Origin of the sequence: Halococcus sediminicola (assembly GCF_000755245.1) — an archaeon.
Lineage (GTDB): Archaea > Halobacteriota > Halobacteria > Halobacteriales > Halococcaceae > Halococcus > Halococcus sediminicola.
The window spans coordinates 278378-335190 of the sequence record NZ_BBMP01000007.1; the positions used below are offsets into that span (position 1 = coordinate 278378).

General features: G+C 66.1%; 52 protein-coding genes and 1 pseudogene (2 of these 53 running past the window's edge). 24 read left to right on the top strand and 29 right to left on the bottom strand.

Annotated features, from left to right (window positions below; genetic code table 11):
- A protein-coding gene (locus ACP97_RS05625; protein WP_049996853.1) for an FAD-binding and (Fe-S)-binding domain-containing protein crosses the window boundary here: on the top strand, positions 1–2658 show its 3' portion. It extends 339 nt beyond the left edge of the window; the window shows 2658 of its 2997 coding nt (coding positions 340–2997); its start codon lies beyond the left edge, outside the window; its stop codon occupies positions 2656–2658.
- Between the two features lies 1 nt (position 2659).
- Here ACP97_RS05625 and ACP97_RS05630 read toward each other — a convergent pair whose 3' ends face one another.
- From ACP97_RS05630 to ACP97_RS05645, 4 genes are all read right to left on the bottom strand, one after another.
- Positions 2660–2890, bottom strand: a complete 231-nt coding sequence (locus ACP97_RS05630; RefSeq protein ID WP_049996854.1) for a hypothetical protein — start codon at positions 2888–2890, stop codon at positions 2660–2662.
- Positions 2891–2979: 89 nt separating this feature from the next.
- A complete protein-coding gene (gene meaB, locus ACP97_RS05635; protein WP_049996855.1) occupies positions 2980–4029 on the bottom strand; it encodes a methylmalonyl Co-A mutase-associated GTPase MeaB in 1050 nt (349 codons plus the stop codon).
- Positions 4026–4445, bottom strand: coding sequence for a cobalamin B12-binding domain-containing protein (locus ACP97_RS05640; protein ID WP_049996856.1), 420 nt, complete (start codon positions 4443–4445; stop codon positions 4026–4028). The genes meaB and ACP97_RS05640 overlap by 4 nt, the downstream gene beginning before the upstream one ends.
- A gap of 61 nt (positions 4446–4506) precedes the next feature.
- Positions 4507–4962: a hypothetical protein gene (locus tag ACP97_RS05645; protein WP_049996857.1), complete on the bottom strand. Its 456-nt coding sequence runs from the start codon at positions 4960–4962 to the stop codon at positions 4507–4509.
- Positions 4963–5055: 93 nt separating this feature from the next.
- Here ACP97_RS05645 and ACP97_RS05650 point away from each other — a divergent pair, with 93 nt between their 5' ends.
- Positions 5056–5664, top strand: coding sequence for a DUF420 domain-containing protein (locus tag ACP97_RS05650; RefSeq protein WP_049996858.1), 609 nt, complete (start codon positions 5056–5058; stop codon positions 5662–5664).
- A 12-nt stretch (positions 5665–5676) separates the two neighbouring features.
- Here ACP97_RS05650 and ACP97_RS05655 read toward each other — a convergent pair whose 3' ends face one another.
- The 5 genes from ACP97_RS05655 to ACP97_RS05675 all read right to left on the bottom strand — a co-directional run bounded on the left by ACP97_RS05655 (position 5677) and on the right by ACP97_RS05675 (position 10499).
- Positions 5677–7002, bottom strand: a complete 1326-nt coding sequence (locus ACP97_RS05655) for an FAD-dependent monooxygenase (protein ID WP_049996859.1) — start codon at positions 7000–7002, stop codon at positions 5677–5679.
- Positions 7003–7039: 37 nt separating this feature from the next.
- The gene (locus tag ACP97_RS05660) at positions 7040–7786 is read right to left on the bottom strand and encodes an ABC transporter permease (RefSeq protein ID WP_049996860.1); all 747 of its coding nucleotides are present in this window, start codon (positions 7784–7786) and stop codon (positions 7040–7042) included.
- The gene (locus tag ACP97_RS05665) at positions 7783–8730 is read right to left on the bottom strand and encodes an ABC transporter ATP-binding protein (protein WP_049996861.1); all 948 of its coding nucleotides are present in this window, start codon (positions 8728–8730) and stop codon (positions 7783–7785) included. Before ACP97_RS05665 ends, ACP97_RS05660 begins: the two co-directional genes overlap by 4 nt.
- 69 nt (positions 8731–8799) lie before the next feature.
- Positions 8800–9030 (bottom strand): SelT/SelW/SelH family protein, encoded by a 231-nt coding sequence (locus ACP97_RS05670; RefSeq protein ID WP_049996862.1) that lies wholly within the window; start codon positions 9028–9030, stop codon positions 8800–8802.
- Between the two features lie 62 nt (positions 9031–9092).
- Complete coding sequence (locus ACP97_RS05675; protein WP_049996863.1) at positions 9093–10499, bottom strand: heme o synthase; 1407 nt, start codon at positions 10497–10499, stop codon at positions 9093–9095.
- Between the two features lie 112 nt (positions 10500–10611).
- Between ACP97_RS05675 and coxB the strand changes: the two genes are divergently transcribed.
- Positions 10612–11457, top strand: coding sequence for a cytochrome c oxidase subunit II (gene coxB / locus ACP97_RS05680; RefSeq protein ID WP_049996864.1), 846 nt, complete (start codon positions 10612–10614; stop codon positions 11455–11457).
- Here coxB and radB read toward each other — a convergent pair.
- On the bottom strand, positions 11454–12149 hold the full coding sequence (gene radB / locus ACP97_RS05685) for a DNA repair and recombination protein RadB (RefSeq protein WP_049996865.1): 696 nt from the start codon (positions 12147–12149) through the stop codon (positions 11454–11456). The two genes, coxB and radB, sit on opposite strands and share 4 nt — an antisense overlap.
- A gap of 78 nt (positions 12150–12227) precedes the next feature.
- Here radB and ACP97_RS05690 point away from each other — a divergent pair, with 78 nt between their 5' ends.
- Positions 12228–12962: a hypothetical protein gene (locus ACP97_RS05690; RefSeq protein WP_049996866.1), complete on the top strand. Its 735-nt coding sequence runs from the start codon at positions 12228–12230 to the stop codon at positions 12960–12962.
- A gap of 43 nt (positions 12963–13005) precedes the next feature.
- Here ACP97_RS05690 and ACP97_RS05695 read toward each other — a convergent pair whose 3' ends face one another.
- Both ACP97_RS05695 and larC read right to left on the bottom strand, forming a co-directional pair.
- Positions 13006–13218, bottom strand: coding sequence for a hypothetical protein (locus ACP97_RS05695; protein ID WP_154019958.1), 213 nt, complete (start codon positions 13216–13218; stop codon positions 13006–13008).
- Between the two features lie 46 nt (positions 13219–13264).
- Positions 13265–14551: a nickel pincer cofactor biosynthesis protein LarC gene (gene larC / locus ACP97_RS05700; RefSeq protein ID WP_049996868.1), complete on the bottom strand. Its 1287-nt coding sequence runs from the start codon at positions 14549–14551 to the stop codon at positions 13265–13267.
- A 112-nt stretch (positions 14552–14663) separates the two neighbouring features.
- Here larC and ACP97_RS05705 point away from each other — a divergent pair, with 112 nt between their 5' ends.
- A complete protein-coding gene (locus ACP97_RS05705; RefSeq protein ID WP_049996869.1) occupies positions 14664–16889 on the top strand; it encodes a CDC48 family AAA ATPase in 2226 nt (741 codons plus the stop codon).
- 61 nt (positions 16890–16950) lie between these two features.
- On the opposite strand, the gene phoU is transcribed toward ACP97_RS05705, so the two are convergent.
- Complete coding sequence (gene phoU / locus ACP97_RS05710) at positions 16951–17619, bottom strand: phosphate signaling complex protein PhoU (protein WP_049996870.1); 669 nt, start codon at positions 17617–17619, stop codon at positions 16951–16953.
- Between the two features lie 226 nt (positions 17620–17845).
- Here phoU and ACP97_RS05715 point away from each other — a divergent pair, with 226 nt between their 5' ends.
- From ACP97_RS05715 to ggt, 5 genes and pseudogenes are all read left to right on the top strand, one after another.
- Positions 17846–18841 carry a phosphate uptake regulator PhoU gene (locus ACP97_RS05715; RefSeq protein WP_049996871.1) on the top strand — a complete coding sequence of 332 codons (996 nt, stop codon included), beginning with the start codon at positions 17846–17848 and terminating at the stop codon, positions 18839–18841.
- 154 nt (positions 18842–18995) lie between these two features.
- A complete protein-coding gene (locus ACP97_RS05720) occupies positions 18996–19592 on the top strand; it encodes an AsnC family transcriptional regulator (protein ID WP_049996980.1) in 597 nt (198 codons plus the stop codon).
- A 67-nt stretch (positions 19593–19659) separates the two neighbouring features.
- Positions 19660–19905, top strand: a pseudogene (locus ACP97_RS05725) (HAD-IC family P-type ATPase); the annotation flags it as partial.
- Between the two features lie 228 nt (positions 19906–20133).
- On the top strand, positions 20134–21990 hold the full coding sequence (locus tag ACP97_RS05730) for an ABC transporter substrate-binding protein (RefSeq protein WP_049996873.1): 1857 nt from the start codon (positions 20134–20136) through the stop codon (positions 21988–21990).
- A 34-nt stretch (positions 21991–22024) separates the two neighbouring features.
- Entirely contained in the window at positions 22025–23704 is a 1680-nt protein-coding gene (ggt, locus tag ACP97_RS05735) for a gamma-glutamyltransferase (protein WP_049996874.1), read from the top strand.
- 20 nt (positions 23705–23724) lie between these two features.
- Here ggt and ACP97_RS05740 read toward each other — a convergent pair whose 3' ends face one another.
- The 3 genes from ACP97_RS05740 to ACP97_RS05750 all read right to left on the bottom strand — a co-directional run bounded on the left by ACP97_RS05740 (position 23725) and on the right by ACP97_RS05750 (position 26730).
- Positions 23725–24993 carry an OFA family MFS transporter gene (locus tag ACP97_RS05740; protein WP_049996875.1) on the bottom strand — a complete coding sequence of 423 codons (1269 nt, stop codon included), beginning with the start codon at positions 24991–24993 and terminating at the stop codon, positions 23725–23727.
- A 129-nt stretch (positions 24994–25122) separates the two neighbouring features.
- Positions 25123–25479 carry a nuclear transport factor 2 family protein gene (locus ACP97_RS05745; protein ID WP_049996876.1) on the bottom strand — a complete coding sequence of 119 codons (357 nt, stop codon included), beginning with the start codon at positions 25477–25479 and terminating at the stop codon, positions 25123–25125.
- 60 nt (positions 25480–25539) lie between these two features.
- Positions 25540–26730, bottom strand: a complete 1191-nt coding sequence (locus tag ACP97_RS05750) for an MFS transporter (RefSeq protein WP_049996877.1) — start codon at positions 26728–26730, stop codon at positions 25540–25542.
- A gap of 231 nt (positions 26731–26961) precedes the next feature.
- Here ACP97_RS05750 and ACP97_RS05755 point away from each other — a divergent pair, with 231 nt between their 5' ends.
- Positions 26962–28554 (top strand): GMC family oxidoreductase, encoded by a 1593-nt coding sequence (locus tag ACP97_RS05755; protein ID WP_049996878.1) that lies wholly within the window; start codon positions 26962–26964, stop codon positions 28552–28554.
- 74 nt (positions 28555–28628) lie between these two features.
- On the opposite strand, the gene ACP97_RS05760 is transcribed toward ACP97_RS05755, so the two are convergent.
- Complete coding sequence (locus tag ACP97_RS05760) at positions 28629–29606, bottom strand: aldo/keto reductase (protein ID WP_049996879.1); 978 nt, start codon at positions 29604–29606, stop codon at positions 28629–28631.
- Between the two features lie 105 nt (positions 29607–29711).
- On the opposite strand from ACP97_RS05760, the gene ACP97_RS05765 reads away from it, so the two are divergent.
- Positions 29712–30170 carry an SRPBCC family protein gene (locus ACP97_RS05765; protein WP_049996880.1) on the top strand — a complete coding sequence of 153 codons (459 nt, stop codon included), beginning with the start codon at positions 29712–29714 and terminating at the stop codon, positions 30168–30170.
- Here the strand turns inward: ACP97_RS05765 and ACP97_RS05770 are convergent.
- Positions 30145–30378 carry a hypothetical protein gene (locus ACP97_RS05770; protein ID WP_049996881.1) on the bottom strand — a complete coding sequence of 78 codons (234 nt, stop codon included), beginning with the start codon at positions 30376–30378 and terminating at the stop codon, positions 30145–30147. The genes ACP97_RS05765 and ACP97_RS05770 overlap by 26 nt on opposite strands.
- 89 nt (positions 30379–30467) lie before the next feature.
- On the opposite strand from ACP97_RS05770, the gene ACP97_RS05775 reads away from it, so the two are divergent.
- The 3 genes from ACP97_RS05775 (at position 30468) to gltB (ending at position 37147) form a co-directional block, all read left to right on the top strand.
- On the top strand, positions 30468–30953 hold the full coding sequence (locus tag ACP97_RS05775) for an SRPBCC family protein (RefSeq protein WP_049996882.1): 486 nt from the start codon (positions 30468–30470) through the stop codon (positions 30951–30953).
- Between the two features lie 49 nt (positions 30954–31002).
- Complete coding sequence (proS, locus tag ACP97_RS05780) at positions 31003–32460, top strand: proline--tRNA ligase (protein ID WP_049996883.1); 1458 nt, start codon at positions 31003–31005, stop codon at positions 32458–32460.
- Positions 32461–32593: 133 nt separating this feature from the next.
- The gene (gene gltB / locus ACP97_RS05785; RefSeq protein WP_079977555.1) at positions 32594–37147 is read left to right on the top strand and encodes a glutamate synthase large subunit; all 4554 of its coding nucleotides are present in this window, start codon (positions 32594–32596) and stop codon (positions 37145–37147) included.
- 111 nt (positions 37148–37258) lie between these two features.
- Here gltB and ACP97_RS05790 read toward each other — a convergent pair whose 3' ends face one another.
- Genes ACP97_RS05790 through ACP97_RS05800 form a run of 3 tightly spaced genes read right to left on the bottom strand, consistent with a single transcriptional unit; the run spans position 37259 to position 40679 of the window.
- Positions 37259–38734: a class I adenylate-forming enzyme family protein gene (locus ACP97_RS05790; RefSeq protein WP_049996884.1), complete on the bottom strand. Its 1476-nt coding sequence runs from the start codon at positions 38732–38734 to the stop codon at positions 37259–37261.
- Entirely contained in the window at positions 38731–39741 is a 1011-nt protein-coding gene (locus ACP97_RS05795; RefSeq protein ID WP_049996885.1) for a mandelate racemase/muconate lactonizing enzyme family protein, read from the bottom strand. The genes ACP97_RS05790 and ACP97_RS05795 overlap by 4 nt, the downstream gene beginning before the upstream one ends.
- Positions 39738–40679, bottom strand: coding sequence for a 1,4-dihydroxy-2-naphthoate polyprenyltransferase (locus ACP97_RS05800; protein ID WP_079977556.1), 942 nt, complete (start codon positions 40677–40679; stop codon positions 39738–39740). The genes ACP97_RS05795 and ACP97_RS05800 overlap by 4 nt, the downstream gene beginning before the upstream one ends.
- A 397-nt stretch (positions 40680–41076) precedes the next feature.
- Between ACP97_RS05800 and ACP97_RS05805 the strand changes: the two genes are divergently transcribed.
- Positions 41077–42171: a glycosyltransferase family protein gene (locus ACP97_RS05805; protein WP_049996887.1), complete on the top strand. Its 1095-nt coding sequence runs from the start codon at positions 41077–41079 to the stop codon at positions 42169–42171.
- Between the two features lie 25 nt (positions 42172–42196).
- A complete protein-coding gene (locus ACP97_RS05810) occupies positions 42197–42682 on the top strand; it encodes a DUF7109 family protein (RefSeq protein WP_049996982.1) in 486 nt (161 codons plus the stop codon).
- Between the two features lies 1 nt (position 42683).
- On the opposite strand, the gene ACP97_RS05815 is transcribed toward ACP97_RS05810, so the two are convergent.
- Positions 42684–43703, bottom strand: coding sequence for a lysylphosphatidylglycerol synthase transmembrane domain-containing protein (locus tag ACP97_RS05815; protein WP_049996888.1), 1020 nt, complete (start codon positions 43701–43703; stop codon positions 42684–42686).
- Positions 43704–43851: 148 nt separating this feature from the next.
- Between ACP97_RS05815 and ACP97_RS05820 the strand changes: the two genes are divergently transcribed.
- Positions 43852–44466: an NUDIX hydrolase gene (locus ACP97_RS05820; RefSeq protein WP_049996889.1), complete on the top strand. Its 615-nt coding sequence runs from the start codon at positions 43852–43854 to the stop codon at positions 44464–44466.
- Here the strand turns inward: ACP97_RS05820 and ACP97_RS05825 are convergent.
- A complete protein-coding gene (locus ACP97_RS05825) occupies positions 44463–44969 on the bottom strand; it encodes an Hsp20/alpha crystallin family protein (protein ID WP_049996890.1) in 507 nt (168 codons plus the stop codon). The genes ACP97_RS05820 and ACP97_RS05825 overlap by 4 nt on opposite strands.
- Complete coding sequence (locus ACP97_RS20340; RefSeq protein ID WP_202593564.1) at positions 44966–45124, bottom strand: DUF7559 family protein; 159 nt, start codon at positions 45122–45124, stop codon at positions 44966–44968. Before ACP97_RS20340 ends, ACP97_RS05825 begins: the two co-directional genes overlap by 4 nt.
- 81 nt (positions 45125–45205) lie before the next feature.
- Between ACP97_RS20340 and ACP97_RS05830 the strand changes: the two genes are divergently transcribed.
- The 3 genes from ACP97_RS05830 to ACP97_RS05840 all read left to right on the top strand — a co-directional run bounded on the left by ACP97_RS05830 (position 45206) and on the right by ACP97_RS05840 (position 49692).
- Positions 45206–46906: a radical SAM protein gene (locus tag ACP97_RS05830; protein WP_049996891.1), complete on the top strand. Its 1701-nt coding sequence runs from the start codon at positions 45206–45208 to the stop codon at positions 46904–46906.
- Between the two features lie 63 nt (positions 46907–46969).
- Positions 46970–48772, top strand: coding sequence for a flippase-like domain-containing protein (locus ACP97_RS05835; protein ID WP_049996892.1), 1803 nt, complete (start codon positions 46970–46972; stop codon positions 48770–48772).
- A gap of 242 nt (positions 48773–49014) precedes the next feature.
- Positions 49015–49692, top strand: coding sequence for a LysE family translocator (locus tag ACP97_RS05840; RefSeq protein WP_049996893.1), 678 nt, complete (start codon positions 49015–49017; stop codon positions 49690–49692).
- Here the strand turns inward: ACP97_RS05840 and ACP97_RS05845 are convergent.
- Positions 49681–50370, bottom strand: coding sequence for an HD domain-containing protein (locus tag ACP97_RS05845; RefSeq protein WP_049996983.1), 690 nt, complete (start codon positions 50368–50370; stop codon positions 49681–49683). The genes ACP97_RS05840 and ACP97_RS05845 overlap by 12 nt on opposite strands.
- Before the next feature lie 149 nt (positions 50371–50519).
- On the opposite strand from ACP97_RS05845, the gene ACP97_RS05850 reads away from it, so the two are divergent.
- On the top strand, positions 50520–51275 hold the full coding sequence (locus tag ACP97_RS05850; RefSeq protein WP_049996894.1) for a GNAT family N-acetyltransferase: 756 nt from the start codon (positions 50520–50522) through the stop codon (positions 51273–51275).
- Positions 51276–51285: 10 nt separating this feature from the next.
- On the opposite strand, the gene ACP97_RS05855 is transcribed toward ACP97_RS05850, so the two are convergent.
- Positions 51286–51810 (bottom strand): type II toxin-antitoxin system RatA family toxin, encoded by a 525-nt coding sequence (locus ACP97_RS05855; RefSeq protein ID WP_049996895.1) that lies wholly within the window; start codon positions 51808–51810, stop codon positions 51286–51288.
- 115 nt (positions 51811–51925) lie between these two features.
- Between ACP97_RS05855 and ACP97_RS05860 the strand changes: the two genes are divergently transcribed.
- Together ACP97_RS05860 and coaBC are read left to right on the top strand one after the other, a co-directional pair.
- On the top strand, positions 51926–53251 hold the full coding sequence (locus ACP97_RS05860) for a right-handed parallel beta-helix repeat-containing protein (protein WP_049996896.1): 1326 nt from the start codon (positions 51926–51928) through the stop codon (positions 53249–53251).
- A gap of 19 nt (positions 53252–53270) precedes the next feature.
- Complete coding sequence (coaBC, locus tag ACP97_RS05865; protein WP_049996897.1) at positions 53271–54425, top strand: bifunctional phosphopantothenoylcysteine decarboxylase/phosphopantothenate--cysteine ligase CoaBC; 1155 nt, start codon at positions 53271–53273, stop codon at positions 54423–54425.
- Here coaBC and ACP97_RS05870 read toward each other — a convergent pair.
- The 3 genes in view from ACP97_RS05870 to ACP97_RS05880 are tightly spaced (each overlapping or abutting the next) and all read right to left on the bottom strand, a layout consistent with a single transcriptional unit that may run on beyond the window.
- Positions 54359–56173 carry a flippase activity-associated protein Agl23 gene (locus tag ACP97_RS05870; protein WP_049996898.1) on the bottom strand — a complete coding sequence of 605 codons (1815 nt, stop codon included), beginning with the start codon at positions 56171–56173 and terminating at the stop codon, positions 54359–54361. The genes coaBC and ACP97_RS05870 overlap by 67 nt on opposite strands.
- Positions 56173–56538, bottom strand: a complete 366-nt coding sequence (gene mnhG, locus ACP97_RS05875; RefSeq protein WP_049996899.1) for a monovalent cation/H(+) antiporter subunit G — start codon at positions 56536–56538, stop codon at positions 56173–56175. Before mnhG ends, ACP97_RS05870 begins: the two co-directional genes overlap by 1 nt.
- Positions 56535–56813 carry the 3' portion of a monovalent cation/H+ antiporter complex subunit F gene (locus tag ACP97_RS05880; protein WP_049996900.1) on the bottom strand. It continues 18 nt past the right edge of the window, so only the last 279 of its 297 coding nucleotides appear in the window; the start codon falls outside the window, past its right edge; its stop codon occupies positions 56535–56537. Before ACP97_RS05880 ends, mnhG begins: the two co-directional genes overlap by 4 nt.

Here is a 56813-nt window from a genome sequence, read left to right on the forward strand (position 1 = left end):
GATACGACCCGCCACATGGACTCGATCCTCGACGTCGATGCCGACGGGAAGACTGTGACCGTCCAGCCCGGCGTCGTCCAGGACCACCTCGACGACCATCTCGACCAGTGGGGGCTGAAGTTCGCGCCCGACCCAGCCTCCTCGAATCGGGCGACGATCGGCGGCGGTATCGGGAACAATAGTACAGGAGCGCACTCGGTGCGCTACGGCATCACCGACGCCTACACCGAGGAGTTGCGGGTCGTGCTCGCCGACGGCTCGCTGATCCACACTCACCCCGTAGTCTTGGATAGTCCCGAGTGGGATGGCCTAGTCGACAAGGACGACCGCGAGGCCGAACTCTATCGCACGGTGCGGGGACTGGTCGAGGAGAACGAAGAAGAGATCGACGAGCGCTACCCCACCCTGAAACGATCGGTGTCGGGCTACAACCTCCACAAGGTCGTCTACGAGAACGAGGCCGGTGAGGAGGTCATCAACCTCTCGAAACTGTTCGTCGGCGCGGAGGGGACCCTGGGGACGATCGTCGAGGCGACGGTCGAACTCGTCACGAAACCCGACGAGACGGCGCTCGCGCTCTACTGTTTCGAGGGATTGGGCGACGCGATGGAAGCCGTCCCCGAGGCGCTCGAGTTCGACGTGAGTGCCGTCGAGCTGATGGACGACGAGGTATTCAGACTAGCGAGCGAATCGACCGAGTTCGCCCAGTACGCAGAACCCATTCCCGAAGGAACCGCGGCGGCGCTGATGCTCGAATACGACTCCGAACTCCGAGACGACTTCGAGGACGCGATCGGCGAGACGAACGCCCACTTCGTCGAGGAAGGGAGCGCCTTCGACGTGCTGGAGGCTTACACCGAAGAGGACCAGCTGAAACTCTGGAAACTCCGGAAGGCTGCGATTCCGCTCCTGATGAGTCTGGAAGGTGATCCGAAACCGTACCCGTTCATCGAGGACGCGACAGTGCCACCCGAAGAACTCGCCGAATATGTGGGTGAGTTCGAGGAGGTTCTCGAAAACCACGACACATCGGCGGCCTACTTCGCTCACGCAGGTTCGGGCACGCTGCACATCCGTCCGATCCTGAACCTCAAGGACGGCGAGGGGATCGAGAAAATGCACTCGATCTCCGAGGACGTCACGTCGTTGGTTCTGGAGCACAACGGCTCCTTTTCGGGCGAGCACGGCGACGGCCTCGCACGCACGGAATTCAACCCGAAGATGTACGGCGAGGCGATCTGGAGCGCCTTTCAGGAACTCAAACTCGCCGCCGATCCCGACCGACGCATGAACCCCGGGAAGGTGGTCTACTGGGAAGATGAGCCGGCCGATATGCGCGAGAACCTCCGATACGGTCCGGAATACTCCTCGCTCGAACCGCAGACCGAGATGGACTTCGAGCGCGAGGGCGGCTTCTCGCACGCCATCGAGCTCTGTAACGGCTGCGGCACCTGTCGACAGGCCGACTCGAACACGATGTGTCCGACCTACCGCGCCTCGAAGGAGGAGATCCAGACGACGCGCGGGCGGGCGAACATGCTCCGGGCGGGGATCTCCGGCGAACTCTCCGAGGAGGAGATGTTCTCCGAACGGTTCCAAGAGGAGGTGCTCGACCTCTGTGTGGGCTGCAAGGGCTGCAAGAGCGACTGTCCCACCGGCGTCGACATGGCGAAGATCAAGACGGAGGTCAAACACGAGTACCACGAGCGCGAGGGGGCGGGCCTCCGCGAGCGCCTCTTCGCCAACGTCGACAGTCTGGCCGCGCTCGGCAGTCGGTTCGCGCCGCTGTCGAACTGGGGGACGAAACTGCCGGGCGCGCGAACCGCGATGGAACGAGTCGCCGGCATCGCTGCCGAACGCGAACTCCCACACTTCGAGCGCGAGAGCTTGGAGGAGTGGTTCGCCGCCCGTGGCGGCTCCAAAGTCTCGCTCGCCGACGCCGCCGAGAAGGCCCTGCTCTTTCCCGACACCTACACGAACTACAGCAACACCACGCCGGGGAAGGCTGCCGTGTTGACCCTCGAAGCAGCGGGCGTCCACGTCGAGATCCCCGACGAGGTGGTGTCGAGCGGTCGGCCAGCCTACTCGAAGGGCTTTCTCGACGAGGCTCGCGGGCGCGCGGAGACGAACGTCGCGGCGCTCGACCCCTACGTTCGTGACGGCTGGTCGGTCGTCTTCACCGAACCCTCGGACGCCGTGATGTTCCAAGACGAGTATCTCGACCTCCTCCCGGAAGACGTCGCAACCGAGCGCGTCTCCGGCAACGCCTACGGTGTACTCGAATATATCGACGTGATGCGACTCGATGACGAGATCGAGTTCACGGAACAGGAGACGTCACTGAGCTACCACGGCCACTGCAACCAGAAGGCGCTCAACAAGGACCATCACGCGGTCGGCGTTCTCAGACGGGCTGGCTACGCCGTGGACCCGCTCGATTCGGGCTGCTGTGGGATGGCCGGTTCCTTTGGCTACGAGGAAGAACACTACGACCTCTCACAAGCCATCGGGGACATCCTCTTCGAACAGGTCGAGGGGAGCAACGCCGCCGAGGTGGTCGCTCCTGGAACTTCCTGTCGCACCCAACTCGGCGACCGCAAGGGTGAAAGCGCGCCGCGCCATCCGATCGAGAAGGTCGCGCTGGCGATCGCGCGCTGACTCACTCGCCGCCCGACTCACCGAACAGCTGGCCGAGCGTCCGCAGCAGGTCCACGACCGATTCGAGGATCGCGTCGATGCGCTCGATGAGGTCCTGTACCCCTTCGAGTTGGAGCACGACCGCCGCGCCGCCCGACAGTTCGATGGAGAGGGCTGCTGCGTCCGGGATACCGAACACGACCGCGGCAACGCCGACGACCAACAGTCCGACCGCTACGGGAAGTGGTTTCATGGGGCGACGATATCTCGTGCTCACGTATACCGGTTGTGGTGATACATCGTGCGCCACGGTATCCACCCGCTCGCCTCGAATCGTTCGGTTCAGGAATCGCGCTGCTGGCGGGCACACTCGGTAATGGGGTCGAGAACACTATCCGCGATCTCGTAGGGGTCGGTCTCGCCGGCCGTGACGCCCGCGACGAGTTCCTCGATGCCGCCGCGGGCGGCGATCTCTTCGGTGAGGAGGTCGGCGGTGTCCTCGCGCAGGAGGGTACGGATCTCCTCGGCGTAGCGGGCGCGCGCCTTCGCGTCGAGTTCGCCCGTCGCTTCGAGGTGTGTCCGATGGTCGTCGAGCGCGTCGACGTACTCTTCGACGCCCTCGCCGTGCGTGGCGACCGCCTCGACGATCGGCGGCATCCAGCCGTTTTCGGCCTCCGTGCGCTGGAGCGCGACCGCCTCGGCCGAGTCGGCGTGATGGCCCGCATGGTGGCCGGTCGAAGAGTGCCCGTCGTCGTCCCCACGCAGTTGGAGCATCTCCTGTAACTCCTGAACAGTCCTATCGGCACCGTCAAGGTCAGCCTTGTTCACGACGAACACGTCGGCGATTTCGAGGATGCCGGCCTTGAGCATCTGCACGTCGTCGCCGCTGCCGGGTTGGACCAATACGGTCACCGTGTCGGCGGTTTTCACGATGTCGATCTCGTTTTGCCCTGCACCGACGGTCTCGACGATGATGCGGTCCTTGCCGAAGGCATCGAGCGCCTTCACGGCGTCGGCGGTGGCGATGGAGACGCCCCCGAGGCTTCCGCGCGCGCTCATCGACCGGAAGAAGACGTCCATATCGCCGACGTTGGAGGCCATCCGGATGCGATCGCCGAGCACCGCACCACCAGTAAAGGGCGAGGAGGGGTCGATAGCGATGACGCCCACGGTCAGCCCCTGATCGCGGTAGTGCTCGGCGACCTTGTCCACGAGCGTGGATTTTCCCGCACCCGGACTGCCGGTGATGCCGATGACCTCGGCGTTGCCGGTGTGGTCGTAGAGCGCGGAGACCAATTCGCGGTGGTCCGGCGAGCGGTTTTCGATCTTCGTGATCGCCCGCGCCAGCGCGCGGTGGTCGCCGTCGAGCAGGCGGTCGAGCAGCTCGCTCATTCGCGCTCGGGGGTGTTCTCGCGGACGAACTCGATGGTATCGGCCATCGATGCGCCGGGGCCGAAGATGGCCGACACACCGTTGTTCAGGAGGTCGTCTTTGTCCTTGTCGGGGACGATGCCGCCGACCAACACGAGCGTGTCGTCGAGCGCGTCGTACTCGTCGAGTCCCTCCAGGATCTTCGGCACGAGCGTGTTGTGCGCCCCCGAGAGGATGGAAATCCCGAGGACGTCGACGTCCTCCTGGACGGTGGCCTGCACCACTTCGTCGGGCGAGCGATGCAACCCGGAGTAGACGACCTCGAAACCCGCATCGCGGAAGGCGCGCGCGATGACGTGCGCACCGCGGTCGTGGCCGTCGAGTCCGACCTTGGCGACGAGACACCGGATGGGCCGCTGTGTCTGTTCTGCGCTCATGGACCTCCGTTCTTTCGCCGCCGATTTGGGTCTATCGGTGCGAGCGGTGTACAGTCCGCCGTCAGTATCCGTGCGGTCCGAGCTGTCGACGTTCGTGCTGGACCGCTTCGAAGACCATCCAGAATCCGACCAACCCGGCGAGAAGCGGCGCGAACGTGCCCGGATACGCCCAGTCGATGGCTCGTCGGGCGTCGAACGAATAGTACGTCTCCCCGCGCGAGACGAACTTCGGGAGGTCCCGCGTGTCGTCCTCGAAGTCGTAGCTCTGCCCGTCGATGGCGCTATCGACGATGCGTTTCGTTCCGGGGTCGAGTTGGCGGTAGGGCGTGGTTTCGGTCTCCTGTTGGAAGGAGAGATCCTCGATTTGACCCTTGTAGCTGTAGTGATAGTCGAAATCCGCCATGCCAAGCCAGAGCGGAGCGCTCGCGAGCAGCACGCAGATGCCGAGCGCCATGAGGCCGAAGCGAAGCGTCGAGTACCGTTCGAGCAGCGCGCTGTGGAGCAGCGAGCGAACCATGCTTTCAGTACCGATAGAGGTGATATATAACTTGTCACGGTATCGGATGGACGAACCAGAAGAGGCATACTTCGAGCGGACCGAGTGGTGAAAATGGCAACAGCCAGCACGCACGGCCCGGTCAAGGAGCACCCACTCGCGGCGACCGCCGTGCTCTCGGTCGTCGGCTACGTGCTCGTCCTCGGGACGTTCGCCGGCATCGTCGACGTCTTTCCACCGATCGGCAACGATACGGTCATCCTGTTTTCGGACGCCATCGCGGTCGTCAACAGTTTCGCGCTGACGGCGCTGCTCGTCGGCTTTTTCTTCATCCGTCGGGGGGACGTGCGCCGCCACCGCGCAGCGATGCTCAGCGCCTTTTCGCTCATTCTCCTGTTTCTCGTGCTCTACCTCTGGAAAGTAGGTGGGGGCTTCGAGAAGGAGATCGTCATCGAGCAGGGCCAGTTCCTCGCGGCGTATGCGGGTCTCATCAGACCGCTCTATCTCGCCATGCTCGCGATCCACATCCTGCTGTCGGCGGTCGCGGTCCCCGTCGTCATCTATCCGGTCGTGCTCGGACTCACCCACACGCCCGCCGAACTCAAGGAGACTGCCCACGCCCGCATCGGCCGTATCGCGGTCGCCTCGTGGTCACTGAGCCTCTTTTTGGGTGTCGTGACCTATTTCCTCCTGAATCATCTCTACGGCTGGGTGCCACGATAGCATCCCCCACAGTCACCGCCGACCGCCGGGCCGCTCCCGGAACCGGGTCGTGTCCACGCGAACGGGATCGGGGCCGAACAGCGCCCTCGTGAGAAGCCGTCGCCCGAACGGGAGCCGGGCTATCGGTACGTGCGCAGGAATCGCGAACGGCGCTTTCAGGAGCGGCCGTTTGACCGGTTCCGGGAGGCTATCGCTGCGGCGGACCAGCCACGAGAGCCCGCGCTCGGCCAGTCGCTGACTTTTCAGTACTCGCTCGACCGCCGGACGGCGGCGCTCCTCGTACCCTCGCAGCGTCGCCGCTGGAAGCGTTCCCGCGCCACGTTCGAGCGCAGTCGTCACTGTCGTGTGGGCGACGACGGCGTCCTGTATCGCCAGCACGTTGCCCTGTGCGCCGATCGGCGAGGCGACGTGGGCCGCATCGCCGATGAGTAACAATCCGTCGCGCACCCACTTCCCGCTCAGTCCCGGCTCGATGTGGAGCAGCGAACACGCGTCGAAACTCGGCAAGGAGTCGGGAAACGCCGGCGCGAGGCTCGGGTCGACCGCGACGAGTCGCTCGCGGAACGCCTCGATACCGCGCTCTCTGAGTTCCGGATAGGTCCCCTTCTCGATGAACCACCCCAACTGGATCTCACCGCCGCCGACGCCGAAGTACAGCAGCAGCCCGTGCTCGTTGAGTCGGGACTGAGCCGCGCTGTGGGCGACCGTCTCCGGGAGTTTGAACCAGAGGAGTTCGAGGTCCGATTCGAGGAGTCCGGGGTCGATGTCGGCGGCCGCCCGCACCGTCGAGAACCGCCCGTCCGCGCCGACGACCAGCCGACTCCGGACGGCGAGTTCGTCGCCGGTTTCGTGGTCGAGCGCCCGGACGCCGACGATTCGTCCATCCTCGTCGCGGAGGTCACGGACCGGCGTGTGCAGTCGGTACGTGAAGGTCTCGAACTCGCTGGCCGCCTCGATAATGGTTTCGAGCAGCGGCGGTTGCTCCATCAGCAGCGCGAAGTCGTAGGGACCGGACAGGTCGTCGAAATCGAACACCTCGTAGGGCTTGTCATAGACGTGGACCACGCCCCGACGAACCTCCTCGTGGTCGAGTGCGAGCACCCGCTCCAGAAGTCCCATCTCGTCGAACAGCCGGAGGGCGTCCGGCTGGAAGCCAAAGCCACGAAACTCCCGGTCGAGGTCGGCGTGGCGCTCCAGCAAGAGGACCTCGACGCCGCTGCGGGCGAGCAGGTAGCTCAACACCGTGCCGCCGGGTCCCGCGCCGACGACGACCACCTCGGTGTCGATGTCGTGTGTCGTTTCTGTCGTCCTCCCGATGACACCCTCTCGGGCTGGCATGCTGTCCCGGAGGACGCCGGCGGACTCAACGCTTGCGCTAGTCGGTCCGCGGCAGGGCGTACGCCCCGAGTGCGAAGAAGACGATCGCGAGCACGCAGAGCACTACCAGATCGGACTGCCAGCCACCGCCGCCGGTCGTCACCGCGCGCACGCCGCGGGCGAAGTACGTCAGCGGCGAGAGGTTCATCACTGGCTGAAACCACTCGGGGAGCAGATCGGGCGGGACGAACGTATCGGACAGAAACAGGAGCGGGAGCGCCAGCGAGTTGCTCGCGGCGATGACCCCATCCTGAGAGTCGGCGAGGCTGCCGAGGAGCGCGCCCACGCCACAGAAGAGCGCGACCGTGACGAAGACGAACGGGATCACCACTCCCGAGAGTACCACGTTCGCACCCGTGAGGAGGACGACCAGCCCGAGGATGAGCAGGCTCGCCAGCCCGATGATGAGCACGTTCACGAGTGTCTGGGCGAGCAGCCACTCCGGGCGGGTGAGCGGCGTCGTGGCGAGTTTCTCGAAGCGATTGCCCTCGCGGTGGCGCGCGACCGTGCTGCCGACGCGCGAGAGCGGCGTGAAGAGCACGACGACAGCCAGATAGCCGGGCACGTAGTACGCCGGCGGCTCGGTAAAGAGTCCGCCGCCGGTCGGTCGCGTGCCGACCAGCACGCCGAAGATGAGGATGAGGATCACCGGGAAGAAGAAGGTGAAGAAGACGGCCGTCCGCCGGCGCAGGAACGAGCGCCACGCCGCGCTAGTGGCCGCGCCGACCCGTCCGGTCGCCGTCACTGCACCGCCCCCGCTTCCCGTCCCCTGCTCGCCAGCGACCGCTCTCCGTCGGATCGGTTGCGCGAGCCATCACTATCGGTGACGGCGAGATAGACGTCTTCGAGATCGGGTTGTCGCCACGCGAGTTCCCCATAGGATATACCGTTCCGTTCGAGCGCCTCGACGACCGCACCGATGTCGGTCGCCGAAACGTCCTCGACGACGATTCCCGTGGGCCGGGATTCAACGCGATGGCCGACGTCGAGCGCTGTCGCGTCGGCGTCGGTCTCGATTTCGAGGCGCGGCCGGCCGCCGTACTCGGCGACGAGGTCGCCGGGCGTCCCGACGGCGGCCAGTCCGCCGTCGGCGAGCAGTCCTACCCTGTCGGCGAGCCGTTCGGCTTCGGCCATGTAGTGCGTGGTCAGAAGAATCGTGGTGCCGCCGGCCGCAAGGCCCTCCAGAAGTTCCCAGAGCGCGCGCCGGCCGGCCGGGTCGATTCCGGTGGTGGGTTCGTCGAGCACCAGCAAGTCGGGGTCGTTGACGAGCGTCGCGCCGACGCAGGTCCGGCGCTGCTGCCCCCCGGAGAGGTCCTCGTAGCGCGTGGCGGCGCTCTCGGTCAAACCTACGTCGTCGAGGACCCCGTCGACATCGCGCGGGTCGTCGTACAGACCGGCGTAGTAGGCGAGCAGTTCGCGCGCGCTCAGCCGTGCCGGCGGGGCAAAGGATTGGGGGAGCACGCCGAGGCGTGATTTGCCGACCGCGCTCGGAGCCTCTCCGAACACCGATACCGAGCCAGCGACCGTGGTGGTGCCGGTCAGCGCACGGACGAGCGTCGTCTTGCCCGCGCCATTTGGACCGACCAGCGCGAACACCTCGCCGGCACCCACCGACAGCGAGACGCCATCGAGCGCCACCGTCTCGCCGTACTCCCGGCGAACGTCATCGGCGACGAGTACCGCATCCATGTCGAACGGGAGAGTCGCGCCCGTTCTAAGGGGTTCGATTCGACCATCGACTGCGAGTGTGTCGTGTGCTCACAACCGACTACGGATTTCTCGGGCGATACCGTCCACGTCGTACTCGTCGTCGGCCTTGTCGAAGACCGTCTCGCCGTCGACACGGACTTCGAGAACACCGTGATCGCCGGTCACGAGCGCCACACGGTCGAGTTCGGCCCCGAAGTTCGTGAGCAGCGCGTGCTGGATGTCCTCGGCGCGTTCGAGGAAGCCACAGGGAACACAGTATTCGATTTCGACGGTCGCCATGAATCGTGTTACCTCTCAACCGATTTACGCCTATCGCCCGTTCGAGCGGGTCGAGAACGGATTCAGACGAGGATGGCGTCGACGACGATGGCGAACAACAACGCGCCGAGATAGGCGTTCGAGGCGTGGAACGCCCGGAAGGCGGCCGCTTCGCTCTTTTCGCGGTGGAGTCTGACGACCATCCAGAGAAAGAGTGCGCCGAAGGCGACCGTCGCGCCGGCGTAGAGCCAGCCGAGCGATGTGACCGCCGTGAGAACGCTCGCACCCAGTAGTGTGGCCGCGAGATACCAGACGATGTGTCGGCGAGTGACGCGCTCGCCGCGGACCACGGGCATCATCGGGAAGCCGCCGCGGGCGTAGTCGTCCTTGTACGCGAGCGCGAGGTTGTAGAAGTGCGCGGGCGTCCAGAGGAAGATGACACCGGCGAGTGCGAGTGCCGGAACGCCGATTTTTCCTGTCACGCCGACCCAGCCGATCAATGCGGGAAGCGCACCGGCAACACCGCCGAGAACGGTGTTTTGCACCGTGTTCGGTTTGAGTACGAGCGTGTAGATCACACTATAGAAGAGGATGGCACAGAGACCGAGCGCCGCCGCCAGTAGGTTCACCGAGAGGAACAGCGCCAAGGAGGCGGCCGCGAGCAGGACGCCGAAGGTCAGCGCGTTCGAGACACCGACTCGGTCGGTTGCGAGCGGGCGGTCGCTCGTCCGCTGCATCTTCCGATCCTTTTTGCGTTCGAGCACGTGGTTGAAGGTGCCGCTCGCACCGATGGCGAGCACGCCGCCGCCGAGCACTCTGACGACGACCCCGGCGTCGAGGGCCGGCCCCGCGGCGAGCGCCATCCCGGCGGCCGCCACCAGACAGAGCAGCCACATCAGCCGCGGCTTCATCAGCGTGAAATACGCCGACCCGACCGCTCGCGCGCGGGCGAGCGGGCCGGACGGCTCCGGTGTCGGGGTTTCATCGGTGTCGGTCGACGCGGCCGGCGTGGTCGCGGTCGGCTCGTCGAGAGTCGTCGATACCGAGTCGTCGGCATCGAGTTCGAGCGTCCACGCGAGTGCGAGGACGAGTCCGACGAAAATCGCCATCCCGGAGAGCAGGTGGAGCGTCGAGATCCACTCCATCCCGGCGGTCGCGGCGAGTGCGCCCATCCCGATCTGGACGGGATAGAGAACGAACGGAACCAATAGGATGGTCTTCGCGCGCCGCGGTGCGGACGAGCGCCACGCGGCGACGAGCGCGGCGAGCACGACAACTCCCACGAGAACGGCGGCGAGGCGGTGGCCCCACGCGATGAGTACGCGCGGGTCGGTGAAGTCGGTGCCACAGAGCGGCCACGTCGAGCAGGCGCGCGTCGCCTCGGTCAGCGCCGTGGTCGCGCCGACGACGATGAGGAGATAGACGCCGATGGCCGCGGCCGCGAGCAGCGTCGTCACCCGTCTGCGTTCGGAAACTGTATCGGCTGTCACGGTGTGGTAACTCGGTTTCGATCTTCGCAACCGTCGTACTTAGGCCCCCCGCTTTCGGCCATCGGCGGGGGAGTCAGCAGGTATTTATGCACCACTGCCGAAGCGCCGCCAGATGAACAAAACGCGTCTCGGGCGGTACGCCCTGCTGGCGGTCGGGCTCGTATTCGTCGCGACGGAGCCGGTGTTGGCACAGTCGGTCAACGCGGATCTCATCTACGAACTGAACGCGAAACTGCTGTACGTCGCCATCCCGATAACGCTCCTCGTCCAGGTCATTCTGGTCTACACGGTCTGGCGATTCAGGAACAACGACGACCCGCAGCCGACCCGCGAGAACCGCCGCCTCGAGATCACGTGGACGCTCGCGACCGCCATCATCCTGCTGTTCGTCGGCATCGCCTCCTATACGGTGCTCGGCAACCCCGCCATCGCGCTGACACCCGATGCCGGCCCGAGCGCCGAACCACAGGCCCAACAAGGGATACAGCCGGCGGTCACCCACCCGAACCGGTCGGGAGCGACCGCCCCCGAGACGCAGAAAGCCATCCAGATCGAGATCGACGCCTACCAGTGGGGGTGGGAGTTCATCTATCCGAAGGCGGGCGTCAACTCCTCGTCGGAGCTCGTGATACCGGCGAACAAACCCGTCTATCTCCACATCACCTCGCGTGACGTCATCCACGCGGTCCACGTCCCGACGCTCGGTCTCAAGCAGGACGCCATCCCCGGCCAGTACAACACCATCAAAACCAACGCCACGAAACCCGGCAGCTACCAGCTCTACTGCGCGGAGTTCTGTGGCTCCGGTCACTCGAAGATGCTCGCCAACATGACCGTCATGCCCCAGGGCGAGTACCAGTCGTGGCTCGACGAGCAGAAATCGGGCGGCTCGAATTCGAGTGCAAGCGGGTCGGCGAACAGTTCCGCGATAGCGCCCGTCGCCGCGAATCCGGCTTAAACTTCCTCGTCGACGTTTTCGAGACCACTATCCGTGATCGTGAACCGACAGGTTTCCCCGGCGGCTTTCGAACCGTGTTTTTCGAGCGTCGCACGACGATTGCCCGCCCGGAACCGTTCGAACCGAAGGATGACGCTCGTGAGATGCGAGAGCGTGTGGCCGCCGAGCGCCCGCGCCCGGCCCGACTCGCTGTCGGGGTCGGTGAACACCTGATTCGTGAGGAGTACCGCGAGATCGTGTTTGCGCGCCAGAGCGAGCAGATGCGTGACCTGCCGACCGATCTGTCGGAGCGCCTCGCCCTCGTCGCGGGCCGTCCGTTCGAGTCGATAAAAGCCGGTCGCGCTGTCGAGGACGACAAGGGAAGCGCGCTCGGCGAGGTCTGCAGCGTCGCGAACAGCCTCCTCCTGCTCGTCGAAATCGAGCGCCTCGGCGACGACGATGCGCGAGGTGAGGTCCTCGATGTCGCCATCGCGCGCCCGGGCGAGTTGCTCGAGGCGCGCCACGGAGAGGCCCTCGGTGTCGATGTAGTAACTCGACTCGCCGGCGGCCGCGGTTTCGACGGCCGCCGAAAGTGCAAGATTCGTCTTGCCGGCCGCGGGCGGGCCGTAGACCTGTGTGACGGCTCCCCGCGGGAGACCACCGCCGAGGAGGTCGTCGAGGGCCACGCAGCCGGTCGGAATCGGTTCGGTCATGACGGCGATTTACCCCCACGGGACAAAAACCGTCCCGTCCGGGTGAGGGTTTAGGCAGCTGTGGGTCGGAGGGCAACCGTGATCGTCGTCGCCACCGCCGATTTCGAACTCTATCACGGTCTCGTCACCGAACTCCGCGAGCGCGGCGTCGAGTTCACGACCGTGGAACCCGGCGACGCCCTCCCCGAGCGGACGCGCGTCCTCGTGGTCGGCGACGGCGACCCCACACCCGACGAAGACGTCGAAATCGTCCATGCCGACCCCGAGAACCCCCGGCAAGCGGCCGATACCGCACTCTCGTCGTTGCGCGACGGTGGCCAAACGGTCGTCGGCGTCGACCCCGGCGAACGACCGGGTATCGCGGTGCTGTCGGGCGAGGTCGTGGTCGCGGCCTTTCACGTGCCGCTCGCCGATGCCGCGAGTGTCATCGCCGAGGAGATCGCCGACGCTGCCGACCCGATCGTGCGGGTCGGCGACGGTGCGCGGCTCAAGGGAGCTGCACTCATCGACGATCTCGATGTTCCGGTCGAGTTGGTCGACGAGACCGCCACGACGCCCTCACTCGGCACCGGTGCGCGCGGGATGGGTGACGTGCTCGCCGCCGTCAACATCGCCCGGCGTTCGGGCGAGCGGGTCCGCGAGCGCACCATCGAACCCACCGTCGGCGAACTCGACGTCATCAAGGCGCGCTCGCGCGAGCAATCTGAGACCAACCGGGAGATCGACGAGGCGCTCGCCCGTCGGGTCGCGGCCGGCGAGTTGACCATCGAGGAAGCGCTCACGGAGCATCGGACCCGTGCTAACGGTGAATAGCGAGCCGAGCAGCACGGAGAATAACTCGAATAGCAGCAGCGGTTCAGGGGGAGCCGTCACAGCGTTTCAGGAAACTACGTCCGACCCGAACGGCGACGTCGAGAGCCGAGATCGCTCCGAGCACGACGAGCAGATAGATCAGCCACCAGCCCGCAACAGCCGCCGCGTGCGATTCGGTCGTCACCGCGATGCCGACATCGACGAGAAGAACCGCTACTGCGACCACAACTAATTTGACCGACAGTGGGATGTTCATACCCTATATTTTAACTAATACATACTATGTCTTCTGCCAACAGTGCTCAACGGGTGCGAACTGCGTTCTCGGCCCAGCGCACGACTTCCCGCACAGGGAGATCCGTTTCGGCGGCGACCGCGCTCGCGTCGTCGTATTCGGCGCTCACGTCGTAAACTTCACCACCCGAATCGCTGGCGATTTTCACCGCGACCTCGTATGCCTCGCCCACGATTTCGACCGTTGCGGTCTCGAACTCCCGATCGGCCACCCAGCGGTGGCGCGCACCCGTCTCGCGCACGCCGAGAGTCCCGGTCTCGACGGCGAGTTTGCGGGCCACTCGTTCGGCATCCTCGGGTTTGACGACGACCTTCACGAGATGGCCGGGACGCGATTTCTTCATCGTCGTCGGCAGTATCGAGACGTCGCGCGCGCCGGCGTCTTTGAGAGTTTCGTGCAGTCCGCCGAGCACCTCGGGCGTGGCGTCGTCGAGGTTCGTTTCGAGCACGCGAATCCCCTCCCGCGCGAGACCCCCAGTATCGGAGCCGACCAGCGCGCGGAGCACGTTCGGCTGGTCGGGAAAATCGTGGTCGCCAGCGCCGTAGCCGGATTCTTCGACGTCGAGTGTTGGCAATCGCTCGGCCCCCTTGGCGAAACGAGCGAGGATCGCCGCACCCGTCGGCGTGAGCAGCTCGCTCTCGACCGGCCCGCCGCGAAGCGACCAGTCGGCACGGGTCGCGATTTCGACCACGGCCGGAGCCGGCACGGGATAGGTGCCGTGGCTCATCGCGACCGCGCCGCCGCCGGTCGCAAGCGGCGTCGTCACGACGCGCTCGACGGCGAGCGAATCGAGCAAGAGCGCCGCGCCCACCACGTCCGCGATGGCGTCGTCGGCACCCACCTCGTGGAAGTGGGTCGATTCGAGGTCGGTCCCGTGGACCGCTGCCTCGCTTTCCCCGAGAATCTCGAAAATCGCCGTCGCGTCGCGCTCAACTCTCTCGGAAAGGCCCATCGAGTCGACGACCTCGATGACCTCCGCGTAGGTTCGGGACTTGCCGGCTCCCTCGGCATGGCGGTGGTCGTCGTGGGGATGGTCGTGCGTGTGCTCGTGGTCGGCGTGGTCGTGTCCGTGCGACGACTCGCCATCGCTTGTCTCGCCGTCTTCATCGTCGAGAAGGACGTCGATCGTCGTCGCCTCGATGCCGTTCTTCGTCGTCGTGTCGATGGCGTATCGGACGTCGAGTGCCTCCTCGACCGGCGTCAGTACCTCGGGGTTCGCGCCGACGGCGAGCAGCGTGCTACAGAGCATGTCGCCGCTCGCGCCCATCCGTCCGTCGAAGGCCAGCGTTCGCATAGCGGGGATGGGGGTCGGTGGAGCGAAAAGCCGTCCGGTCGCTACGATGGCTCGGAAAGACAGGCAAAAGGCATAACCCCGTTAACGACGGACCCTCGGGTAGCAGCCAGCCATGAACGAAGTCCAACTGGAGGTGGCGAAGGCCTACCCGAACGACTCGGGCCGCGGCATCGCCCGCCTCGACCCGGATACCCTGTTGCATCTCAAGCTCTCGCCGGGCGACATCATCGAAATCGAGGGTGGCGACCGCACCGCCGCAAAGGTCTGGCGCGCCGACAGACAGGACTGGAACACTGATACTGTTCGCATCGACGGGTTCACCCGCCAGAACGCGGACGTAGGCATCGGCGAGCGCGTCGAGATTCGGAAAGCGGAACCCGAAACGGCCGACAGGCTCGTGCTCGCCCCGCCCGAGGAAGCCTCCGTCCAGTTCGGCAGCGACGCGGCCGGCATGGTCAAACGCCAGATTCTGAAACGGCCGGTGGTCGAACGCGACATCGTGCCCGTGATGAGCTCGACCAACCATCCGTTCATGCGCTCGCCGGGACAGGCCATCCCGCTCATCGCCGTCGACACCGAACCCGACGGCGTGGCGCTCATCACCGAGGACACCGACGTCGAACTCCGCGAGGAGCCTATCTCGGGCTTCGAGAAGACCGGCGGAGGCATCACCTACGAGGACATCGGCGGCCTGCAGGGCGAGATCCAGCGCGTTCGCGAGATGGTCGAACTGCCGATGAAACACCCCCAGATCTTCCAGAAACTGGGCATCGAACCGCCTCAGGGGGTGCTCCTGCACGGCCCGCCCGGTACGGGCAAGACCCTGCTGGCGAAGGCCGTCGCCAACGAGACCAGTGCCAGTTTCTTCTCGATTGCGGGCCCCGAAATCATCTCGAAATATTACGGGGAGAGCGAACAGCAACTCAGGGAGATATTCGAGGACGCCACCGAGGAATCGCCGGCCATCATCTTCATCGACGAACTCGACTCGATCGCACCCAAACGCGAGGACGTAACGGGCGAAGTCGAACGGCGCGTGGTCGCCCAGCTACTGACGATGATGGACGGGCTGGAGAGTCGCGGCCAGGTCATCGTCATCGGCGCGACCAACCGCGTCGATTCGGTCGATCCCGCGCTACGCCGACCGGGCCGCTTCGACCGCGAGATCGAGATCGGTGTGCCAGACGAGCGCGGTCGAGAAGAGATCCTCCAGATCCACACCCGGGGCATGCCGCTGTCGGACGACGTGAACCTCTCGCATCTGGCCGACGAGACCCACGGGTTCGTGGGAGCCGACATCGAGAGCCTCACGAAGGAATCGGCGATGAAGGCACTCCGGAGGTATCTCCCAGAGATCGATCTCGACGAGGAGGACGTACCACCCAGTCTCATCGACCGGATGATCATCAAGCGTGACGATTTCGACGGCGCGCTCAACGAGGTGGATCCGAGCGCGATGCGCGAGGTACTCGTCGAACTCCCGAAGATCACGTGGGACGACGTGGGCGGGCTCGACGACGCGAAGGGCGAGATCAAAGAATCCGTCGAGTGGCCGCTGTCGAGTCCCGAGCGCTTCTCGCGACTCGGCATCGAGCCGCCGGCAGGAGTGCTGCTCTACGGACCGCCCGGCACGGGCAAGACGCTGATGGCGAAGGCCGTGGCCAACGAGACCAACGCCAACTTCATCTCGGTGCGCGGGCCGCAGCTGCTCTCGAAGTGGGTCGGCGAATCGGAGAAGGCGATCCGCCAGACGTTCAAGAAGGCCCGGCAGGTTTCACCCACAGTCATTTTCTTCGACGAACTCGACAGCCTCGCCCCGAGCCGCGGTGGCGACGTGGGGTCGAACGTCTCCGAGCGCGTCGTGAACCAGCTCCTCACCGAGCTCGACGGGCTGGAGGACATGAAGAACGTGATGGTCATCGCCGCGACCAACCGTCCGGACATGATCGACCCGGCGCTCATCAGGTCGGGAAGATTCGACCGACTCGTGATGGTCGGCCAGCCGAGCATCGAGGGCCGCGAGCGCATCCTCTCGATCCACACCGACGACACGCCGCTGGCGGCCGACGTGAGCCTGCGCGAGATGGCCGAGATCACCGACGGCTACGTCGGATCGGATCTCGAATCCATCGCTCGCGAGGCCGCGATTCAGGCGCTCCGTGACGACCCCGAGGCGGACATCGTCGAGATGCGCCACTTCCGGGCCGCGCTCGAGACCGTCCGTCCGACGATCACCGAGGACATCCTCGACTACTACGACCGGATGGCCGAGGAGTTCAAGGGCGGCGCGGCCGACCCCGCCCGCGGCCGCAGCGGCGGGCGCATCGGGTTCCAATAGTACCTTTTTACTTCGTCGGGTTCGCGCTTTGCGCGAACCGCTCCTCGCAAAAACCTGGGGTTTAGTAGATGAGTTCGTCGTCGTTGGCGACCATGTAGAGGGTGCGTGCGGAGATGTTGACCGCGTGGTCGCCGACCCGTTCGAGGTCTCGAATCGTGAGGAGCAGTCGGGAGACGTCGGCCATGAGCTGGTCGGTGTCCGCGGGGTCGAGTTCCGATTCGATGAGGTCGCGGACGACGGTCTCGGAGGCACGCTCGCAGAGGTCGTCGAGTTCGTTGTCGCGCTCGTCGATGGCGTAACAGGCGTCGGCGTCGTTGTCGGCGTAGGCGTCCATCGCCGCTTCGACCATCTCCTGGGTGAACTCGCCGATGCCCTGAATGTCGACCTCCGGAAAGACGTCGCGTTCGGCTCGAAGGGTGTAGCCGCCGAGGTTGGTGGCGAGGTCGGCGACCCGTTCGAGGTCGGTGATGATCTTGAACGAGGCGGCGATGAAGCGCAGGTCGCCGGCGACCGGCTGTTGGAGGGCGAAGAGATCGATACAGCTGCGTTCGAGGTCGAGATACATCTGGTTGATCTCGTCGTCGCCCTCGATGACGTCGTGGGCGAGGCGCTCGTCCTTCCGGTCGAGCGCGTCGAGACCCATCCGGAGGCGTTCGAGTACGATCTCGCTCATGTAGAGGACGTCCTCGCGGAGACTTTCGAGTTGGTCCTGATAGCTTTCGCGGGGCATGCCAATCCGTCGGACCGTCTACCTAATGTACCCTTCGCCGAAACGACCGCTCGGACCACCGAAATCGGAGAAGAATATAGTCCGAACGAGAGCTATATACCAAACTTTGGCTACGGAAACCCTTCCGAGAGCGAAAATAGATGGTCAATCGAGCACGCGATCGGATCACTCGGACTATTCTATATATTATAAGTGGATTTATTGTGCTCGACTGGTGAAGGGGAGCATGGAAACGCGTAAGGTGCAGATCACGGGCGGGTCGACCTATACGGTCTCGTTGCCGAAGGACTGGGCGACCGATCACGGCATCGAGGCCGGTAGCGAAATCGAGTTCTACCCCGACGAGAAGTCGCTGTTGCTCGCGCCGCGAACCGGGGCCGAAAACGCCGAAGGAACGCTCGACGTCACGGGACTGAGCGACGGCGAACTCACCCGTGCGGTCGTGACGATGTACGTCAGCGGCTTCGATATCATCACGCTCGAAACCGAGAGCGTCGACGCCGCCCAGCGCCGAGCCATCCGCGAGACCGCCCAGGGGTTGGTGGGTCTCGAAATCATCGAGGAGACCGCCGAGCGCGTGAGTCTCCAGGACCTGCTCGATTCCTCGGAGCTGTCGATCCACAACGCCGTCACGCGGATGCGACTGGTCGCGCTCACCATGCTCGACGACGCCGTGACGGCGCTGCGAACCGGCGACGAGGATCTGGCGGCCGACGTCATCGGGCGCGACGACGACGTCGACCGGCTCTGGTACATGACGTCACGGGTCTTCCGTGGCGCGCTCAGTCACCCGGGCGCGGTCTCGGATATCGGCCTGCCCCGAGAGACCTGTTTCGACTACCACACGAGCGCGCGCCAGCTCGAACGGGTCGCCGACCACGCGACCAAGATCGCCGACCTCGCGGGCGCGCTCGACGGCGTTCCCGACGACGCGGGCGAGGCGCTCGGGACGCTCCACGCCGATGCGGCAACCGCCGTCGAGACGGCGATGGACGCGCTGCTCGCGGAGGAGTCCGAGGAAGCCGTCGAACTGGCCAACGAGGCGATGGCGCGCATCGAGACGGTCGACGAACGCGCCCGCGAGGTCGACGAGCTGTTGCGGAGCCTCGACACCCAGTCCGTCCAGCGGCTCGGTCTCGTCGTCGATTCGCTCTCGCGCAGCGCCGACTACGGCGGCAACATCGCCGAGACGGCGCTCCAGAAGGCCGCACCACGGCCGTAGCACCAGATCGGCGTTCGCTGTTGCCACCGGGTGTCGAGGAGCGGTCGCTCGTGGCACACTGATGGTCCACCGAATCGACACCCTCGTCGACGATTCCCAGTCCGAGCCGGACCCGTTCGGAAGGACATTTGTCGGTCGTGGCCTTCGTGACGGTATGCGCGACCTCGACGAGACCGATCTCGAGATCATCGAACTGTTGTTGAGCGACGCACGCCGACCGTGGAGCGAACTCGCCGAGGTGGTCGATCTCTCGCCGCCGGCCGTCGCCGACCGCGTCGAGCGATTACAGGAGCGCGGCGTCATTCGGCGGTTCACGGCCGACATCGACCGCTCGCAGCTCGGCGGGGGCGTCCCCGTGCTCCTCACGCTCGCAGTCGAGTCGGCGACGTTCGAGAGCGTTCGAGAGCAACTGTTGAACGCCGAAGCGGTCGAGCACGTGTTCACGACCGCCGAAGGCGACCTCCTGTGTTACGCGCGTGTTCCCGACGGCGACGTTCCGTCGTGGCTCTCACGAACCGTCGAGCCGGACCGTATCGCCGACTACGGCGTCGAACTCCTCACGGACGCCGAGTGGCGACCCTCGGTCGGCGGCACGGAGTTCGCGCTCTCGTGTGCGGAGTGTGGCAACACCGTGACCAGCGAGGGCGTCGCCACCCGCATCGACGGCGACCTCTATCAGTTCTGCTGTCCCTCCTGCGAGGCGCGCTTCGTGGAGCAGTACGAACGACTGGAAGAGGGGGCGACGGGGTAGATCGCGCTCTCGGCTTTCGAATCGAAAGTCAGAGTGGGTAATCGTAGCGACGATAGTAAGCGTAACCGACCCGCTCGATGTAGTGAAGGCTATCCGCATCTCCGACGGCACGCTCCAGAAGATCAAACAGAACCTCTTCTGGGCGCTCGGCTACAACACGGCGATGATCCCGCTCGCCTCGCTGGGACTGCTGCAACCCGTCCTGGCCGCGGTGGCGATGGCCTTTTCGAGCGTCTCGGTGCTCTCGAACAGCCTGCTGTTCCGTCGGTACACGCCGGACCACGACTACGAACTGTTCGGATTCCTCCGATAGGAGGATTCTCGCGGATTGGAGCGCGATTCACCACAGCCGACACACCCAAGCGGTGTTTTTCGGTAAAACTTCGAACTCGTTCGTGCCAGTTCGGTAACTTACTCTAGGCATTCGAAACCACACCATTGGCTCGCTGCACGTGTTCGTCGTCGATGCAAAGCGCATGACAGCACACCGACTGTGGGCAAAAGACTCTAATGAGTGACTCCCTGCGTGGCGAGTGGTACAATGTCAACTGGTACAACGACACAGACAGACACGCGAACGCGACGACGATTCCTCAAGACGACCGGTGCGGTCGCCGGCGGTGCGGCGCTGGCGGGCTGTTCGGGCGGGGGCGGTGGCGGCGGGAGTGAGAACGGCTCCAGTGGGACTGGCTCCGCGGGGAACGGCTCCGGCAACCAGAACGCCAGCAGCGGGCAGTCCGGCGGCAAGAACGCGAACGACCGCCTCGACCTCGTCAACTCGACGGTCTCGTCGTTCGACCCGATCGCGGCCTCGGACACCGCCTCGGGCGAAGTCACGACGCAGCTGTTCGACGGCCTGATGACGTACCCGGACGGGGCGGTGCCGGTCACCGAACTCATCGCCTCGGACTACGAGGTTTCCGAGGACTACACGACCTACACCTTCTCGCTCAAAGAGGGCGTGAAGTTCCACAACGGAAACGAGGTGACGGCGAACGATTTCGTCTACAGCTACGAACGGCTGGCGGGGTCGCCGAACTCACAGGCGGTCGCGGACATCCTCGACTCGGTCGGTATCGTCCACGAGACCGACGGCGACGACGCCTACAAGCCGAAGACGCTCGCCACGGAGGCGGTCGACAAGTATACGTTCCGCTTCGAGATCGAACAGCCCTTTCACGCCGCGTTGCAGGTGCTCTCGAACAACCAGTTCGCGGCGGTCCCCGAGGGCATCGTCGGCGACGTCGAGGGCTATGAGGGACGGATGAAACAGGGGAAATTCGCCAACGATCCGATCGGTGCCGGGCCGTTCCGGTTCGGCAACTATCAGTCGGGCACCAGCGTCAGTGTCGAACGCTTCGACGACTATCACGGGAAGGGGCCACAGATTGCGGGCGTCCGCTGGCAGCTCATCGAGGATTCGAGCGCCATCTATAACTACGTGATGGAGCGCAACGCCGACGTCTTCAACATCCCGACCGCCCAGTACAAACAGGACAGGGCGAGCATCGAGCGCACCGACGAGAAAGGTCGGCGGTTCGGGACGTACGGCCCGCTGCGCAACGGGGCGACGGTGAACTACCTCGAAGTCCCCTCACTATCGGTCTTCTATATCGGGTTCAACGTGCCGAACGTCCCCACACCGGTTCGGAAGGCCACGGCGTACGCGCTCAATCAGGCCACCGTCGTCGACCAAGTGTTCAAGGGTCGTGGGCTGCCGGCCTACCACTACACGATCCCGAGCATCTACCCCGGTGGGCCGGATGCCTACGAGAAACACGCCAAACAGAACTACCCCTACGGGTACAACGAGACACAGCTCGACAAGGCGCGGCAGGTGATGGAGAAGGCCGGCTACGGCCCGAACAACAAATTCACGCTCGGATTGACCATCTATCAGTCCGAGACGTGGCTCGAAACCGCACGGCTGCTGCGCGACCAGCTCGCGAGCGCCCACATCGAGATGCAGATACAGCAGACGCCCTTTTCCTCGCTGCTCGAACAGGTCCAGAAAGGTAGCGTCGATGCGTTCACGCTCGGCTGGATCGTCCCGTGGGCCGCCCCCGACGCGTTCGTCAAACACCTCAACCCCGCGACCTCCGATACGAGCGCGCCGTCGCCGGAGTCGTACACCAATCGTCCGACCGACACGAAGAACGCAAAGCGCGCCATCGACGCCTGGAAGACCGTCCAGAACAACACCGCGCCGACGAAGCAGGCAAAGCAGGCCCGCAACGAGGCGTACGTGACGATGGAAGAGGCGAACTGGGAGACGATGGCCAGCCTACCCGTCTATCACGAAGTCACGCCACGCTTTTGGCACGACTCGGTCGACATCCCACCCTTCGGCATCGCCGGTGACTACAAACAGAAGTTCAACGAGGTCACCCTCGGGTAGCCAGCTTTAGGAGGGTAGGGTCACGAACGACTGCATGCCCGAACCGGATCTGGACCGTTTCACCTCGCGGCGCTCGACCGTCTACGCGAACGAGGGTATCGTCGCCACGAGCCAGCCGCTCGCCGCCGAGGCCGGCATCGAACTCCTCCGAGAAGGCGGCAACGCCTTCGACGCCGCCGTCGCAGTCGCCGCGGCGCTCAACGTCGTCGAACCCACCAGTACGGGATTGGGTGGCGACGCGTTCGCGCTCTATCGCACCGCCGACGGCGAGGTGGGCGCGATGCGCGCCTGCGGCGGCGCGCCCGCCGATGCGACCATCGAGAACGTCAGAGAATCGCTGCGCGAACACGAAAACTCCACGGAGTGGTATCCCGAGCAGCGAGGGTACGCGGTCGACGGGAGCAGCGATGCGGACGACCTCGGCATGCCGTTCTTGGGACCTCATACTGTTACTGTGCCGGGCAGCGCGCGCGGCTGGGAGGCGACCGTCGAGCGCCACGGCCGGCGCTCGCTCGGCGACGTACTCCAGCCCGCGATTCGCTACGCGACCGAGGGCTATCCCGTCTCGGAGGTCATCGCCCACCACTGGCAGAGTGCCGAAGAACTGTTCACCGACGAGCACGCCATCGACGCCTATCTCAACGAGGGGACGGCCCCCGCGGCTGGCGAGCGCATCCATCTCCCACGTCTCGGGGGGAGTTTGGAGACGATCGCCGAACGCGGTGCGGACGCGGTCTACGAAGGAGAGATCGGTGAGCGGATCGTCGCCGAAGTCCAGGAGAAAGGTGGCTTCCTCTCCGAAGACGACCTTACAGACTTCGACGTCGAGTTCCCCGAGCCGGTCTCGACGCGCTATCACGGGAGCGAGATATACGAACTTCCGCCGAACAATCAGGGCCTCATCGCGCTCGAAGCACTCAATATCGCCGACGAGATCGACGCCGGCGAGCACCCGCTCAACTCGCCCGAGCGCGTCCACTACTTCGCCGAGGCGATGAAACGCGCCTTCCACGACGGCCACCGCTACATCACCGACCCCTCCTACGAGAACGTGCCGGCGCTCGCTTCGAGAGAATGGGCCGAGCGGCGCGCGGCGGGCATCGACGCGACCGCGAGCGACGTCGAATTCGGTGTCCCCGATAGCCACGCCGAGGACGCCGACACCGTGCTGGTCTGTGTCGCCGACCGCGAGGGCAACGTGGTGTCGTTCATCAACTCGCTGTTCGCCGGGTTCGGCTCCGGACTGGTGGCCGGCGATACTGGTATCGCCCTCCAGAACCGGGGCGCATCGTTCTCGCTCGATCCCGAGCACCCGAACAGTCTCGCGCCCGGCAAGCGCCCGTTCCACACGCTCATCCCCGGCGTGGTGGATTTCGCGCCGGAAGCGGAGAACGAAGATTGGGCGGCCTTCGGCGTCATGGGTGGGTTCATGCAGCCACAGGGCCACATGCAGGTCATCTCCAATCTCGTCGACCACGACCTGCCACTCCAAGCGGCGCTCGACCGCCCGCGCTGGCGCTACCGCGAGGACGGTTCGCTCGCCGTCGAGGGGCGCATCGGTGGGCAACTGGCGACGAAACTCACCCGCATGGGTCACGACACACGGGTACTCACGCCGACGCAGTTCGGCGGTGCACAGGTGGCGAGAACGCAGGACGGGGTGCTTTCGGGCGCAACCGAACCGCGAAAGGACGGGACCGCCGCCGGTTACTGACGCGGGGAAATCGGTTCGTGTTACTGCGACCGCTGGGGCGGTCTGAGCGCGAACGCGCCGACGCCCGCGAGCAAGGAGAGTCCGCCGCCGATGAGGAAGGTCGTCGACCACCCCACGAGAGTGATGAGCCAGCCGGCGACGACGCCGCCGAGGACGCCGCCGCCGACCTTGCCCATATAGACCAGCGCGTAGTTACTGGAGGAGTTGGCCTGTCCGTAGTAGTCGCCGACGATGCTCGGAAAGAGCGCGAACTGGGGACTCCAGAAGAAGGTGGTGACGATCACGGCGGCGACGAAGCCGAGACCCGAGCCGAGCTGGGCGAACCAGACGAGCGCGAACAGTCCGAAGCCAGTGAGCAGCGCCATGACCAGAATGGTTCGCCGGCGCGAGAGCCTATCGGAGACGCCACCGACGACGATGCGACTCAGCCCGCCGACGAGCGCGAGGATCGTCGCCGAGGCGGTGGCGACGGCCGCCCCGATACCGAACTGCTGGGCGAAGGAGATGACCTTCGCCGTCAGCATCAGTCCGGCGGCGTTGACGAACGCGAACATGACGAGGAGATCCCAGAACTGCCACGTTCGGATCATCTCACGCCACGTGTAGTCGTCTCCCGTCCCCGCGCGGGTGGACATCGTCGCCTGTCCGCCGTCGGTGCGTTCCCCGAGCCAGTCGGTCGGCGGGTCACGGAGCACGACCGCGCCGACGAGGATGCCGATGCCGATGAGCAGGCCCATGTTACGGAGAACACTGGAATAGCTCCCTACTGTTGCGTTCGCGCGAACGTAGGGGATGAACGCGGCGCTGCCGGCGGCGAAGGCCATCGTGCCGACACCCGTGGTGAGGCCCCGTCTGTCCGGAAACCACTTGAGCGCCGTATTGACGGCCACCGTGTAGACGATGCCGACGCCGATGGCCCCCAGCGAGTAGAGTAGATAGACTTGCCAGAGGCTGTTCGCGTAGGCGAGGCCGAGATAGCCGCCGCCGGCGAGCACCCCTGCAAGAAGGCTGATGCGCCGTGGGCCGTGGCCGTCGCGCCATGTCCCGACGGGGAACTGCGAGAGCGACTGGAAGGCCACAAAGAGGGTGAAGACGAGTCCGAGCGCGGAGAGTTGAATATTGAGGTCGGCCGCCAGCGGTCCCTCGATGGACGACCATACGTACTGGTAGGGGCTGATGAGCGCCATCATCACCGCCGCGGCGGCGACCTGCCACCACCGCGAGTAGCCGAGCGCCTCGCGTGCGCGGGCGCTGTAGTCGACGTCGCCCGATTCGGCCGCGGACGCCATCAGTTCGCCGACCGCCCGACGGCGGAACGATCGAACGGGGCGCTGCTAACGAAACGGGATCGGTACATGCGATTACTCGGCCATGATTCCGAATAAAGCTGCTGAAACGACGTTCGCCGACGGGGTTGCTCAGACCTCGTCGCGGTCGGTAAAGGTGTGCCGGCAGGCGATCGACCCGCCGTCGAACTCGTGGACGTCGGCGAAGCCGAACGCGACGCGCTCGCCGTCCTGCCGGCCGCTGAACGCCCCTCTGACCGCCACCGTCTCGCCGTCGACGACCACGTCGTGAACCTCGTGGGAGCCGTCGTCGAGCGGTCGGTCCTCCTCGTAGAACGCCCGGAGCGCGTCGCGGCCCTCGATCGGCTCCTGGCCGGGCCGTTCGTAGCGAACGTCCTCGGCGAACAGCGCCACGAGGTCGTCGTAGCGCTCGGCATCGACGAGGTCGTAGTACCGTCTGACCACCGATTCGGGGTCGTTGCGGTCCATGCGGGGGCTACCGTCCCCAGCAGGAAACGTTCTCGGGACGGGTGTTCGATTATCCGATTCTCAGGCGGATTCGTGGTCGCCGAAGAGCGTGCTTCGGGGGAGGTCGAGCCGGACGAGCAGCGGGAGCGTGAGAACGACGACGCCGGCTTCGAGCGCCGCGGCGGCGAAAAACGCTGTCCCAAAACCGAAGGTCTGGGCGAGCGCGCCGCCGCCCACGGTGCCGACGAGGAAGCCGAGGCTGCCGAAGACGTTGAACCCGCCCATCGCCGTCCCCCGATCCGCTGCGAGGTCGGTCACGAGCGCCATCGTGGCCGGGGCGACGAGCGCACCGGCGATCCCCAGGAGGATCATCGTCGCGCCGGCGATCTCGATCGTGGGGGCGAGATAAACTGCGAGTACCGTGCCGCCGTAGAGCACCGATCCGGCGACCACAGGCACGAGGCGGCCGATGCGGTCCGAGAGCCGACCCATTGGGTACTGGCCGAGCGCGAACGGGGCGAAGAAGAGACCGAGCACGAGACCGGCCATCCCCGCATCGAGGTCGAACGTCTCCCTGAAGTAGAGCGTGCCGACGAGCGCGAAGAAGCCCGCCGTGAAGCGGTCGGCGAAGCCAAAGAGATAGGGCAGGCCGAGCGCCGGGCGGTCCGCGAGGCCCGCAAGTGCCGCCCCGACGCCGCCCCGTCGGCTCTCGGGGACGCGGTCCGATAGTCGAATCGCGAGCAGCGCGACGAGGCAGAGCAGGCCGGCGGCGACGACCAGCGGAACGAGCGGTCCCACACCCGAGAGCTGGCCGCCGAGTGGCGCGCCGAGCGCCGTGCCCGACCCGATGGCGATACCCGCCGCGCCCATGTTGCGGCCGTGCCCGCCTTCCAAATCCATCAGCATCGTTATCGAGAGTGAAAAGGCTGCGATGGTGAAGCTCCCCTCGACGAATCTGAGGAGGAGCATCGTCGTGAAGCCGATGTCGGTGAACCACGCGAGGACGACCAGCAGTGCGTAGCTCGCCACGCCGCCGAGTGCACCCGCGACGATGAACGGGACGCGGCGGCCGGCGGCGTCGCTGCGTGCGCCCCAGACGCCGGCGAAGAGCACGAATCCCGCGTACTCGGCCGCGAGAAACCACGTGCTCGCGTCGAGAGTCGTCCGTGCGCCGAGCGCCGCGACGAGTTCCGGGACGCCCGGATAGAGCGCCACCTGTCCGAACAGCACGGCGAAAATCATCGCCGCGAGCGTGGCGCGGTCGGTGTTCACGGTATGCTCCGTAGGGCTGTCGGGCGGATAAACTGACGGACTGTGGACGGAGAGAGAAAACCGAGAGGGTTCATTGGAGTCGTAATCACGCAATTCCGTACTACGAATATCGGGTCTGTATTCGATAGAAGAAACCGTCGCGGGCTGCATCGAGTGCGACGGGTTGTCAATTGGCGTCAGAGGTTCTCCGACCACCCGCGTTTATATCCCCGACGGTAGTGACGCTAGAGAATGGCACCCAAAACGGCCACCTACGACCATATCATCGTGGGTGCCGGCTCGGCAGGCTGCGTGCTCGCAAACCGCCTCAGCGCGGACGACGAGACCACCGTATTGCTCCTCGAAGCCGGCGAGCCGAACGAGAAGCGCGAAATCGACATCCCGGCCGGGTTCCCGGAACTGTTCGGGAGTTCGGTCGACTGGGAGTACTACACCGAGCCACAAGAGGCGATGAACGGCCGCGAACTCTACTGGCCGCGCGGCAAGACCCTCGGCGGGTCGAGTGCGATCAACGCGATGATCTACATCCGTGGCCACCGGGAGGACTACGACCACTGGGCCGCACTGGGCAACGAAGGCTGGGGCTACGAGGACGTACTGCCCTATTTCAAGCGAAGCGAACGGTTCGAACCCGGCGATTCGGCCTACCACGGACAGGACGGACCGCTGAACGTCAGCACACCCCGCTCGCCACGTCCCCTCTCGAAGACGTTCGTCGATGCTGCCGTCGAGACCGGCGAGACGCGAACCGAGGATTTCAACGGCGAGTCCCAGGAGGGAGTCGGTTTCTACCATCTCACCCAGAAGGACGGGAAACGCCACAGCGCCGCCGACGGCTTCTTGAAGCCCGTTCTCGACCGACCGAACCTCACCACACGAACCGGCGCGCAGGTCACGCGGGTCACCTTCGACGGCGATCGTGCGACCGGCGTCGAGTACGAGATCGACGGCCAGCGAGTCCGTGCCGACGCCGATGGAGAGGTTCTCCTCTCGGCCGGAGCGGTCAACACGCCACAGCTACTGATGCTTTCGGGGATCGGTGACGGCGACCACCTCCGCGAGCACGGCATCGAGGTGCGCCACGACCTGCCCGGCGTCGGGCGAAACCTCCAGGACCACCTCTTCGCGTTCGTCGTCCACGAATCGACCGGTGCTTCGACGCTCGACGATGCCGGCAAACTCCGACATCTCCCGAGATATCTCCTGTTCAAGCGCGGCCCGCTGACCTCGAACGTCGCCGAGACCGGCGGGTTCGTCCGAACGAGTCCCGACGAACCGGCACCGGACCTCCAGTATCACTTCGCTCCGTCGTACTTCCTGCGCCACGGCTTCGACAACCCGGCGAAGGGCCGCGGGTTTTCCATCGGCGTGACACAACTGCGCCCGGAGAGCCGCGGGCGTATCTCGCTCGATTCCGGGGACCCGTTCGACGCACCCGCCATCGACCCCCGGTATCTCACCGCGACCGAAGACATGGACGCCCTCGTCGACGGTCTCCGGAAGGCCCGCGACATCGCGCGTGCCGACGCCTTTGAGGAGCACAGGCAAAAAGAGGTCTGGCCGGGCAAGGATGCAGAGACTGACGCGGAACTCGAAGCGCACATCCGCGAGACGTCCCACACCGTCTATCACCCGGTCGGGACCTGCACGATGGGCGACGGGCCGATGGCCGTCGTGGACGACCGCTTGCGGGTTCACGGTCTCTCCGGGCTTCGGGTCGTCGATGCCTCGATCATGCCGACCCTCGTTGGAGGGAACACCAACGCGCCGACGATCATGATCGCCGAGCGCGCCGCCGATTTCATCCTCGCCAGCGACGATTGAGACGGCTGTCTTCCACCACTGGCTCCGTTCAGGATCGGCATCGAGCGCCGAACCTCGGGTCGTGAACGGGGCGGTCAGGCGTGTCCTGAGACGGGCACCGGCCCGTAGGGTTCTTCGAGGTACTCCTGATCGCTTTCCGACAGCGAGATGTCGAGCGCCGCGACGGCCTGTTCGAGATGTTCGACGCTCGTCGTGCCGACGATGGGTGCGTCGACCCACTCCTTGTGCAGCAGCCACGCGAGCGAAATCTGGGCCATCGTGGCGTCCTTCTCGTCGGCGAGTTCCTGGACGCGCTCGTTGATTTCCCGGCCGCCGCCCTCGCGGTAGGGATGGTCGTAGAGGTGTTCCTCGCTCGCGCCGCGGTCGGTCGCGCCGATGTCCTCGTGGGGGCGGGTGAGGTAGCCGCGCGCGAGTGGGCTCCACGGCATGACGCCGATGCCCTTCTCTCCACACAGCGGCAGCATCTCGCGCTCTTCCTCGCGATAGACCAGATTGTAGTGGTTCTGCATCGTCACGAACCGTTCGAGGTTCGCCATCCGGCTCGTGCGCAGCGCGTCGGCGAACTGGTGGGCCCACATCGACGAGCCGCCGATGTACCTGACCTTGCCGCGGCGCACCGCATCGTCGAGCGCGCCGAGGGTCTCGTCGATCGGCGTGTCCTCGTCCCAGCGGTGGGTCTGGTAGAGGTCGATCGTGTCCATGCCCAGCCTGTCGAGCGAGTTGTCGAGTTCCTGCTCGATGGCCTTTCTGGAGAGTCCGCCGGCGTTCGGATTGCCCTCGTCCATCGGGTGATAGACTTTCGTGGCGACGACCGGCCAGTCGCGGTCGTAGCCCGCGAGCGCGTCGCCGAGTACGCGCTCGGAGTCGCCCTTCGAGTACATGTTCGCGGTATCGAAGAAGTTGATGCCGAGGTCGATCGCGCGCTCGATGATCTCGTGGCTCGCCTCCTCTTCGAGTACCCAGTCGCGCCAGTCGGAGTTTCCGAAGCTCATACAGCCGAGACAGAGCCGACTGACCTCCATGCCCGTGCCACCGAGCGTCGTGTATTCCATGTCGTCACGTCGACGGCCGCCGGGAAAAGTCGTAGCATCGACCCCGAGACCGACTGTGGCCGGCGTCGACCGACGGTATATGCTGCCCGAACTCCGAGAGACATCGTGAACGCAGCCATCGAACGCACGCCCGACGGCCGCCGGGTCGTGATCGCCCGCACGATCGACGCGCCCGCCAGGACCGTCTGGTCGATCCTGATCGATACCGACCGCTGGCCCGAGTGGGGACCGTCGATCGCGGCCGTCGACTGCCCCGATCGGTTCATCGAGAACGGATCGAGCGGCCACGTCGAAACCGTGGGTCCGGGTGCGCTGCTCCCGGGCCTGCCGGACGGTGGACTACGGGTGCCGTTTCGCGTCACGAGCTGTGCCGATCGTCGGTGGACGTGGCGCGTCGCTGGCGTTCCGGCGACCGGTCATCGGGTCAAGTCCTGGGGCGAGAACTGTCGGGCGGCGTTCGAGATTCCGTTGCCCGCGGCGGCGTACGCGCCCGTCTGCCGGCGGGCACTGGTCACGATCGAACGACTCGCGCGCGGCGCTACTGGGGAGCGAGGACGTCGCTGATGGGCCGGAGGTCTTCCTTCAACCCTGTGCCGTCGCAGTCGTCGTTCGGGCAGTCGTATCGCCAGCCGTCCGTCGTCGCGTACCGCTCGGCGAAGCGCTCGCCACAGACCTCACAGACCAGCTGTGCGTCCGAGCAGACGTCGCGGTGGAGTTCGAGTTCGAGGTCGCTCCCGAAGGTCCGCTTGCAGTTTCTGCATGTTCGGGTCATACTTGCCGATTCTCAGCCACGGGGTATATGCGTGCCGCTTTTTCGCCCCGGTCCGCGGGAGTTTTGCCCGCGCGGGGTGAGGGAGAGATATGGCCACCTACGAGCGCGAGACGTACCTGCGCGCGCCCTTCGAGGACGTCTGGGAGTTCCACTCGGCGATCACCGGGCTGACGGCGGTCACACCGAAATTCATGAACCTCCGCGTGGAGGCCGCGCGCGGCCCGGACGGCGAACCGGATCCCGACATCTTGGAGGAGGGCTCCGAGATCGACCTCTCGATGCGCCCGTTCGGCGTCGGGCCGCGACAGGGCTGGACCTCCCGCATCGTCGAGCGGCGACGCGACGGTGATGCAGGGCTGTTCCGCGATACGATGCACGACGGCCCGTTCGAGCGCTGGGTCCACACCCACAGTTTCTACGCCGACGCCGGCGGCACGATACTCCGCGACCGCGTTGAGTATCGCCTTCCCTGTGGCGATCTCGGTCGCCTCGCCGAACCCTTTGGCGAGATCGGTTTCGAGCCGATGTTTCGCTATCGCCACCGTGAGACCAAGCGCCGGCTCGAGCGGCCGTGAGGTTCGTGCGAATCGCACCGTGTTTAACCCAGCGGACTGAGCAGTATCCATGAGCGACCGACAACAGGACCTCGGCATCACCGAATCGAAAGAGCACAGCCCCGGCGAGTGGTACGCCGACGTCGTCCAGAAGGCGGAACTCGCCGACTACGCGCCGATGGGCGGATTCATCGTCACTCGCCCCCGAGGGTACGCCCTCTGGGAGGGGATTCAGGACCATCTGGATGGGTGGTTCAAGGACACAGGAGTGCAGAACGCCTACTTCCCGCTGTTCATCCCCGAGAGCTATCTCGAACGCGAGAAAGACATCGTCGAGGGGTTCGACCCCGAGGTGGCGTGGGTCACACAGGCGGGCAACGACGAACTCGACGAACGGCTCGCCGTGCGGCCCACCAGCGAGTCCATCATCACACCCTTCATGAGCCAGTGGATTCGGAGCCACCGCGACCTCCCGATGCGGCTGAACCAGTGGTGTTCGGTCGTGCGCTGGGAGGCGACGGACACCAAACCGTTCTTCCGCACGAAGGAGTTCCTCTGGCAGGAGGGCCACACCGCCCACCGCGACGGCGAGGGCGCGTGGGAGGAGACGATGCTTCGACTGGAGCAGTATCGCCGCCTCCACGAGGACGTGCTCGCCATCCCAGTGCTGGAGGGCCGCAAGCCCGAACACGACAAGTTCCCCGGGGCCGATACGACGACCGCGATACAGACGCTGATGCCCGACGGGAAGTCACTACAGTCGGCGACGAGCCATTACTTGGGTGACGGGTTCGCCGAGGCGTTCGACGTGACCTACGTCGATGCCGACGAAAACGAACACGTCGCCCACACGGCTTCGTGGGGCCTCTCTTGGCGGGCACTCGGCGGGATGGTCATGACGCACTCGGACGACCAGGGACTCGTCTTGCCCCCCGAACTCGCACCCGAGCAGGTCGTCGTCGTGCCCATCTGGCAGGAGGACACGCAAGAGGCGGTGCTCGACTACGCCGCCGACCTCGCGGCGGAACTCGACGAGGCCGGTCTCCGCGTGGAGCTCGACGACCGCGACGGGCGCAACCCCGGCTTCAAGTTCAACGAGTGGGAACTCAAAGGGATCCCGCTGCGCATCGAGGTCGGCCCGAACGAAGTTGAGGACGAGGAGGCGACACTCGTCCACCGTCCGGACGGCGAATCGACCGTCGAGAGTCGTGAGAACATCGCCGATACGGTCGAGGACCATCTCGACACCATCTACGCGAAACTGTACGCCGCCGCCGAGGAGGAGTTAGAGGAGAACGTCCGCGAGGCCGAGAGCCGCAACGAACTGCTTGGCACGATCGGCCAGCACGGCGGCTACGTCAAGACTGCGTGGTGTGGCGACGAGGCTTGCGAGACCGAGATCAAAGACGAGATCGCCGCCGAGATCGTGATGGTCCCGCTCAACGAGGACGAGGAGCCCCTCGACGACACGTGTGCGATCTGTGGCGACGACGCGACCGAGACGGCGTACTTCGCCAAGTCGTACTGAGCAGTTCCACACCGATCTTCCTCTTTTTCGGCACTGGCGACCGCGGCACGTACTGACATCCTTGAGTGGTATTAATACGCACTTATCCCTACAGGGTTAGCCTCTTATCCCTGCCAGTGAGATTCGGTTTCATATGGATGCCACACGTTCCCACAGAGAGCGGTCGGCGGCCACGGGACTGGCCGATCCGTCCGAGCAGCGCGCGAACTGCGGCGTCGGGGTCGTCATGGATCTCGACGGGAAGGGCGATCACTCGGTCGTCGCCGACGGACTCGAACTCCTCTCGAACCTCGAACATCGCGGCACGACCGGCGCGGAGGAGAACACCGGCGACGGCGCGGGTGTCATGCTCCGCACACCCCGAGAGTTCTTCGCGGACGAACTCTCGGTCGAACTCCCCGAACGCTACGCCGTCGGGTCACTGTTCTTCCCGCAGGACGACGCCGCGCGCGAACGATTACAGGAACTCGTCGCTGATGCCCTCGCCGAGCACGACCTTTCAGTCGTCCACTGGCGCGCAGTACCGACGGACAACGACGAGTTGGGACAGACGGCGCTCGATTCCGAGCCTGCCGTCTATCAGGCATTCGTCACGCCCGACGAGGATTTGGCTACCGACGAGTTCGACACGCGACTGTACGTCGGCCGCCGAGCGGTCGAAAAGCGCGTCGCCAAGCGCGACCCGGCGGGAAGCGAGCGCTTTTATATCTGTTCGCTCGACCGGCAGACACTGGTGTACAAGGGCCTGCTGAAGGGCGATCAGCTCACCGGCTACTACCCGGACCTCACCGATTCCCGACTCCGCTCGACGTTCGTGATGGTCCACGCGCGCTTTTCGACCAACACGCTCGGCGCGTGGCATCTCGCTCATCCCTACCGGCACGTGATTCACAACGGCGAAATCAACACCATCCGGGGCAACATCAACTGGATGCGTGCCCGCGAGACGGACATCGATACTGAAAAGTTCGACGTCGATGCCATCAAGCCGGTCATCGCCGACGCCGAGCAGTCGGACACTGCGAGCGTGGACAACGCGCTCGAGCTTCTCATGCAGTCGGGCCGCGAGCTACCGCACGCCCTCAGACTCCTGATTCCCGAGGCGTTCCGCGGGAGCGAACACGAGATGAGCGACGAGCGCCGGGCCTTCTACGACTTCCACGCCTCGCTCTCCGAGCCGTGGGACGGGCCGGCGCTGGTAGCAGCCACCGACGGCAAACGGGTCGGCGCAGTACTGGACCGCAACGGCTTCCGGCCCTGCCGGTACGACGTGACGACCGACAACCGGCTCGTGATGGCCTCGGAGGCGGGCGCGCTCGATTTGGACCCGGCGAACATCGTCGAGCGCGGCCGGCTCGAACCCGGCCAGTTGTTCCTCGCCGACCCCGAAGCGGGTGGGGTAATCTCCGACGAGGAGGTGTTCGGAGAACTGACCGACGAGAAATACGCCGAATGGATCGAACAGGAGCAAGTCCGACTCGACGACATCGTTGGCGACGCCCCCCGCGAACGCACCAAGCGCGCGAGCGATGGCGACCTTCGCAGCCGACAGGCACTCTACGGCTACACCCACGACGAACTCGACAACCTGCTCGAACCGATGGCCCGGAAAGGCAAGGACCCGGTCGGGTCGATGGGCGACGACACGGCCCTCTCAGTGCTCTCGCAGTTCAACCGCCCGCTGTTCAGTTACTTCAAACAACTGTTCGCGCAGGTGACGAACCCGCCACTCGACTACATCCGCGAGGAGTTGGTGACGTCGCTCGAAACCCGCCTCGGAAACCAGCGGAACCTGCTCGCCGAATCGCCGGCCCACGCCCGCCAGCTCGTCTGCGAATCGCCGATACTCTCGAACGACGAGACAGCCGCCATCGGGAGGATGGGCGATACGGACGCGAACGGGATGGAGAGTCAAGTCCTCGATATCACCTACGATGTCGACGGCGACCTCGAATCGGCGGTCGAGCGCGTGCGCCGCGAGGCGACCACGGCCGCCGACGAGAACGATATCTTCGTGCTCTCGGACCGGGCGGCGAGCGACGATCGAATCCCGATTCCGTCGCTGCTGGCGACGGGGGCGGTCCACCACCACCTCGTGCGCAACGGCCGTCGCAATCGCGTCGGTCTCGTCGTCGAATCGGCCGACCCTCGTACTGTGCATCACGTCGCGGCGCTCATCGGCTACGGCGCGGGCGCGGTCAACCCCTATCTCGCCTACCGGACCATCGCGGACCTCACGCGGGGCGGCGACGGCGCGGACCGCGAGGCGGCCGTCGGGGCCTACCGCGAGGCGCTCGAAGACGGGCTTCTGAAGACGATGTCGAAGATGGGCATCTCCACGGTCCAGAGCTATCGGGGTGCACAAATCTTCGAGGCGGTGGGATTGGATTCGGATTTCGTCGCCAAGTATTTCGAAGGGACGACAGCCCGCACCGGGGGCATCGGCATCGAGGACATCGAGGCCGACCTTGACGACCGCCACGCGCTCGCCTTCGGGGAGAACCCAGCCATCGAGCGACAGGGCGAGTACGAACACCGCTCCGATGGAATTTTTCACGAGTGGAACCCCCAAACTGTGGGAACGCTCCAGCAGGCCGTCCGGCAGGGCGACTACGAGCAGTACGAGGAGTTCGCCGCGATGATGAACGAGCAGAACGAGCAGTTACAGACGCTTCGCGGCCTACTGGAGTTCGACAGTTCTCGGGAGTCGATTCCGCTCGACGAGGTCGAACCGGTCCAGGAGATCGTCGAGCGGTTCTCGACGGCGGCGATGAGTCTGGGCAGTCTCTCGCCGGAGGCCCACGAGAACAACTCGATTGCGATGAACAGGCTCGGCGCGAAGTCGAACACCGGCGAGGGCGGCGAGCCGCCGGAGCGCTTCGACACTGAAAAGGAGTGTAACGTCAAGCAGGTGGCGTCGGGTCGCTTCGGCGTCACCTCGGAGTATCTCACGTCTGCCGACGAGATCCAGATCAAGATGGCTCAAGGGAGCAAACCGGGCGAGGGCGGCCATCTGCCCGGCAAGAAAGTCAACGAGATGATCGCCCACGTGCGCTACGCTACCCCAGGAGTCGGTCTCATCTCGCCGCCGCCGCTGCACGACATCTACTCCATTGAGGACCTCAAGCAACTCATCCACGACCTCAAGGCGGCGAATCCCGAGGCGGACATCAACGTCAAACTCGTCTCTGAGGCGGGCATCGGGACGATTGCGGCGGGCGTAGCGAAGGCAAACGCCGACGTGGTGCATATCTCGGGCCACTCGGGAGGTACGGGCGCGAGTCCCCGGACGTCCATCAAAAACGCCGGGTTGCCGTGGGAACTCGGGCTGGCCGAGACCAATCAACTGCTTCGTGAGACTCGATTGCGCTCGCGCATCCGGGTGACTTGCGATGGCGGGCTGAAGACCGGCCGCGACGTCGCGGTTGCGGCGCTCTTGGGGGCCGAAGAATACGTCTTCGGAACCGCCCCCCTGGTCACCTCCGGCTGTGTGATGGCCCGCCAGTGCCACGAAAACACATGTCCGGTGGGCGTCGCGACCCAGCGCGAGGAACTCCGGGAGCGCTTCCCCGGCGAGCCGGAACACGTGGTAAACTACATGACGTTCATCGCACAGGAACTGCGCGAACTCATGGCCGAGTTGGGCTTTTCGACCGTCGAAGAGATGGTCGGCCGGCCCGAGTTCCTCACACAGCGCGAGGACGTCGCCCACGAGAAAGCGAGGAAACTCGACCTCTCCGCGATGCTTGCCGAACCGCGCAGCGACGGCGTACCGGGCACCGAACGAACGAAGGTCAGAGAACAGACCCACGAGATCGACGACCAGTTGGACCACGCGCTGCTCGCCGACGCGCAAGCGGCCATCGAGGACGAAAGTCCAGTGTCGCTCAGCAGGGAGGTCTCGAACGCCGACCGGGCGGTCGGCGCGTTGCTTTCCCACCACGTCTCCCGCGAGCACGGCGGCGCGGGACTCGACGAGGACACTATTACCATCGACTTCGACGGCACGGCGGGCCAGAGCTTCGGGGCTTTCCTCGCCGCTGGCGTGACGATGACGCTGACCGGGAGCGCCAACGACTACGTGGGCAAGGGCCTCTCGGGCGGGAAACTCGTCGTGAACACCCCACCCGAAGCACCCTACGAACCCGAGGAGAACAGTTTGATTGGGAACGTCGCCCTCTACGGCGCGACCGAGGGCGAGGTCTATATCAACGGCAAGGCCGGCGAGCGCTTCGCGGTGCGAAATTCGGGTGTCAAGGGCGTCGTCGAGTCCGTCGGCGACCACGGCTGTGAGTACATGACTGGCGGAGCCATCGCGGTGCTCGGCGACACGGGGAAGAACTTCGCGGCCGGCATGAGCGGCGGTGTCGCGTACGTGCTTGACAGGGAGGGTACATTCGAGTCGCGGGTCAACCACGACATGGTGGAGACGACGACGGAGTTCGACGAGCGCGACGAGCGGATGCTCCGGCGGCTGGTCGAAAACCACGTCGCTTACACCGATTCCGATCGCGGGCAGTACGTCTTCGACAACTGGGACGAGGAGTTGGAGAGCTTCGTGAAGGTGATGCCCGAAGCCTACGCGGACGTCATCGACGAGCGTGAGGGCGCGGACGTGCGGACCCGGCCGCCCGCCGCGGCGCTGGGGACAGACGAACCGCCGGCCGCCGAGGGCGGCGCGGACTGATACTGTTGGAGGGAAGTATTTCACAGCCGCTATCACAAAAATCGGCCGGGATCGAATCAGTCTGTGCAATGGCTCGTGGATTTCCCTCCGACAGTATGACCACCCGACGGTTCACTCGCCGATTTCGAGCAGGCGCTCGCGGACCGCCTCGCGCTCGACGGTGCCCGAGGCGGTGCGGGGGAGTTCGTCGGCGAAGCCGATCGTTCGTGGAACCTTGAACCCGGCGAGGCGCTCGCGGCAGTGGATTCGGACCGTCTCGGTGTCTGAGACATCACCGACGACGAGCGCACCGACGCGCTCGCCCCACTCGGGGTCGGGAAGGCCGACCACGCTGGCCCCGTGGATGGCCGGATGCGAGCGAAGCGCGTCGGCGACTTCGGTTGGGGCGACCAGTTCGCCGCCAGTAGAAATCAGTTCGTCGCGCCGGCCCGTCACCCAGAGCCGTCCGCCCGCATCGCGGTGGCCGACGTCGCCGGTGTGAAAGCCGCGCTCGGAGAACGCCCGCGCGGTCGCGTCGGGGTCGCCGTAGTACCTCGAAAACACTGTCGGCCCCGAAACGACGATTTCGCCCGCCTCGCCGGTTGCAACGCTCTCTCCGTCGCCATCGAGGATCTGGAGATCGGTATCGAACAGCGGGCGGCCGACGGTGCCGGCGTGGGCGAACGCCTCTTCGGGGGTGGCGGTGGCGACCTGCGATGCCGTTTCGGTCATGCCGTAGGTGGGATGGACGGGCACGCCCCGCTCCTCACAGCGCTCGATGAGGCCCTCCGAGGCGGGCGCACCACCGAGGAGGACGAACCGGAGCGAGTCGGGGAGGGGGCCGGCGTCGAGCAACCGACGGAGCATCGTCGGCACGAGCGAGACGCCGGTGCAGTCGTAGCTGTCGAGCGCGTCGAGGGTTGCCCCGGCATCAAAACCGGCTTCGGGAACGACGACTGCCGTCCCGTAGAGCGCCGAGCGGACGATCGGAGCGAACCCGCCCATGTGATAGGGTGCGAGCGGGTCGAGCCAGCGGTCGTCGGGTGCGACACCGAGACGGAACGCCGAGGCGACGGCGCTCGCGCGCAGGTTTTCGGTCATGAGCACGACGAGCTTCGGCTCGCCGGTCGTGCCCGACGTGGCGAGCATCAGCGCCGGTTCGTCGGCGTCACGCTCTGCTGGCGTGAACGCCGCTGGCGAGATTTTATCGAGGTCTCTGACGTCTACCCGTTCGGCAGCATCGACGGAGACGATGGGTATCTCCGCAGAGAGTTCGACGGCGGTTGCGGCGGTGTCGCTCCCGCAGACCAGCGCCGCGAGGTCCGCGCGCTCGATTTGCTCGGCGAGTGTTTCGGGCGTGAGTCGCGTGTTCAGCGGAACGAGCACGCAGCCGAGGCGTGCCGCCGCGTGGACGAGGACGACCGTCGCGGGCCGGGTTTCGAGCAGGCAGCCGAGATGCTCGCCCGCAACCCCCAGCGCCGCGAGCCGGCCAGCGGTCCGTTTGACACGCTCGTCGAGTTCCCGATAGCTCCACTCCCGTCCGTCGGTTGCGATGAGCGCGGTCGCATCGGGCGAGGCACGGACCCGCCGGGCGAGCACGTCGATCATCCGTCCACCAGCGGCGCGTTGCCCGCTCGCTGTGGTACGCGCACGTGACCGTCCTCGATTGGGGCCGGGTCCGCGACGAGGTCTTCGGCGAGCCGGTCGGCGGTTGCGAGACCGGCCGGCAGCGGGTCGGGGAGGCTCGCGGTGACGTGAACCGCCCCCGTTCGAGCAAGTGCGCCGTCGATGGTCGTCGTGAGTACCGCCCCACAGCCGGCTTCGCGGGCGGCGAGCGCGGCTGCTCGCGCGCGGTCCGGCCCGCCGAGCGCCATCGGTTTCAAGACGAGCACGTCCGCGGCGTCGGTGTCGAGAACACGCTCGACGGAATGAGCCGCCAGCGACTCATCGAGCGCGATCGGCACCTCTCCTCGGAGATCGGCGTGGCCGGCGAGATCGTCTTTCGGGAGTGGTTGTTCGAGGTACGCGAGGTTCGCGGCGGCGAATCCGTCGAGCGCCGCCCGCGCTTCGTCATGGCTCCACGCCCCGTTCACGTCGGCGCGGAGTTCGACCTCGGGACCGACCGCCCCCCGCACGGCGGTGATGCGCTCGATGTCCTCCGCGACCGCCCGCGCCCCGACTTTGACTTTGAGGGTTGCGAACCCCGATTCGATCGCTTCGGCGGCTTCGTCGACGATTTTCTCGACTGAGTCGTCGCCGATGGTGGCGTTCACCGGCACGTGCTCTCGCTGCTCGCCGTCGAGATTGCGGTAGAGCGGGACGCCCGCCGCCCGCGAGCGCGCATCGCAGAGTGCGAGCGCGAGACCGTGGCGGGCGGCCGGCGTCTCGTGGAGCGAATCGAGCGCTGCCTCCCAGTCATCGGCGTTCCGAGCGCGTTCGAGCGCTGTCCGACAGTCGTCGAGCGATTCCGTCCAGCCCGGCAGCGGCGTCGCCTCGCCTACGCCCCGCGCCCCCTCGCACTCGACGAAAACGAGAAATCCATCTCTCGTGTCGATAGTGCCACGAGCCGTCGAGAGCGGGCGTGAGAGGGCGAGCGAGAACGGTTCGATTCTCATAGCACTCCCGGAACCGCGAGACCGAGCGCGAACAAGAGGGAGTGGGCCGCGAGCAACTTCCCCACCCGTTCGAGTGCGGGATTGAGCGCGTCGCCGTCGGTTCTGGTCAGCACGGTCGCGGCGATGGAGGCGGCGTACGGCATCGTGAGCAGCGGTGCGAGCACGAGCGGTCCGTAACCGGTGAGCCAGAAAATCACCGGAATCACGTAGGCCATCCCAGTCATGCAGAGGAATTCGACGCGACTCCAGCGGTAGCCGATGATGACCACGAGCGAGCGCTTGCCCGCCGCCATGTCGGTCTCGCGGTCGCGCAGGTTGTTGACGACGAGGATGTTGGTCGAGAGGCCCGCGGCGGGCAGACTCGCCACGACGGCCGCGAGCGGCAGCGTTCCCGGCGGGAGCCAGAGCGGGAAGGATCGAGTGAGGGCCGCTGCCTGCACGTAGTAGGTGCCGGTGACGGCGACCAACCCGAAGAAGACGAACACGAAGAGGTCGCCCAAGCCGTACGAGCCGAACGGGTAGGGTCCCCCAGCATAGAGCACCCCGGCGGCGACGCTCGACAGTCCGACGACGACGATCGGTAGTCCGCCGACGAACACCAAGTAAGTGCCGAGGGCGATGGCGAGCGCGAACGTCCCGACCATCGCGCGCCGGACTTCTGAAGGTCCGATGAGACCCGACTGGGTAACTCTTGTAAAACCCTCGCGCTCGTCGGAGTCGACCCCCGACTGGGCGTCGTAGTAGTCGTTGGCGAAGTTCGTGCCCACCTGGATGAGCAGCGCGCCGACGAGCGCCGCAACTGCCGGAATCGGGGCGAACACGTCCCTGTAGACGGCGAGACCGGTGCCCACGAGAACGGGCGCGGCGGCCGCCGGCAGCGTCTGCGGGCGCGCGGCCATCAACCACGCTCGCCCCCGCGAAACTCCCTGTGTAGCCATTTCCGTGAAATTGGGTATCCGGCAGCGTTAACGTTGGGATACGGACTGGCGCGCCGTGAATCGAGCCATCGACGTTCTCCGTCGTGAAGCCCCGTCCTGCACGGGGGCGTGTTTCACACCGTGGCACATGTTTCGAGGTTCGAAACACCGGGCAGGGAGTAAGTATAGAACCCTCCACTGTCTGTGTCGAAACGGAACCGCATGGTTCCGGTCGCACGGGAACCCGGTCCGCTGCCCTGGCATCACCGCGTACCCTTCCCGTGCCTGTTCTCGGGACGTGACTTCGGAAGCTTTGATTGGCCTCGCAGTGTACCGTGTATAGATACACCGCTTTCCCGAGTGACGATCGTACTGGCCGTCGGTCGCCGTCGACTTCGGGCGAACGGACATTCGAGTCATGGAGTACGTCCAAGAGCGAATCACGACCCTACACGGGTTTGCCGACGAGCCGCCGGCCGCACCGACCGATCGAACGGCGGTCGTCGTGCCGATGACCGGCCGCGAGTATCGTACGACGGCGGCCGCAAACGTGTTTTCGTCGCTCGCCACGCTCGACGTGGCGACGGTCGTCGTCGCTTTGCGTGCCTCGCGCGAGCGCGTCGGCGCGGTCGCCCGGTGGCTGTCGGAGTTCGACTGCGACATCGAACTGCTCTGGTGTGGCGGTTCACGGCTCGAAACGCTGCTCGCCGAGCGCGGTCTCGACGGCGAGGGCGGGAAAGGACGGGACGTCTGGCTCGCACTCGGTCTCGCGAGCGACCACGAGTTCGTCGTCGTCCACGACGCCGACGCGCTCTCGTACTCGGCCGCCGACGTGTCGCGGCTCTGTGCGCCGCTCACCAATGGTTTCGAGTTCGTGAAGGGCTATTACGCACGCATCGAGCAAAATCAGCTCTTCGGGCGGCTATTTCGACTCTTTTACGCGCCGCTCGTGGCAACCCTCCGCGAACGCCACGACGCACCGGTCCTGGAGTATCTCGGAGCCTTTCGCTACGCGCTCGCCGGCGAGGTCGCGCTTACCGGCGACCTCGCGCGCGACCTGCGCCTCGGCCGGAGCTGGGGGCTCGAAATCGACACTCTCGAAACCGCCTTCGAGGGCGCAGGCTTCGCAAACACGGCACAGGTCGACCTCGGCATCGACGTGCACGACCACCGGACGGTGTCGGGGTCGGAAGGACTGGCGGCGATGAGCCGCGAGGTCGGGCGGGCGCTGCTCCGCGCCGTCGAGAAGCATAATGTGCAACCCGACTACGACACCCTTCCGGAGCGCTACCGACAGACGGCGGCGCGGTTCATCCGCCAGTACGCCGCCGACGCAGCGCACAACGGGTTCGAATACGACCCGGCGGGCGAGCGCGAGCAGGTCGGCGAGTACGCGACGGCCATCACCGCACCCGCTCCCGACGACCGACTGCCGGCGTGGACGGACGCACCGCTCGCCCCCCACGAGATCAGGGAGGTCGTACGAACGGATCTAGCGGCGATAAAGGACTAACCCGGTGGCCCCCGAGAACCCGCCGATGGAGTTGACCCACGACGAACTCGCCGGCGTCGTCGACCTCTTCGGCGCACTCACGCGAGACGAACTCACCGAGGCGGGCGACGAACTCGCCTTCAAGCGCGGTGCCGATTTCGATGGTGAGAACATCGAGACGGCGCTTGCAGCGTATCGTCTCGTCGCGTTCGACCCCGATGGAGTCGTCGAGCAAAGTGGAGACGAACAGTTGGTTGCCGCCGGTCCGACGGCGTTCCCGACGCTTCCCGACGGTGCCGAGGACCTGCCGCATATCCTCGACGTCGAACCGCGCACGCCAGACCGTGCGGCGCTCGGTGGCGTAGTCGAGGGGCGATTTCGTGCCGATGCGGCGCGCGCCGTTCGGGATGACGACCGCGAACGCATCGAGCGGTTGCTCGACGTGAGCTACGACCTCGAAACGTGGGCCCCGGTCGAACTCGATGGCGTGCGCGACCGGCTGGACGCGGCCGCGGGCGGGAGTGGAGCATGAGTCAGGCGCGTGCGGTGACGTACAGCGCGGTCGGGCCACAGACGGCCAGTGCAAAAACGTAGCTCGTCGCCCGATAGAGCAGCGCGAGCGCGGCCGCCGGGCCAGCCCCGACGGGCGTGAGCGCGACCACCAGCGCGACCAGCGCCGTCGAGACGCCACCGAGACCGCCCGGCGTCGGGACGAACCCGGCGAGCGAGCTTGCAGGCACGAGGAAGGCGACCAACAACGGGTCGACCGGCAGACCGAGCGCGAGCGCGGCGAAATAGAGGGGTGCGGCGAAGAACACCCAGCCGAGATAGGAATAGACCAGCCCGACGAGCAAATCGCGTGGTTCGTCGGCGATGCGCGCGAGCTGGTCGTAGAAACTGTCGATGCGCGCCTCGACTCGTGCCATCGCAATCCGGTCGGTGCGTTTCGTCACCGGGCGGGCGAGCGTCGTTAAGATATTTTCGACGAGGTCGCGCCGTCGCCACGCGCCGTAGACCAGCGCCGGCACGCCGATGGCGATGGCCGCGAGTCCGACGAGAATCGAACGCGCGCCCGGCGGGACCGTGCCGGTGATTGCGAGCGCTGCGAGTCCGACGCCGGCGAAGGTGAAAAACGGCAAAAGATTCAGCAGGTCGGCCGTCGAGACGCTCGCGAGGCTCTCCTCGTAGCTCGCGTGGGTGTCGGCCGAGAGGACGTAGGCGATGAACGGCTCACCGCCGGCCTGTCCGAACGGCGTCGTGTAGTTCGCGAACGTCGCCGCGAGGTAGGTCGGGACCAGTTCCCGATAGGGAATGGAAATCCCGCCGGCATCGAGAACGACCTGCCACGTCTTCGTCCACGCGAGCAGGTAGCCACAGGTGCTGAGACAGGCGATGGCCACCCAGCGCAGGTCCGCGCGGGCGAGCGCGTCGAGGATGTCGCCCCAGCCGACGGCGCTGCCGAGGAAATACAGGAGGACGATTGCGATGGTGAAGCCGACGACCGCTTTCGCCATCGAGCGCCGGTCGAGCGCGTCCGCGGAGTCGGTCGCCACGTCAGGCCCTCACCTCTCGCCGACGGCACGGTCGATTCATCGTCGATGACACGACCGGGAGCCGGATAAACGGCCTGCAAGCGACCGCCGCCCTGCGGTGGACCCGCGAGAGCGGGCGAATTAAGCCCCGCCGGCCCTACGGGAAGGTATGCATCTCGCGCGGGTGGCCGAGCACGCGGCCACAGGAGTCACCGACGAGCAGCGCGACGCGGCCGTGCTCGTGCCGGTCATCACGCGCGAACACCCGGGGGACTACGACGGCGCACATCTCCTGTTCACCAAGCGCGCCGACCACCTCGGCGAACACCCCGGCCAGATGAGTTTTCCCGGCGGTGGGCGCGAGCCAGTGGACGAGGATCTGACCGCGACCGCGCTGCGCGAAGCCCACGAGGAGATCGGTCTCGACCCCGCAACTGCGGAGGTCGTCGGCCGACTCGACGACATTCGAACGATCACGCGCTACGCCGTTCGGCCGTTCGTGGCCCGCGTTCCCGACCACGAGTACGTCCCCGACGAGCGCGAGGTCGCCGAGGTCGTCGTCCTCCCCGTCGAAGCGCTCACGAACCCCGCGAACTACGACTCCGAGCGCCGCGACCACCCACACTACGGCGACATCAGACTCCACTTCTTCCGTGTCGGCGACTACGTCGTCTGGGGCGCGACCGGGCGCATCCTCGTGCAGTTCCTGGAACTGACGACCGACTGGCGCGTGCCGGACGACCCCGACCGCGTGGTCGATTCGGATGCCGACTTTCCGGTTTAAGAAGACGTCCGACCGTCGGTCGCGCTCTCGTCGTCATCTGCACGAGAACTCTCCTCGACACCGTTCTCGAACGTCTCGTCTTCGACCGCCTCGCCCTCGTCGGTCGAAATCCGAATCGGGCCGTCGTCGCTTCCCTCGACTTTCGGGAGTTCGACTTCGAGCGTGCCCTCGGAGGTGAGTCTCGCGGTCGCTTCGTCGGGATTGATCGTCGCCCCCGTGGGGAGTGTCGCGCGCCCGTCGAGGGAGAGACCGCGGCCGGGAAAGCGCATCTCGAAGCCCTCGCGGTGCTCGCGAGTGCGGTCGATGCGGACGTGGACCGAGTCCTCAGCATAGCGTACCTGTACGTCTTCGGCGCGTGCGTCGGGTGCGTCGAAGACGACGAGATAGGCGTCGTCGCTTTCGAGCAGGTCGGTCGGCAGCGGACGGCGCTCCTGTGTACGACCGGCGAATCGACCGACGCCGTCGAGCACCGTGTTGCGCAGCGACTCGCCGACGCTGGTCACAGTTCGACCTCCCGAAGCGACTCCGTTTCGGTGCAGTACGGACACTGGAAGTCGGCGACGCCCACGTCGTCGGGCATATCGTAGGTGTAGTGCATCTCGAACATGTCGAGTTCGCAGCCGTCGTTCTCACAGACCACTTCGAGGGTTGCGGGCATACCGCCCGTAGTCCCGCGCGACCTATCAACCCCACGGGTCGTGAGAGTGGGAGTTTTACGCCGCGGCGCTCTTGTGACCCCATGACCGACCCAGCCACGCTCGACGTCACCCTCGTCGATGGGTACGTCGACGAACCCGCCCACTTCGGCGTGCCGCCGTACATCTCCACGTATCCCCGGTTCACCGCCGGCGCGCTCGTCGATGCGGGCGTCCCCGAAGAGAACGTTACCTACCACACGATCGACGAACTGCGCGACGAGCGGAACAAGTGGCGCGACGTGGCCCAGGCCGACCTCATGATCTACCTGGGTGGGATGACCGTGCCCGGAAAGTATGTAGGTGGGACGCCCGCCGAACCCGACGAGGTGCGCGAACTCGCGTGGGTCGCCGAGGGGACGAGTCTGATGGGCGGCCCAGTGAAATTCGGCGTCGGCGAGGAGAACGCCGGCGGGCAGGCAACCGAGCGCAAGGACCTCGACTTCGAGTTCGTCGCCAAGGGCGACGTCGAGGCCGCCGCCCACGACCTCGTTTCGAATGGGTTGGAGGGGTTCGGCAATCGAATGCGCGACGTCGAGGAGGTCACCCGCTGGGCACGAGACGGCGCGTTCGTCGTCGAACAACACCCGAATCACCCCGACTACCTCATCTGCGAACTCGAAACCTCGCGTGGCTGTGCCTACCGGTGTTCCTTCTGCACCGAACCCCTGTATGGGAATCCCGATTTCCGCCGGCCCGAATCGGTGGTTTCGGAGGTCGATGCGCTCGCCGACCGCGGCGTGAAACACTTCCGGCTCGGCCGACAGGCCGACCTGCTCGCCTACGGCGGCGACGGCGAAGCGCCCAACCCCGACGCGCTCCGTGACCTCTACGGCGGTATTCGGGATGTCGCGCCGGACCTCGAAACGCTCCACCTCGACAACATCAACCCGATCACCATCGTGCGCTGGCCCGAAAAATCGCGGGAGGGATTGCGGATCATCGCCGAGCACAACACGCCCGGCGACACGGCTGCCTTCGGGCTCGAAAGCGCCGACCCCGTCGTCCAGGAACAGAACGATCTCAACGTGACGGCCGACGAGTGTTTCCGCGCCGTCGAGATCGTCAACGAGGAGGCCGGGTGGCGACCCGAGGACGGTGGGAACGCCAACCGACTGCCGAAACTCCTCCCGGGGATCAACCTCTTGCACGGGCTGCACGGCGAGCGCGAGAAGACGTTCGAACTCAACAAAGAGTTCCTTCACCGGGTCTACGACGCCGACCTCATGCTCCGCCGGGTGAACATCCGGCAGGTGATGGCCTTCGACGGTACCGAAATGAGTTCCACCGGAGCGCAGATCGCCGACGATCACAAGAAACTGTTCAAGGAGTACAAAACCGAGGTCCGCGAGGAGATCGACAACCCGATGCTCCAGCGCGTCGCGCCCGCCGGCACGCTCCTGCCGGACGTCCACCTCGAATACCACCAGGACGGCAAGACCTTCGGCCGACAGCTCGGCACCTACCCCCTCCTGGTGGCGGTTCCGGGCGAGCGCGATCTCGGGAGTGTCACCGATATCGCCGTGACCGACCACGGCTATCGCTCGGTATCGGGCGTGCCGGCACCGCTTGACCTCAACGCCGCCTCGATGGACGAACTCGCGGCACTTCCGGGTCTCGGCGACCAGCGCGCGGGCACGCTCGTCGTGAACCGACCGTACGAATCGCCTGCCGAGGCCAGCGACGCGCTCGGCGTCGAGCTCCCCGGTTTCGCCACTGCTCGCGCGCCGGAAGGAGCCGACTGAGCCGGAGAACCGAGCCGTACAGAACCCGGAAGGGATTTGTCGATGGCTGGCGCATTCGGAGCAATGAGTTCGGTCGCCGTGAGCGTCGTCCTTCCGGCCTACGACGAGGAGCGCACGCTCGCTGCGACCGTCGAGACCACGCTCGAGGCACTCGCATCGTTCCTCCCCGACGACTCGTTCGAAGTGCTCGTCGCCGAGGACGGCTGCACCGACGACACACCCGAAATCGCCGCCCGGCTCGCCCGCGACGACGAGCGCGTGCGCCACGTCCACAGCGACGAACGACTCGGTCGCGGTGGCGCGCTCACCCGTGCCTTTCGAGCAGCGCGCGGCGACACGCTCGCGTACTTCGACACCGATCTCGCGACGGACATGAGCCATCTCGAAGAACTCGTCACGAGTGTGCACTCGGGCGAGTACGACGTCGCCACCGGCTCGCGCCTGCTCGCGGCGAGCGATGCCGACCGGCCAGCGAACCGCGACGTGCCGAGCCGCGTCTACAACGGGCTCGTCCGGCTGTTCCTGCGCTCGTCGGTCCACGACCACCAGTGTGGGTTCAAGGCCTTCGACCGCGCGGTGCTCGACGATCTCCTCAGTGACGTCGAGGACGACCACTGGTTCTGGGATACCGAACTCCTCGTGCGCGCCCAGCGCGCCGGCTACCGCGTCCGGGAGTTCCCCGTCGACTGGACGCCGATGGGCGATACGAAAGTCGACTTCGTCCGCGACGTGCTCGGCATGGGCAGCGGCATCCTCCGGACGTGGTGGCGACTCGGCGTCGCGCCGCGCATTACCCGGCGCGTGACGCTCGTCGCCGGCACGCTGCTCACGCTGTTGGCCGTCGCGCTGATGCCACAGTACATCGACGTCTCGCGGATGCTCGCCGAGATCGAGACTGCGAACCCCGCGCTCGTCGTCGCCGCGGCGCTCGTCTACGTGCTCTCGTGGCCGCTCCGTGGCGGGCGCTATCGCGACATCCTCGAAGAGTTGGGCTACACCGAAGGGCTCGGCTTCCTCACCGGTGCGGTGTTCATCTCCCAAACTGGCAATCTCGTCTTCCCGGCACGGGCGGGCGATGCCGTCAGGGCCTACGTCGTCAAGACGCGCCGGCGCGTGCCCTACCCCACAGGATTTGCCTCGCTGGCCGTCGAGCGCGTCTTCGATCTGCTGACGATTACGCTGCTCGCCGGCGTCGTCCTCATCGGGCTTGCAGCCACCGGCATCACCAGTCTCTCGGGACTCGGCGCGACCGTCGCCGGTGGGAATCAAAGCGGGCGCGTCGCCCTCCTCGTGGCCAGCGGCGTCGGGATGGCCGCCATCGCCCTCGTCGGTGCCATCGTCGCCAGCGCGCGCTCGGATCGCAATCTCGTCCGTCGCGGGATGGAGAAGGTGAGTTCGGACGCCTACGCCGACCGCGTGGCGGGCGTCATCGAGCGCTTCGTCGGCGATGTGCAAGCCGTGGCGGGCGACCGCAGCGCATTTGCCCGCATCGGCGCGAGTAGCGTGGGAATCTGGACGCTCGACGTCATCACCGCTCTGCTGGTCTTCGCTGCCTTCGACGTCGCGCTTCCGCTCACGACGCTCGTCGCCGTCGGCTTCTTCGCCGTCAGCGTCGGCAACCTCGCCAAAGTGCTCCCGCTCTCGCCGGGCGGCATCGGTCTCTACGAGGGCGCGTTCAGCCTGCTCGTCGTCGGGCTGACGCCGGTCGCCACGCCCGTCGCGCTCGGCGCGGCCATCGTCGACCACGCGGTGAAGAACGTCGTCACCGTCGTCGGTGGGCTTATCTCGATGCTCGTGCTCAACGTCTCGCTCACCACTGCCGTCGAGGAGAGTCAGGACGTCGAGGCGACACCGACCGACGACTAAAACCCTGCTCGCAAACCGCGCGAGCAGTGAACCACGCTCGCTGCGCTCGCGCGGACACCTTCCTCGAACCGCGGACCGCACAGCACTGCCGAAGCCCTCGCTCCCGTCGGTCGCTCGTACTACGCGCCTTGCCCTTCATCCGCCAGGACCGCACCGTCCTGCATCCGCACCGCAACCGCCGGTACGGCGGCCACTACACTATCCGACCGACTTTTCACGGCTCCACCCCTCTCGTCGCTCGAATGTCCGTTCTCGGCGCGGTGACGACGGTGCTCGCGGGAATGGTCTTCGGGTTAGCCATCGCCGCGCCGCCGGGACCGATGAACGCGGTCATCGCAGAAGAGAGCGTTCTCAGAGGCTGGCTCTCCGGCGTGTGGGCCGGTCTCGGCGCGATGGCCGCCGACGCCTGCTTCTTCGTGCTCGCGCTGGTCGGCGCGGTCGCGGTCGTCGAGCGCGTGCCGGCCATCCGTGGCGCGGCCTTCGCGGCCGGCGGCCTGCTGATGCTGTATTTCGCCTACGGCGCGGCCCGCGGCGCGAACGACGACCACGAAGCGGCCACCGGCGAGCGCCGCGGGTTCGCCAAGGCGTTCGCCCTCGCCATCACGAACCCCTATCAGGTGGTGTTCTGGCTCACCATCGGCGTCGGCATGCTCGAACCCGGACGGATCGACGTGCTCGCACCGCTCTCGGCGGACCTTGCGAACGTGTTGGTCGTCGCAACCGGAAGCCCGGCGCTCGTCGTCGGCTTCTTCGCCGGCATCGCGGCGTGGGTCGTCGGCTTCCCGACGACGCTGGTCGCCGCCGAGCGCCGTCTCACGGGCGTCGGGCCGACCGTGGCCTATGCGAGTGCGCTCGTGCTCGCGGGCTTCGGGCTGGTCTTTCTCGGCGAGGCGCTCTCGATGGCCGGCTCAGTCCTCTGAGGCGTCCACGTCCACGCCGGCGACCTCGTCGTCGAGCCACTCGCGCAGCCACTTCACGCGCTTGAGGCGCTGGTGGATGAGGCTCTCGGCGCGGTCGCTCTCGATGCGGTCGGCGGCGTCGCGGCCGCGTTCGAGCACCCGGCCGATCATCTCGGCGGCGTCCATGTGCGTGCGCGATTCGTAGCCCATCCGTAAGAGCAGGAGTACCGCGCCGTTCGCGCCGATCTTGTCGAGCAGGTCGGCCTCGATGAGACAGCGCGTCTCCAGGGGGAGTTCGTCGAGCGGTCCCTGGTAGGAGTGTTCGCTCACGCTCGTACAGACCTCCTCGATGAACGAGGCGGGAAACTCGCCATGGGAGTCGAGGTACTCGCGGGCGACGCGCGCGCCCGCCTCGGCGTGGAGATCCTGTTCGGCCTCCAGTTTCGAGACGTCGTGAAAGAGCGCGGCGACGCGCACGACATCGACGTTCGCGCCCTCGCTCTCGGCGATGTCGACGGCGAGTTCGACCACGTTCAGGATGTGGTTGAACCGATAGCCCGCCGAGTGCCACGGATACCACCGCATGCGCCCGCCCTCACCCTCGTTTTCGATGCTGGCTTCGAGATAGCCCGAGACGAACCGCTTCATGGCGTCGAACTCGGCGGCCGAGATCGGCGATTCCCTCACTTCGACGCCCAATCGCACTCCCCCCCGACGTTTCGTGTTCCGTTCATGTTGTGCGACTAGACGTATGTTCGACTCTTTAGCGTTACGACACTGCGGCCAAACTACTAGCGAGGCTTGCCATCGACACCGGGGTTTATGATGACGACTGTCGAACGAGGGGTATGGAACTGCGCGAAGCAACACCCGACGACGGGGCGGCGATTCGGGACATCGCCCGCCGATCGATGGAACAGTCGTACTCGCTCAGCCCGCGAACCATCGACGGTGCGATAACCCAATGGTACGGTGAGGACGCCTTCGCCGAGAAACTCGACGAGTCGGACACGCTCCTGATCGTCGCCGAAGACGAGGGTGACGTGCGCGGGTTCACCGAAGGCGACCTCGTCAACGAGGGTGGCAACGGCGACCTGCTCTGGCTGCACGTCGACCCCGACTACCGTGGGCAGGGTATCGCGACGGAGCTGTTCGAGCACACCCGCGAGGAACTCTTCGAGATGGGGGCCGCCCAGTTGCGCGCGAAGGTGCTCGAGGACAACACCGAGGGCAACGAGTTCTACGCGATCTTCGACTTCGAGCAGGTCGGCACCGACACCGTCGAGATCGACGACAGCGACTACACCGAGAACATCTATCTCCACGCCGACGACGTCGACGTCCAGCCGACGCTCGAAACCTCGGACCCCGTGCGCGAACTCGATGACGGATTATACGTCAACGAAGGGCAGGTCGAGCGCGGCTCGAAGGGACCGTTCTTCACCGCCTACACCGACCCCGACTTCGACGAGGAGCACAAGTACGGCTACTACTGTGCGAACTGTGAGACCCTCGACAACGCGATGGACACGATGGGGAGGGTAAAGTGCAACTCGTGTGGCAACCTCCGGAAGGCGACGCGCTGGGACGCCACCTACGGGTAATCCGGAGGGCTCAGACGGTATCGGGTCTCGTGTGCACGGTCAAATCCACCTGTCGAGCCTCGCCCTCGATGTCGGCGACGATGCGCTCGACGATCTGTTCAGCCTCCCGCTCGATGATCGGTTTGACCTTCTCGACGACCCACGACAGCGAGACCAATCGGGGAAGGTCGAACTGGCCCGAATCGACCGAATCGGTGTCGAACTCGACGCGAAAGCGGACCCGTGAGGCGTCCTCACGGCCCGCCGGCGGGTCGATGTCCTCGACGGCCCAGTAGCCGTGAGCAGTGATGTCCTTGATGATCTTCCAGTCGATCCGGTTGGGTGGCTCGACGTCCGTGACCCGCGAGCGCGCCGTGTAGGTGAGTTTCCACCACGCGAAGTGGAGGTCGTAGGTCGTGCCGGGCGTGCCGTCGCCGTGGCGGTCGACGCTCTCGAGATGCTCGGAGTAATCCGCATAGCGCGGGAAGTCGATCAGGAAGTCGTAGACCGCCGCGGGCGGGAGGTAGACCTCGGTGCTGACTTCGATGCTGTCCACGACTGGCAGTCGTGGGCGGGCGGCGTAAGCGTTGGCATACCGCTCGGATGCGGGCGGGCTTGCCGGGCCAATACCGTGAAATAAATGACCCCCCGCTCGGACGACGCAAACGTCAATGACGCCACGTGGTCCGCGAACGGTCGGAGCGAAGGAACTGTTGCTCGTCGGGGTGATCGTCGCGCTGGTCGCCGTTTCGGCCGGGGCGGCGAGCGCACAGCGTGCCGGCAACGTCTCGACGGTCGATTCGTGTACGACCATCGATACGCCGGGGCGGTACGCGCTGACCGAGAACGTCGCGGGCGACATCGAGAACCCCGACGCGGCCTGTATCGAGATCACCGCGGGTAACGTCACTCTCGACGGGCAGGGGCACGCGGTCGCGGGGACCGGCGCGGGCCACGGCGTCGAAGTCGACGGGAGCGGGGGACCGGTATCGAACGTCACGGTGGAGAACCTCCGGGCGCACAACTGGTCGATAGCCGTCTTCGCGCTCGGGACGGACGAGAGCACGATTCGCCGGACGATCACCGCAAACAGCACCGAAGGACTCGCCCTCGGCGCGTCGAGCAACGCCACGCTCGTGAACAACACCGCCACCGACAACGCCATCGCGGTCGCGCTCGGCGGGCAGAGTCAGAACAATACCCTTCGGAGGATGACGGCCATCGAGAACAAGTGGGGTATCCACTTCGAGCGCGAGAGCGCCAACAACACGGTCGTCGATAGCGTCGCGCGGAACAACAGCCGCTGGGACTACTACTCCGAGCGCAACGACGCCGGAAACACCGTCGAGAACCTCGCGCTCTCGACGGCGAGGCTGTCGTTCACCGAGCAAAACGTCGCGCTGCGGTCGGTGACCTCGCCACCACCCCTCCCGCGTGGCGCGGGCAATCTCGACAGCTACATCGAGGCGACCGACACCCACGGGGGCCAGTCCGCGCTCTCGCTGACGATGCAGTACGGGAGCGCACGGAACGCGGTCGGACTCTGGCGACACGACGGCCAACACTGGTCGCCCGTCGGGCGCACCCGAACCGATAGCTCGACGAACAGCGTTTCGGCGAACCTCACCCGGTTCGGCACCATCGGAGCTCTCGCCGACGCCGGAGGCGGCGCCGGCGGGCCGGTGACGGTCTCGGTCGACGAGGGACCGGCCGTCGAGCGCAACCTGACGACGCCGACGGCAACGCCGACCGCAACCCCGACGCCCGCACCGACGGCGACGGCCGTGACCGACTCGTCGGAGGCAGCGCCGACGGCGGACGCCAACGCGACGACCGACGTCGCGCGCGGGGCGAACGAGGCAAGTGAAGCGACGCCGCTGCTCGGCATCGGGATCCTCAGAACGCTCCTCGTGGTCCTCGGTGTGATCGGGTTGGCCGTCCTCGGCATCGTGGCGCTGCGTGAGCGTGCGGACCGAGGGCCGGGATTTAACCGATGAGCCGGCCAACGAGGGCATAATGCTCGACGGGGTGAACGTCGCACTCGGCGTCACGGGGTCGATTGCGGCGGTGAAAACCATCGAACTCGCCCACGAACTCCGGCGGCGCGGGGCCAGCGTTCGCGGCGTGATGACCGCGAGCGCACAGGGTATCGTCCACCCGTGGGCACTCGAATTCGCCACCGAGAACTCGGTCGTGACCGAACTCACAGGGAAAGTCGAACACGTCGCGCTCTGCGGGCGTGAGGGTTGGGCCGACGTGCTGCTCGTCGCGCCCGCGACCGCGAACACCGTCGGGAAGATTGCCAGTGCCATCGACGACACACCCGTGACGACGACCGCGACGACCGCCCTCGGGGCCGATATTCCGATGGTCGTCGCGCCGGCGATGCACGAACCGATGTACGACCATCCCGGCGTGCTCGATGCCATCGAGCGCGTCGAATCGTGGGGCGTCGAGTTCGTGCCACCCCGCATCGAGGAGGGGAAGGCCAAACTCGCCAGCCTCGATGCCATTGCGCTCGCCACCGCACGGGCCACAAGTGAAAACGACCTCGCCGACGAGCGAATCGTCGTGACGAGCGGGGCCACCAGCGAGGCCATCGACCCGGTGCGCGTGCTCACCAACCGCTCATCGGGAAAGACTGGGCGGGCGGTCGCGCGGGCGTGCTACGCGCGCGGTGCGGACGTGACGCTCGTCCACGACGCTGGTGACGTGCCCTACGCCGACGTCGAGTGCGTCGAGAGCGCCGCCGAGATGCTCGCCGCCGTCGAAAGGGTGGTCGAGACGGCCGATGCACTCGTCTCGGCGGCGGCCATCGGCGATTACACCGTCGAGGGGAGCGACGAGAAGATCCGCTCGGGACAGGACCTCTCGCTCGACCTCGAACCCACGGTCAAGATCCTCGACGCGGTGCGCGAGAGCCACCCCGACCTCCCGATCGTCGGGTTCAAGACCGAGACGAGCGGCGAGGACGAGGCGATGGTCGCGGCCGCCCGCGAGACGCTTTCGCGTGCGGGGTTGGCCTTTGTGGTGGCCAACGACGCGAGCGTGATGGGCGAAAGCGAGACGCGCGTGCTCGTGGTTCGGGAAGGCGATGTCGAGAGCTACGCAGGCGACAAGGCGGGCCTCGGCGCGCGCGTCGCCGAAGAGTTGGCGCTCGAACTGGCGTAGCCTTCGTCGACGTACACCACCACACTGCTGATGGTACAGCCGCTATCGAAGAGAAATCGTTGGACCTCGTGGCGCTCGTACCCGTCCATGTACCGGTCGATGTCCGAGGCGTTGTCGTACTCCTCCGAGCAGGCATCCGACGGGCCGAAGGCGATGACGACCGGCGGGCGTTCGCCGTTTTGGACTGTGCGCCGCACGGCTGCCGGTTCGACGGTGCTGTTCGTGTCGGCCCCGTCGGCTTCGAGATACCACGCAAAGGGCAGGCGCTCGAACCAGCCCTCGCCGGCGGTTGGGGTCAGGTGGGAGTCGGGACTCGATGCATGGAGTTCGTCGCCATCGAAATCGGGGTCGTCGCCGTAGTACAGCACGTCCGTGCCGTCGTTGGCGCGCACGATTCGACGGATTTCGCCGAGCAGCGGCTTCATCTCGCTTGACGACTGGGCGTACTGGACGAGTTCGTTGTCCGCGCTCTGTGGGTTCTCGAAGGAGGTGTCGTAGGCGCTCACGCCGACCTGTCCGGCGGCGAGGACCAGAACGAGCACCGCGGCGACGCCGACGAGCACATTGCGATCGAAGGTTTGGCCGCTTTCGGTCCGATAGCTCCGGAGATGCGCCAGTCCGACGCGAGCGATCAGCGCTAACCCTACTGCCGCCGGCACCGCGAGCGGGACGATGATGTGGATGACCTCCCACGGGAACGGGTTGTCGACGATGATCGGGTAGCCGAGCGCGCTCGCCGCCCCCCAGAAGAAGGTGAACGCCACGACGTCGCGCGGCTGTTTGCCGGTGTAGCGGTCGGCGAGGAAGCCCACGACCGCGAGGCCGAGCAGGACGGGTGCACCCGCACCGAGCACCGACCAGAGCGCCTCGGCGGTGTCGAGATAGGCGTCGCCACTCCCGCTGCCCCACTGGGCGACGAACTCGTGCCACGAGCCGACCACCGCCTCCTCGACCAACGCCGGGAGCTTGGTCGGGTCGGCGAGCGTCGCGCCCAGCGTCGGTTCCGGCTCGGCGGCCCGACCGCGCGGCGCGTAGAAGAACACGAAGATCGTGAAGAACTCGACGACCGCGAGCACGACGTGGAACCACCAGCGCCGCAACCCCGTGCGAGCGCGCCCGACGGCGTTTCGGAGGGGCTGTGCCGGGCTGTGAGTCCCCATCAGCAGCCGACGGTCGGCTAGCAGGACGAGCGCCCCGAGCCAGATGACGGGATAGACGAGCGCGTTCTCCTTGGTGGTGAACGCGAGCACGAAGAAGGCGACGCCGAGATAGAGGTGCAGGGGTCGCCCGCGGTCGTAGGCACGAACGAGAAAGCCGAACGCGACGAGCATGAACCCCGCGAGCAGCAGGTCGTTCCGGTAAAAGCGCGAATAGTAGAGCAGGACGGGGTTGGCAGCGAGAACGAGCGCGAGCGCGACGGTCTCCGAGTCTCGCAGTCGGTCGGCAAAGAGCAACGCCGCGAGCGGGAGCAATCCCCCGACGACGGCGACGACGAGGCGCATCGAGAAGTCAGAGGCCCCGAGCAGCGCGAACACGTGACTGTCCACGATGGTGAGGAAGGGACCGTGGACGATCGGGCGATACCAGTAGACACCCGACTCCATGTAGCGATAGGCCCAGTAGGCGACGCGCGCCTCGTCCTGATGAGCGACGCGCGCGCCGAGGGCGACCAATCGCACGCCGAGGGCGAGCACGGCGATGGCGACCACGGCGACTCGGAGACGAGTACGGCGATTCGTCCAGTCCATCACTCGTCGCTCTCGTCGGGTGATTCGGGGCGCGACTCGCCCGTGTCCGGCCAGACGGCGTCGCCGGCGAACTCGATGCCCATGCGTTCTGCGGCCTGCGAGATGACGTGTGCGCCCGTTGGCGCAGTAATAAAGAGGAAGACGATGCCCACGAGCGACGTGAGCGCCGCCCCGCCGGGTGCGGGGGCGAAGTATATCGCGCCGGCGAGAAACAGCGAGGCCGCCCCGAGGGTGGTTGCCTTGCTCGTCGCGTGCATCCGGTTGTACACGTCGGGTAAACGGATGAGTCCGATCGTGCCGACCAGCAGGAAGAACGTCCCGATGGCGATGAACAGCGCGACGAGCGCGGCGTGGATCGTGTTCATTCGATGATGTCCCCCTCGGAGACGTAGCGTGCGACGGCGATCGTGCTGATGAAGCCGATGATGGCGAGCACGAGGCTCACGTCGATGAAGAAGCCGTCGTCGGTCTGGAGGGCGAACAGGACCGCGATGGCGACGACGTTCGTCGAGATGGTGTCGAGCGCCACCACCCGGTCGGGCGTCGTCGGGCCGTAGATGACGCGATAGCCGGCGAGCAGGGTGACGCCGCTGGCGACGATCAACCCGACGCGGATGGCGAGCAGGAGGAACTCGGGGAG

What these genes read in the sequence shown, in the direction of transcription:
- ACP97_RS05810 (WP_049996982.1), top strand. Translation starts at nt 42,197, where the DNA reads ATGGAGTTGACCCACGACGAACTCGCCGGCGTCGTCGACCTCTTCGGC.
- ACP97_RS05790 (WP_049996884.1), bottom strand. Translation starts at nt 38,734, where the DNA reads ATGATCGACGTGCTCGCCCGGCGGGTCCGTGCCTCGCCCGATGCGACC.
- ACP97_RS05665 (WP_049996861.1), bottom strand. Translation starts at nt 8,730, where the DNA reads ATGGATGCGGTACTCGTCGCCGATGACGTTCGCCGGGAGTACGGCGAG.
- ACP97_RS05705 (WP_049996869.1), top strand. Translation starts at nt 14,664, where the DNA reads ATGAACGAAGTCCAACTGGAGGTGGCGAAGGCCTACCCGAACGACTCG.
- ACP97_RS05835 (WP_049996892.1), top strand. Translation starts at nt 46,970, where the DNA reads ATGAGTTCGGTCGCCGTGAGCGTCGTCCTTCCGGCCTACGACGAGGAG.
- ACP97_RS05745 (WP_049996876.1), bottom strand. Translation starts at nt 25,479, where the DNA reads ATGGACCGCAACGACCCCGAATCGGTGGTCAGACGGTACTACGACCTC.
- ACP97_RS05755 (WP_049996878.1), top strand. Translation starts at nt 26,962, where the DNA reads ATGGCACCCAAAACGGCCACCTACGACCATATCATCGTGGGTGCCGGC.
- ggt (WP_049996874.1), top strand. Translation starts at nt 22,025, where the DNA reads ATGCCCGAACCGGATCTGGACCGTTTCACCTCGCGGCGCTCGACCGTC.
- ACP97_RS05775 (WP_049996882.1), top strand. Translation starts at nt 30,468, where the DNA reads ATGGCCACCTACGAGCGCGAGACGTACCTGCGCGCGCCCTTCGAGGAC.
- ACP97_RS05830 (WP_049996891.1), top strand. Translation starts at nt 45,206, where the DNA reads ATGACCGACCCAGCCACGCTCGACGTCACCCTCGTCGATGGGTACGTC.
- coxB (WP_049996864.1), top strand. Translation starts at nt 10,612, where the DNA reads ATGAACAAAACGCGTCTCGGGCGGTACGCCCTGCTGGCGGTCGGGCTC.
- ACP97_RS05860 (WP_049996896.1), top strand. Translation starts at nt 51,926, where the DNA reads ATGACGCCACGTGGTCCGCGAACGGTCGGAGCGAAGGAACTGTTGCTC.
- ACP97_RS05800 (WP_079977556.1), bottom strand. Translation starts at nt 40,679, where the DNA reads ATGGCTACACAGGGAGTTTCGCGGGGGCGAGCGTGGTTGATGGCCGCG.
- ACP97_RS05760 (WP_049996879.1), bottom strand. Translation starts at nt 29,606, where the DNA reads ATGGAATACACGACGCTCGGTGGCACGGGCATGGAGGTCAGTCGGCTC.
- ACP97_RS05850 (WP_049996894.1), top strand. Translation starts at nt 50,520, where the DNA reads ATGGAACTGCGCGAAGCAACACCCGACGACGGGGCGGCGATTCGGGAC.
- phoU (WP_049996870.1), bottom strand. Translation starts at nt 17,619, where the DNA reads ATGCCCCGCGAAAGCTATCAGGACCAACTCGAAAGTCTCCGCGAGGAC.
- ACP97_RS05740 (WP_049996875.1), bottom strand. Translation starts at nt 24,993, where the DNA reads ATGGCGTCCGCGGCCGAATCGGGCGACGTCGACTACAGCGCCCGCGCA.
- ACP97_RS05630 (WP_049996854.1), bottom strand. Translation starts at nt 2,890, where the DNA reads ATGAAACCACTTCCCGTAGCGGTCGGACTGTTGGTCGTCGGCGTTGCC.
- mnhG (WP_049996899.1), bottom strand. Translation starts at nt 56,538, where the DNA reads ATGAACACGATCCACGCCGCGCTCGTCGCGCTGTTCATCGCCATCGGG.
- ACP97_RS05840 (WP_049996893.1), top strand. Translation starts at nt 49,015, where the DNA reads ATGTCCGTTCTCGGCGCGGTGACGACGGTGCTCGCGGGAATGGTCTTC.
- ACP97_RS05645 (WP_049996857.1), bottom strand. Translation starts at nt 4,962, where the DNA reads ATGGTTCGCTCGCTGCTCCACAGCGCGCTGCTCGAACGGTACTCGACG.
- ACP97_RS05650 (WP_049996858.1), top strand. Translation starts at nt 5,056, where the DNA reads ATGGCAACAGCCAGCACGCACGGCCCGGTCAAGGAGCACCCACTCGCG.
- ACP97_RS05695 (WP_154019958.1), bottom strand. Translation starts at nt 13,218, where the DNA reads ATGAACATCCCACTGTCGGTCAAATTAGTTGTGGTCGCAGTAGCGGTT.
- ACP97_RS05730 (WP_049996873.1), top strand. Translation starts at nt 20,134, where the DNA reads ATGTCAACTGGTACAACGACACAGACAGACACGCGAACGCGACGACGA.
- meaB (WP_049996855.1), bottom strand. Translation starts at nt 4,029, where the DNA reads ATGAGCGAGCTGCTCGACCGCCTGCTCGACGGCGACCACCGCGCGCTG.
- proS (WP_049996883.1), top strand. Translation starts at nt 31,003, where the DNA reads ATGAGCGACCGACAACAGGACCTCGGCATCACCGAATCGAAAGAGCAC.
- ACP97_RS05805 (WP_049996887.1), top strand. Translation starts at nt 41,077, where the DNA reads ATGGAGTACGTCCAAGAGCGAATCACGACCCTACACGGGTTTGCCGAC.
- ACP97_RS05715 (WP_049996871.1), top strand. Translation starts at nt 17,846, where the DNA reads ATGGAAACGCGTAAGGTGCAGATCACGGGCGGGTCGACCTATACGGTC.
- ACP97_RS05640 (WP_049996856.1), bottom strand. Translation starts at nt 4,445, where the DNA reads ATGAGCGCAGAACAGACACAGCGGCCCATCCGGTGTCTCGTCGCCAAG.
- ACP97_RS20340 (WP_202593564.1), bottom strand. Translation starts at nt 45,124, where the DNA reads ATGCCCGCAACCCTCGAAGTGGTCTGTGAGAACGACGGCTGCGAACTC.
- ACP97_RS05720 (WP_049996980.1), top strand. Translation starts at nt 18,996, where the DNA reads ATGCGCGACCTCGACGAGACCGATCTCGAGATCATCGAACTGTTGTTG.
- ACP97_RS05870 (WP_049996898.1), bottom strand. Translation starts at nt 56,173, where the DNA reads ATGGACTGGACGAATCGCCGTACTCGTCTCCGAGTCGCCGTGGTCGCC.
- ACP97_RS05670 (WP_049996862.1), bottom strand. Translation starts at nt 9,030, where the DNA reads ATGGCGACCGTCGAAATCGAATACTGTGTTCCCTGTGGCTTCCTCGAA.
- ACP97_RS05795 (WP_049996885.1), bottom strand. Translation starts at nt 39,741, where the DNA reads ATGAGAATCGAACCGTTCTCGCTCGCCCTCTCACGCCCGCTCTCGACG.
- radB (WP_049996865.1), bottom strand. Translation starts at nt 12,149, where the DNA reads ATGACCGAACCGATTCCGACCGGCTGCGTGGCCCTCGACGACCTCCTC.
- ACP97_RS05770 (WP_049996881.1), bottom strand. Translation starts at nt 30,378, where the DNA reads ATGACCCGAACATGCAGAAACTGCAAGCGGACCTTCGGGAGCGACCTC.
- coaBC (WP_049996897.1), top strand. Translation starts at nt 53,271, where the DNA reads ATGCTCGACGGGGTGAACGTCGCACTCGGCGTCACGGGGTCGATTGCG.
- larC (WP_049996868.1), bottom strand. Translation starts at nt 14,551, where the DNA reads ATGCGAACGCTGGCCTTCGACGGACGGATGGGCGCGAGCGGCGACATG.
- gltB (WP_079977555.1), top strand. Translation starts at nt 32,594, where the DNA reads ATGGATGCCACACGTTCCCACAGAGAGCGGTCGGCGGCCACGGGACTG.
- ACP97_RS05655 (WP_049996859.1), bottom strand. Translation starts at nt 7,002, where the DNA reads ATGCCAGCCCGAGAGGGTGTCATCGGGAGGACGACAGAAACGACACAC.
- ACP97_RS05820 (WP_049996889.1), top strand. Translation starts at nt 43,852, where the DNA reads ATGCATCTCGCGCGGGTGGCCGAGCACGCGGCCACAGGAGTCACCGAC.